The organism is Streptomyces sp. NPDC060028, from assembly GCF_042736725.1.
Classification (GTDB): domain Bacteria; phylum Actinomycetota; class Actinomycetes; order Streptomycetales; family Streptomycetaceae; genus Streptomyces.
On the sequence record NZ_JBHWVJ010000016.1, the window covers coordinates 56,442 to 106,620 of the forward strand.

53 protein-coding genes and 3 pseudogenes (1 of these 56 running past the window's edge) are annotated in these 50,179 nt (G+C 71.2%); 21 read left to right on the forward strand and 35 right to left on the reverse strand.

The annotated features are described in order from the left end of the window. The 3 genes in view from ACFWBF_RS11285 to rpmG are tightly spaced (at most 31 nt apart) and all read right to left on the reverse strand, a layout consistent with a single transcriptional unit that may run on beyond the window. On the reverse strand, positions 1-376 hold the beginning of the coding sequence (locus ACFWBF_RS11285; RefSeq protein WP_385598698.1) for a CobW family GTP-binding protein. It extends 767 nt beyond the left edge of the window; the window shows 376 of its 1,143 coding nt (coding positions 1-376); its start codon is at positions 374-376; its stop codon lies beyond the left edge, outside the window. Further along, entirely contained in the window at positions 373-621 is a 249-nt protein-coding gene (locus ACFWBF_RS11290) for a type B 50S ribosomal protein L31 (RefSeq protein WP_385598701.1), read from the reverse strand. The genes ACFWBF_RS11285 and ACFWBF_RS11290 overlap by 4 nt, the downstream gene beginning before the upstream one ends. A 31-nt stretch (positions 622-652) precedes the next feature. Then, the gene (rpmG, locus tag ACFWBF_RS11295) at positions 653-817 is read right to left on the reverse strand and encodes a 50S ribosomal protein L33 (protein ID WP_030162346.1); all 165 of its coding nucleotides are present in this window, start codon (positions 815-817) and stop codon (positions 653-655) included. Between the two features lie 67 nt (positions 818-884). Here rpmG and rpmB point away from each other — a divergent pair, with 67 nt between their 5' ends. The 5 genes and pseudogenes from rpmB (at position 885) to ACFWBF_RS11320 (ending at position 3,095) form a co-directional block, all read left to right on the forward strand. Next, complete coding sequence (gene rpmB, locus ACFWBF_RS11300; RefSeq protein ID WP_385598704.1) at positions 885-1,121, forward strand: 50S ribosomal protein L28; 237 nt, start codon at positions 885-887, stop codon at positions 1,119-1,121. Beyond that, entirely contained in the window at positions 1,121-1,426 is a 306-nt protein-coding gene (gene rpsN / locus ACFWBF_RS11305) for a 30S ribosomal protein S14 (RefSeq protein ID WP_385598707.1), read from the forward strand. The genes rpmB and rpsN overlap by 1 nt, the downstream gene beginning before the upstream one ends. Before the next feature lie 483 nt (positions 1,427-1,909). Further along, on the forward strand, positions 1,910-2,530 hold the full coding sequence (locus ACFWBF_RS11310) for a hypothetical protein (RefSeq protein ID WP_385598710.1): 621 nt from the start codon (positions 1,910-1,912) through the stop codon (positions 2,528-2,530). 149 nt (positions 2,531-2,679) lie between these two features. After that, positions 2,680-2,733, forward strand: a pseudogene (locus ACFWBF_RS11315) (hypothetical protein); the annotation flags it as partial. Between the two features lie 119 nt (positions 2,734-2,852). Further along, the gene (locus tag ACFWBF_RS11320) at positions 2,853-3,095 is read left to right on the forward strand and encodes a GTP-binding protein (RefSeq protein ID WP_385598846.1); all 243 of its coding nucleotides are present in this window, start codon (positions 2,853-2,855) and stop codon (positions 3,093-3,095) included. A gap of 12 nt (positions 3,096-3,107) precedes the next feature. Here ACFWBF_RS11320 and ACFWBF_RS11325 read toward each other — a convergent pair whose 3' ends face one another. The 4 genes from ACFWBF_RS11325 to ACFWBF_RS11340 form a co-directional block, all read right to left on the reverse strand. After that, a complete protein-coding gene (locus tag ACFWBF_RS11325) occupies positions 3,108-4,337 on the reverse strand; it encodes an MFS transporter (RefSeq protein ID WP_385598713.1) in 1,230 nt (409 codons plus the stop codon). A 176-nt stretch (positions 4,338-4,513) separates the two neighbouring features. Further along, positions 4,514-5,695: a GTP-binding protein gene (locus ACFWBF_RS11330; RefSeq protein WP_385598717.1), complete on the reverse strand. Its 1,182-nt coding sequence runs from the start codon at positions 5,693-5,695 to the stop codon at positions 4,514-4,516. 4 nt (positions 5,696-5,699) lie between these two features. Beyond that, a complete protein-coding gene (gene rpmF / locus ACFWBF_RS11335) occupies positions 5,700-5,870 on the reverse strand; it encodes a 50S ribosomal protein L32 (RefSeq protein WP_385598720.1) in 171 nt (56 codons plus the stop codon). A 63-nt stretch (positions 5,871-5,933) separates the two neighbouring features. Beyond that, positions 5,934-6,317: a hypothetical protein gene (locus tag ACFWBF_RS11340; RefSeq protein ID WP_385598723.1), complete on the reverse strand. Its 384-nt coding sequence runs from the start codon at positions 6,315-6,317 to the stop codon at positions 5,934-5,936. 46 nt (positions 6,318-6,363) lie between these two features. Here ACFWBF_RS11340 and ACFWBF_RS11345 point away from each other — a divergent pair, with 46 nt between their 5' ends. Further along, positions 6,364-6,915 carry a metal ABC transporter permease gene (locus ACFWBF_RS11345; RefSeq protein WP_385598726.1) on the forward strand — a complete coding sequence of 184 codons (552 nt, stop codon included), beginning with the start codon at positions 6,364-6,366 and terminating at the stop codon, positions 6,913-6,915. On the opposite strand, the gene ACFWBF_RS11350 is transcribed toward ACFWBF_RS11345, so the two are convergent. The 9 genes from ACFWBF_RS11350 to ACFWBF_RS11390 all read right to left on the reverse strand — a co-directional run bounded on the left by ACFWBF_RS11350 (position 6,910) and on the right by ACFWBF_RS11390 (position 16,802). After that, entirely contained in the window at positions 6,910-8,142 is a 1,233-nt protein-coding gene (locus tag ACFWBF_RS11350; RefSeq protein ID WP_385598729.1) for an MFS transporter, read from the reverse strand. The genes ACFWBF_RS11345 and ACFWBF_RS11350 overlap by 6 nt on opposite strands. Before the next feature lie 87 nt (positions 8,143-8,229). Beyond that, a complete protein-coding gene (locus tag ACFWBF_RS11355) occupies positions 8,230-9,270 on the reverse strand; it encodes an ABC transporter substrate-binding protein (protein ID WP_385598732.1) in 1,041 nt (346 codons plus the stop codon). Positions 9,271-9,274: 4 nt separating this feature from the next. Continuing rightward, the gene (locus ACFWBF_RS11360; RefSeq protein ID WP_385598848.1) at positions 9,275-10,075 is read right to left on the reverse strand and encodes an ABC transporter ATP-binding protein; all 801 of its coding nucleotides are present in this window, start codon (positions 10,073-10,075) and stop codon (positions 9,275-9,277) included. Between the two features lie 35 nt (positions 10,076-10,110). Then, entirely contained in the window at positions 10,111-11,124 is a 1,014-nt protein-coding gene (locus tag ACFWBF_RS11365) for a FecCD family ABC transporter permease (RefSeq protein ID WP_385598851.1), read from the reverse strand. 224 nt (positions 11,125-11,348) lie between these two features. After that, positions 11,349-12,686 carry a YcaO-like family protein gene (locus ACFWBF_RS11370; RefSeq protein WP_385598735.1) on the reverse strand — a complete coding sequence of 446 codons (1,338 nt, stop codon included), beginning with the start codon at positions 12,684-12,686 and terminating at the stop codon, positions 11,349-11,351. Between the two features lie 19 nt (positions 12,687-12,705). Further along, the gene (locus ACFWBF_RS11375) at positions 12,706-14,079 is read right to left on the reverse strand and encodes a YcaO-like family protein (RefSeq protein ID WP_385598738.1); all 1,374 of its coding nucleotides are present in this window, start codon (positions 14,077-14,079) and stop codon (positions 12,706-12,708) included. After that, positions 14,076-15,659 (reverse strand): CocE/NonD family hydrolase, encoded by a 1,584-nt coding sequence (locus ACFWBF_RS11380; RefSeq protein ID WP_385598741.1) that lies wholly within the window; start codon positions 15,657-15,659, stop codon positions 14,076-14,078. The genes ACFWBF_RS11375 and ACFWBF_RS11380 overlap by 4 nt, the downstream gene beginning before the upstream one ends. After that, positions 15,656-16,486: a hypothetical protein gene (locus ACFWBF_RS11385; RefSeq protein ID WP_385598744.1), complete on the reverse strand. Its 831-nt coding sequence runs from the start codon at positions 16,484-16,486 to the stop codon at positions 15,656-15,658. The genes ACFWBF_RS11380 and ACFWBF_RS11385 overlap by 4 nt, the downstream gene beginning before the upstream one ends. A gap of 127 nt (positions 16,487-16,613) precedes the next feature. Then, positions 16,614-16,802 carry a streptamidine-related RiPP repeat protein gene (locus ACFWBF_RS11390; protein WP_385598747.1) on the reverse strand — a complete coding sequence of 63 codons (189 nt, stop codon included), beginning with the start codon at positions 16,800-16,802 and terminating at the stop codon, positions 16,614-16,616. A 719-nt stretch (positions 16,803-17,521) separates the two neighbouring features. Between ACFWBF_RS11390 and ACFWBF_RS11395 the strand changes: the two genes are divergently transcribed. Next, entirely contained in the window at positions 17,522-17,830 is a 309-nt protein-coding gene (locus ACFWBF_RS11395; RefSeq protein WP_385598750.1) for a hypothetical protein, read from the forward strand. A 401-nt stretch (positions 17,831-18,231) separates the two neighbouring features. Here the strand turns inward: ACFWBF_RS11395 and ACFWBF_RS11400 are convergent, their stop codons facing one another. Further along, complete coding sequence (locus ACFWBF_RS11400; RefSeq protein WP_385598753.1) at positions 18,232-18,906, reverse strand: DedA family protein; 675 nt, start codon at positions 18,904-18,906, stop codon at positions 18,232-18,234. Positions 18,907-19,058: 152 nt separating this feature from the next. Here ACFWBF_RS11400 and ACFWBF_RS11405 point away from each other — a divergent pair, with 152 nt between their 5' ends. From ACFWBF_RS11405 to efeU, 4 genes are all read left to right on the forward strand, one after another. Next, positions 19,059-19,430 carry a BlaI/MecI/CopY family transcriptional regulator gene (locus ACFWBF_RS11405; RefSeq protein WP_385598756.1) on the forward strand — a complete coding sequence of 124 codons (372 nt, stop codon included), beginning with the start codon at positions 19,059-19,061 and terminating at the stop codon, positions 19,428-19,430. Further along, entirely contained in the window at positions 19,427-20,365 is a 939-nt protein-coding gene (locus ACFWBF_RS11410) for a M56 family metallopeptidase (RefSeq protein WP_385598759.1), read from the forward strand. The genes ACFWBF_RS11405 and ACFWBF_RS11410 overlap by 4 nt, the downstream gene beginning before the upstream one ends. A 158-nt stretch (positions 20,366-20,523) precedes the next feature. Beyond that, positions 20,524-21,675 (forward strand): iron uptake system protein EfeO, encoded by a 1,152-nt coding sequence (gene efeO / locus ACFWBF_RS11415; protein ID WP_385598762.1) that lies wholly within the window; start codon positions 20,524-20,526, stop codon positions 21,673-21,675. A 21-nt stretch (positions 21,676-21,696) separates the two neighbouring features. Beyond that, positions 21,697-22,542 carry an iron uptake transporter permease EfeU gene (gene efeU / locus ACFWBF_RS11420; protein WP_385598765.1) on the forward strand — a complete coding sequence of 282 codons (846 nt, stop codon included), beginning with the start codon at positions 21,697-21,699 and terminating at the stop codon, positions 22,540-22,542. An 88-nt stretch (positions 22,543-22,630) separates the two neighbouring features. On the opposite strand, the gene ACFWBF_RS11425 is transcribed toward efeU, so the two are convergent. The 5 genes from ACFWBF_RS11425 to ACFWBF_RS11445 are packed head-to-tail and all read right to left on the reverse strand — an operon-like array spanning position 22,631 to position 28,074. Further along, the gene (locus ACFWBF_RS11425) at positions 22,631-23,368 is read right to left on the reverse strand and encodes a response regulator transcription factor (protein ID WP_385598768.1); all 738 of its coding nucleotides are present in this window, start codon (positions 23,366-23,368) and stop codon (positions 22,631-22,633) included. A 23-nt stretch (positions 23,369-23,391) separates the two neighbouring features. Continuing rightward, complete coding sequence (locus ACFWBF_RS11430) at positions 23,392-26,049, reverse strand: ABC transporter permease (protein WP_385598771.1); 2,658 nt, start codon at positions 26,047-26,049, stop codon at positions 23,392-23,394. Then, positions 26,046-26,756 (reverse strand): ABC transporter ATP-binding protein, encoded by a 711-nt coding sequence (locus ACFWBF_RS11435; RefSeq protein ID WP_385598774.1) that lies wholly within the window; start codon positions 26,754-26,756, stop codon positions 26,046-26,048. The genes ACFWBF_RS11430 and ACFWBF_RS11435 overlap by 4 nt, the downstream gene beginning before the upstream one ends. After that, a complete protein-coding gene (locus ACFWBF_RS11440) occupies positions 26,753-27,463 on the reverse strand; it encodes an ABC transporter ATP-binding protein (RefSeq protein WP_385598854.1) in 711 nt (236 codons plus the stop codon). Before ACFWBF_RS11440 ends, ACFWBF_RS11435 begins: the two co-directional genes overlap by 4 nt. After that, positions 27,463-28,074, reverse strand: a complete 612-nt coding sequence (locus ACFWBF_RS11445; RefSeq protein WP_385598777.1) for a hypothetical protein — start codon at positions 28,072-28,074, stop codon at positions 27,463-27,465. Before ACFWBF_RS11445 ends, ACFWBF_RS11440 begins: the two co-directional genes overlap by 1 nt. Before the next feature lie 157 nt (positions 28,075-28,231). Here ACFWBF_RS11445 and ACFWBF_RS11450 point away from each other — a divergent pair, with 157 nt between their 5' ends. Continuing rightward, positions 28,232-29,518 carry a histidine kinase dimerization/phospho-acceptor domain-containing protein gene (locus ACFWBF_RS11450; protein WP_385598780.1) on the forward strand — a complete coding sequence of 429 codons (1,287 nt, stop codon included), beginning with the start codon at positions 28,232-28,234 and terminating at the stop codon, positions 29,516-29,518. Here ACFWBF_RS11450 and ACFWBF_RS11455 read toward each other — a convergent pair. Then, complete coding sequence (locus ACFWBF_RS11455) at positions 29,484-29,909, reverse strand: hypothetical protein (RefSeq protein ID WP_385598782.1); 426 nt, start codon at positions 29,907-29,909, stop codon at positions 29,484-29,486. The genes ACFWBF_RS11450 and ACFWBF_RS11455 overlap by 35 nt on opposite strands. After that, positions 29,885-30,418: a hypothetical protein gene (locus ACFWBF_RS11460; RefSeq protein WP_385598785.1), complete on the reverse strand. Its 534-nt coding sequence runs from the start codon at positions 30,416-30,418 to the stop codon at positions 29,885-29,887. Before ACFWBF_RS11460 ends, ACFWBF_RS11455 begins: the two co-directional genes overlap by 25 nt. A 103-nt stretch (positions 30,419-30,521) precedes the next feature. Here ACFWBF_RS11460 and ACFWBF_RS11465 point away from each other — a divergent pair, with 103 nt between their 5' ends. Next, positions 30,522-31,337, forward strand: coding sequence for a hypothetical protein (locus tag ACFWBF_RS11465; RefSeq protein ID WP_385598788.1), 816 nt, complete (start codon positions 30,522-30,524; stop codon positions 31,335-31,337). Here ACFWBF_RS11465 and ACFWBF_RS11470 read toward each other — a convergent pair. From ACFWBF_RS11470 to ACFWBF_RS11490, 5 genes are read right to left on the reverse strand one after another with little or no spacing between them, the layout of a single operon-like run. Further along, on the reverse strand, positions 31,318-32,682 hold the full coding sequence (locus tag ACFWBF_RS11470) for a sensor histidine kinase (RefSeq protein ID WP_385598791.1): 1,365 nt from the start codon (positions 32,680-32,682) through the stop codon (positions 31,318-31,320). The two genes, ACFWBF_RS11465 and ACFWBF_RS11470, sit on opposite strands and share 20 nt — an antisense overlap. Then, positions 32,679-33,341, reverse strand: a complete 663-nt coding sequence (locus ACFWBF_RS11475) for a response regulator transcription factor (RefSeq protein ID WP_385598794.1) — start codon at positions 33,339-33,341, stop codon at positions 32,679-32,681. The genes ACFWBF_RS11470 and ACFWBF_RS11475 overlap by 4 nt, the downstream gene beginning before the upstream one ends. A 1-nt stretch (position 33,342) precedes the next feature. Further along, positions 33,343-33,999, reverse strand: coding sequence for a phosphatase PAP2 family protein (locus ACFWBF_RS11480; protein WP_385598797.1), 657 nt, complete (start codon positions 33,997-33,999; stop codon positions 33,343-33,345). Continuing rightward, positions 33,996-34,601 carry a phosphatase PAP2 family protein gene (locus tag ACFWBF_RS11485; RefSeq protein ID WP_385598800.1) on the reverse strand — a complete coding sequence of 202 codons (606 nt, stop codon included), beginning with the start codon at positions 34,599-34,601 and terminating at the stop codon, positions 33,996-33,998. The genes ACFWBF_RS11480 and ACFWBF_RS11485 overlap by 4 nt, the downstream gene beginning before the upstream one ends. After that, on the reverse strand, positions 34,601-35,257 hold the full coding sequence (locus ACFWBF_RS11490; protein ID WP_385598803.1) for a DedA family protein: 657 nt from the start codon (positions 35,255-35,257) through the stop codon (positions 34,601-34,603). The genes ACFWBF_RS11485 and ACFWBF_RS11490 overlap by 1 nt, the downstream gene beginning before the upstream one ends. A 105-nt stretch (positions 35,258-35,362) precedes the next feature. Between ACFWBF_RS11490 and ACFWBF_RS11495 the strand changes: the two are divergent. Both ACFWBF_RS11495 and ACFWBF_RS11500 read left to right on the forward strand, forming a co-directional pair. Continuing rightward, a pseudogene (locus ACFWBF_RS11495) lies at positions 35,363-35,542 on the forward strand (hypothetical protein); the annotation flags it as partial. An 86-nt stretch (positions 35,543-35,628) separates the two neighbouring features. After that, a complete protein-coding gene (locus ACFWBF_RS11500) occupies positions 35,629-35,766 on the forward strand; it encodes a hypothetical protein (protein ID WP_385598805.1) in 138 nt (45 codons plus the stop codon). A gap of 88 nt (positions 35,767-35,854) precedes the next feature. On the opposite strand, the gene ACFWBF_RS11505 is transcribed toward ACFWBF_RS11500, so the two are convergent. Further along, positions 35,855-36,691, reverse strand: a complete 837-nt coding sequence (locus tag ACFWBF_RS11505; protein ID WP_385598808.1) for an undecaprenyl-diphosphate phosphatase — start codon at positions 36,689-36,691, stop codon at positions 35,855-35,857. Between the two features lie 2,131 nt (positions 36,692-38,822). Here ACFWBF_RS11505 and ACFWBF_RS11510 point away from each other — a divergent pair. After that, positions 38,823-39,464 carry a carbonic anhydrase gene (locus ACFWBF_RS11510; RefSeq protein ID WP_385598811.1) on the forward strand — a complete coding sequence of 214 codons (642 nt, stop codon included), beginning with the start codon at positions 38,823-38,825 and terminating at the stop codon, positions 39,462-39,464. 132 nt (positions 39,465-39,596) lie between these two features. Here the strand turns inward: ACFWBF_RS11510 and ACFWBF_RS11515 are convergent, their stop codons facing one another. After that, positions 39,597-40,595 (reverse strand): L-threonylcarbamoyladenylate synthase, encoded by a 999-nt coding sequence (locus tag ACFWBF_RS11515; RefSeq protein ID WP_385598814.1) that lies wholly within the window; start codon positions 40,593-40,595, stop codon positions 39,597-39,599. Positions 40,596-41,311: 716 nt separating this feature from the next. Here ACFWBF_RS11515 and ACFWBF_RS11520 point away from each other — a divergent pair. From ACFWBF_RS11520 to ACFWBF_RS11535, 4 genes are all read left to right on the forward strand, one after another. Then, positions 41,312-44,416: a hypothetical protein gene (locus ACFWBF_RS11520; protein WP_385598818.1), complete on the forward strand. Its 3,105-nt coding sequence runs from the start codon at positions 41,312-41,314 to the stop codon at positions 44,414-44,416. Further along, entirely contained in the window at positions 44,413-44,610 is a 198-nt protein-coding gene (locus tag ACFWBF_RS11525) for a hypothetical protein (protein WP_385598821.1), read from the forward strand. The genes ACFWBF_RS11520 and ACFWBF_RS11525 overlap by 4 nt, the downstream gene beginning before the upstream one ends. Positions 44,611-44,675: 65 nt before the next feature. Next, complete coding sequence (locus ACFWBF_RS11530; RefSeq protein WP_385598823.1) at positions 44,676-45,266, forward strand: hypothetical protein; 591 nt, start codon at positions 44,676-44,678, stop codon at positions 45,264-45,266. A 10-nt stretch (positions 45,267-45,276) separates the two neighbouring features. Continuing rightward, positions 45,277-45,672 carry a rhomboid family intramembrane serine protease gene (locus tag ACFWBF_RS11535; RefSeq protein WP_385598826.1) on the forward strand — a complete coding sequence of 132 codons (396 nt, stop codon included), beginning with the start codon at positions 45,277-45,279 and terminating at the stop codon, positions 45,670-45,672. Between the two features lie 54 nt (positions 45,673-45,726). Here the strand turns inward: ACFWBF_RS11535 and ACFWBF_RS11540 are convergent, their stop codons facing one another. The 4 genes and pseudogenes from ACFWBF_RS11540 to ACFWBF_RS11555 form a co-directional block, all read right to left on the reverse strand. Beyond that, positions 45,727-46,098: an STAS domain-containing protein gene (locus ACFWBF_RS11540; protein ID WP_385598829.1), complete on the reverse strand. Its 372-nt coding sequence runs from the start codon at positions 46,096-46,098 to the stop codon at positions 45,727-45,729. Further along, a complete protein-coding gene (locus tag ACFWBF_RS11545) occupies positions 46,095-47,447 on the reverse strand; it encodes a PP2C family protein-serine/threonine phosphatase (RefSeq protein WP_385598831.1) in 1,353 nt (450 codons plus the stop codon). Before ACFWBF_RS11545 ends, ACFWBF_RS11540 begins: the two co-directional genes overlap by 4 nt. A 639-nt stretch (positions 47,448-48,086) precedes the next feature. Next, positions 48,087-48,902, reverse strand: a complete 816-nt coding sequence (locus tag ACFWBF_RS11550) for a sulfite exporter TauE/SafE family protein (RefSeq protein ID WP_385598834.1) — start codon at positions 48,900-48,902, stop codon at positions 48,087-48,089. A 209-nt stretch (positions 48,903-49,111) separates the two neighbouring features. Continuing rightward, positions 49,112-49,255: pseudogene (locus ACFWBF_RS11555) on the reverse strand (hypothetical protein); the annotation flags it as partial. Between the two features lie 34 nt (positions 49,256-49,289). On the opposite strand from ACFWBF_RS11555, the gene ACFWBF_RS11560 reads away from it, so the two are divergent. Continuing rightward, a complete protein-coding gene (locus tag ACFWBF_RS11560; RefSeq protein WP_385598837.1) occupies positions 49,290-49,748 on the forward strand; it encodes a hypothetical protein in 459 nt (152 codons plus the stop codon). Positions 49,749-50,179 lie beyond the last annotated feature (431 nt).

Genomic DNA, 50,179 nt, shown 5'->3' on the forward strand with positions numbered 1-50,179 from the left:
CGGCGGTGATCACGCCGGTGAGGTCGAGTGCGTCGGCGCCGTGTGCGACCACGACCTCGGCCATCCCCTTGGGTTCGACCGAGTCCCAGAGCTCGACGACGGCCAGCTGGGTCAGGCCGCTGTCGGCCAGCCGCTCCAGCTCGGGGATCAGGTCCTCGCGCAGGGCACAGCAGGCGCAGTCGTTGAACAGCGGCGCCTCGCCTCGGGACAGCTCGCCCGAGGCGTCGCGCACCAGCCGCAGCACCGTGCCCGCTGGTGCCGTGGCCAGGTCGTGGTGGAGGGCGACGCTGCCGGGGACGGCACGCAGCAGGCGGTCCACGACCTCCTTGCGGGTGTCGGAGTGGAGCCCGCTGACGATGACGACGGGCAGGGTCACGCCTTGCTCCCGTAGCGGCGCTGGAAGCGCTCAACGCGGCCGGCGGTGTCCAGGACGCGGGCGGTGCCGGTGTAGAAGGGGTGGCTCTGCGAGGAGATCTCGACGTCGATGACGGCGTAGGTGTTGCCGTCCTCCCACTCCACCGTCTTGTCACTGGTGGCGGTCGAGCGCGTGAGGAAGGCGAAGTCGGCCGCCTTGTCGCGGAAGACGACGGGGCCGTAGGCGGGGTGGATTTCAGGCTTCATGGATGTGTCCTTCGGGCAGGGAGGGGCGGGGTCAGCGTTCTTCGCGGAAGTCGACGTGGCGGCGGACCACCGGGTCGAACTTGCGCAGCACCATGCGGTCGGGATCGTTCCGGCGGTTCTTGCGGGTGACGTAGGTGTAGCCGGTCCCCGCCGTGGAGCGGAGCTTGACGATCGGGCGTACTTCGTTGCGAGCCATGGCGCTAGTATATGACAATGAATTCCATTACCAACAAAGAGACGTCTCAAGAGAGGCAGGTAACCCCTTGTCCGCCCACTGCCAACTGACCGGCGCCCAGCCAGGCTTCGGGAACGCCATCTCCCACTCGCACCGGCGAACCTCACGCCGGTTCGACCCGAACGTCCAGCGCAAGCGCTACTGGCTTCCCGGCGAGGGTCGGTACGTGCGGCTGAGGCTCTCCGCCAAGGCGATCAAGACCGTGGACACCATCGGTGTCGAGGCTGCCGTGGCGCGGATCCGGGCCCGGGGGGTGAAGGTCTGATGGCCAAGCAGAGCAAGATCGCGCAGAACGAGAAGCGGAAGACGGTCGTCGCGCGGTACGCCGCCCGGCGTGCCGAACTGAAGGAAGTCATCCGGCGCTCGTCCTCCACGGAGACCGAACGCGCGGCCGCGATGGCACAACTGCGCAAGCAGCCCCGCAATGCCAGCGCGACCCGGGTCCGCAACCGCGACAGCGTGGACGGGCGGCCCCGCGGACACATCCGGAAGTTCGGGCTGTCCCGGGTGGGCATGCGCGAACAGGCGCACGCCGGATTCCTCCCCGGGGTCACCAAGTCGTCCTGGTAGGCCGGTAGTCCAGCAGACCGGCAAGGCAGGCGTGCCCACGTCTCCGGTGGGATGTGGGCACGCCGGAGAAGCGGAAGGTGATGTCAGTAGCGTGGGAGGCTCCATGAACCACGGATCACCGGGCCGGTCGACACGACCGTTCACCCCGGTTGTCTGTGTGAACTGCCAGAGCCCGGCGAGTGGTCAGGTGATCGACCGGCTGCGACAGGCTGTCCGTGGCTGCCCCCACGCGGTGATGGTCTCGACCGGACGCCTGGGCAGCCTCCTGCGGTGCCGCCGCACCGCCGGTCTGCATGCCGCAGTCCAGCCATGCACCCGGGACCGCAAGCCCCATGGCGCTGCCGTACGCCTGGGGCCGACGGCCGATGAAGCCGACGCCGAAACCGTCGCTGTATGGCTGCGGGCGGGCTTGCCGGACGACGGCACTCTGCCGTCCCGCCTGCGGCCAGCACCCGCGCCCCCGCGCGTCGCCCACCTCGACTGATGGGAAGCCGATTGTCCAAGGGCCTGCTGAGCGTGGTCACCGGGAACACCCCCGGTGTCCGGGGCCTGGTGGTGGATCACTTGCTGCGTGCCAGCCCGCGTGCGGCGGTGCTGGCCGTGTCGATCCAGGACCGCGGCAGCGGATATCCGGTGGTGCAGCGGTTCACCTCCGGAGCCGGTACGCAGCTGCGAGAAAACCTGACGCGGGGCGCGACCGGGGATCCGGTGGTGATCCTCCGCCAGGACCTGCTGGCCATCCGGCGAGCGATGACACGGCCCCACGTCATCCTCGCCCTGCCACAGGAGCTGGATGTCCTGCCGCTCCTGGTGGAGCTGTGGCGGCCCCGGATCGGCGTGAGCTCCCTCGGGGACCACTATGATCCCGGGCCGGTTCTGGCCGGTGTCGACCCGGCCTCCTTCACGGCCGACCTCGGATGCGTCCACCGGGCCGTGCCGCTCTGGGATGGCTCGGGCGGTGTCACGCCCACGACCCCGGCCGCGATCGCCGCCCGGCAGGTCGAGTCGGCGGACGCGCTGATCGTTCCCATGCCGACGGGTGGCGACAGCCCGTGGGTGCCCGGGGCTGCGGCGCTGATCGGCCACCTCAACCCGCACGCCTGACGGTCCACGACGACGGGGATCTGGCGGCCGGACTTCCGCCCTTCCTCACGCAGCCGGCTCCGACCGGTGCGAGCGAGGGATGGCGGACACGGCTCGAACCGGTGATTCTGCCGTACTCACCCGGAGACAGCAGGCATGGTGTGAATTCGGTGCTGTGGCAGGCGCGGCGACCGCTGCACCCCGAACGGCTTGCGGACGCTCTGGGAGCGGTCATGATGGGCGTGGCCCGCAGTCGTGGCCACCTGTGGCTGTCCAGCCGTCCTGACGCCGTCGGCACCTGGCGCTCGGCCGGGGCGCACCTGGAACTGCTCGAAGCCGACCGCTGGTTGGAAGCCGGGACTGCACCGCCTGGGAGGCGGCCTCACCCCAGCGGCGGACTCTCGCGTCATGGTTCTGGCACGACTACTACGGCGAGCGGCGCAACGAGATCGTCTTCACCGGCATCGACCTGAACGAACAACGGGTCCGTTCCGCTCTGGACGAAGCCCTGCTCACTGACACAGAACTGTCGCGCGGCCAGGAGTACTGGACGGCCGCGCCTGACCCGCTCCTCGGTAGTCCCTGACCTCCACGGGGCTCAGCGACGCCGGGAACTGATGAGGAGCCCGGTCAGGGCGATGCCCATCCAGGCGGTGAGGTAGGTGAAGGCCGCGGTCGGGGAGACGGCGGTCCAGAGGATTCCGGCGATGGCGCTGGCGGCGAGGTTGCCGAGGGACTGGACGGTGGGGAGCATGCCGAAGGCGGAACCGCGCAGGTCCTTGGGGGCGAGGGCGGCGACAGCCGAGTGCTGGGCGGTCTCGACCGCGCCGATGCCGGCACCGGCCAGGACGAACGGGATCACGAGAAGCCCGATGGCGGTGGCGTCGACGGTGAACAGGCCGTAGGAGAGCGCGAATGCTGCGACTCCGCCGGCCAGGACCAGGACCGGCCCGCGTCGGCCGAGCCGGTCGGAGAGCCGGCCGGCCGGGACCGAGGCGATGGTGGCGGCTACGTTGTAGGCGGTGTAGAGACCGAGCGCGATCGTCGTCGCGGTCTGCGTACCGTGTTCGGGAGTGAGTAGCTCCGAAGCGCGCAGGATCAGCAGGGTTGCGGCGACGTTTCCGACCTCGAATGCGGCAACAGCCGCCAGCAGCTTGCCGAGGTCGCCCTTGAGGACGGGCTTGACGCGGAGCTTGAGCGGGACTTTGTCCCGGCCTATGGGGCGCGGGGTCTTGCGGATCGCATAGACGATCGCGCCGGCCGCGAGGAGACCGGGGATGACGGAGAGGCCGATGGCCCACTGGACTCCCAGCCAGGCGACGAGGCCGAGGGCGAGGAGCGGGCCGAAGATCGCGCCGAGGTTGTCCATCATCCGCTCGAACCCGTAGGCCCGTCCGTACGCTTTCGCGGGAACGATGTCCGCCAGGAGCGCGTTTCGGGCCGGCACACGCAGGCCGCGAGCGGTCCACGCGGCAGCGCGAAGCAGACCGACCTGCCACACGGCCGTGGCCCCGGCGGTCGCCGCGCCCAGGACGGCGGTGGTCGCGTAGCCGCCGACTGCGACCTTGCGCCGCCTCGACGGGTCGTCGGTGAGAACGCCGCCGCCGAAGCGGGCCGCGCCCGCGAGGGCATCGGAGATCCCTTCGATCGCGCCGAGGGCGGCGGCCGGGGCTCCCAGGGTGGAGGTCAGCAGCGAGGGCAACAGAGCGGTGGGGATCTCGTGGCCGACGTCGGCGAGGAAGCTGGCGGATCCGATGCCCCTCACGCCCGGCGTGAGCCATTTCTCCTGGTCGGGGGTGATGTCGGCGGGCTGTGAGGTGTCGGTCATGGCTGGCAGTCTGCCCAGTCGCAGGTACCGGCGGGAACGGGAGGATCGGTCGAACCTGCCAGGCCTTTCCCGGCTGAGCAACGGAAAGAAGGCCGCCCCTGCACCGTTGGGTGGCAGGGGCGGTGATACCGGGCCGGGCAGTGCCGTGGCTGCGACCACTGCCCGGCCCGGAGTCTTCAGGCCTGCGGCACCGGCTCCAGGTGCTCGTACTCGCAGGTGTCATCGATGCCGAACGTGTCCCACGGTGGGAACGGGTCGCCGTGCGGCAGGGTTTCTCCGTCGGCCATCAGGCAGCCGGCCAGGGCGGCTTGCAGGGCTTCGGTGCGCAGTCCGGTTCCGATGAAGACCAGTTCCTGGCCCTGGGTGGTGTCCGTATCGCGGGCGCCGGAGGGCTCGAAGCGGGCCACGGCGCCGGCCTGCGACCAGAGACCGGTCGTGTGCATGCGGCTGGCCAGCCAGAAGAAGCCCTTGGAGCGCAGGATCTGGCCGAAGGTGCCGCTGTCGAGGCCTTTGGTGACGAAGTTCCACAACCGGCCCGGGTGGAAGGGGAGGTCGGAGCGGAAGACGGCGGAGGAGATCCCGTACTCCTCGGTCTCCGGGACGTGGTCACCGTTGAGTTCCATGACCCAGCCCGGGGCCTCCTGAGCGCGCTCCAGGTCGAACAGCCCGGTCCCGAGGACCTCGTGGAGCTCCACGCGTCCGCGGGTGGCGGGCACGATCTGCGCGACGGGGTTGAGGCGGGAGAGGGCTGCTCGGAGCCGGTCGGCGCTGCGCTTGCCGACCAGGTCGAGTTTGTTGAGCACGATGACGTCGGCGAACTCGATCTGGTCCATCAGGAGGTCGCTGACGGTGCGCTCGTCGTCCTCGTACTGGTCGAGTCCGCGCTCGGCGAGGCCGTCCCCGCCGGTCAGTTCGGGCAGGAAGTTCGCCGCGTCGACGACCGTGACCATGGTGTCGAGCCGGGCGAGATCGCCGAGGGTGGCGCCGTCGTCCCGGGGGAAGGCGAAGGTGGCCGCCACCGGCATGGGCTCGGAGATGCCGCTGGACTCGATGAGGAGGTAGTCGAAGCGGCCCTCGCGGGCGAGGTGGTCGACCTCCTCCAGCAGGTCGTCGCGCAGGGTGCAGCAGATGCACCCGTTGGTCATCTCGACCAGGCGCTCCTCGGTGCGCGACAGCGCGGCCTCGCCACCGCGCACGAGGGCGGCGTCGATGTTGATCTCGCTCATGTCGTTGACGATGACCGCGACGCGCAGGCCCTCGCGGTTGCCCAGGATGTGGTTGAGCAGGGTGGTCTTGCCCGCGCCGAGGAATCCGGACAGGACGGTGACGGGCAGACGGCCGTCGGTGGCGCCGGTCATCGACTCAGCCCTCGGGGCGCAGCAGGCCGCGCTCGTACGCCTTCAGCAGCCGCTGCGGCACGAGGTACACGGAGCCGTTTATGGTGAGGGGCGCCAGCTGCGGGGTGGTGGCCTTCCACTGGGCGCGGCGGTGGCGGGTGTTGCTGCGGGACATCTTCCGCTTGGGAACGGCCATGGCGAATCTCCTCGGTAGGCGAACGATCGCAGACGCTATATGAAAATGGATTCCATTGCCAAATTAGGGCGTGAGCAGGGTTAGCGGATCCTCGTCAGTGACCTGCTCGACGGAACGGTGCAGCGTCCAGTGCCGAGCTTTGCCGTTCATGGGCAGCGCGGTCACGGTGGTCTTGACGGGTGGCCGACCGGGTTCGGTGGAGGCGAATTGCCGGATGATGACGGCCGTGTCGTCGTCGAGGCCCAGCAGGCGGTGTACGGCGTCTTTGAGGCTGGACAGGTGCGGTGATCGGTGGGACAGGGGAATGCCTGGCGGCATGGATCGCTCACCTTCGGTGGGTCGGCAGCGTGCGCAGATGCCGCTGAGCTCGATGGTGTGCTCAAGGTCGGTGAAGCCGCCGCTGCGGCCGGCGTGGGCGGCCCAGCGCTCCACGACATTGGTGTTCACCGGCCGGCTGCGTCCTCATTCAGATCTATCTCGGAGGCGCTGTCGTGTGCCTGGTGGTCTTGCCTGTGCGTCCTCGCCCTGTCCCGCCGACGCGAGCAGCTTCAGCAAGAACCTCGAAGCCTTCATGACCGGCTCGATCGTCACCGTCACCAGCCAGGACCTGGCCACCACGGCATGCGTAGGCGCCGTAGTGCTCGTTGTCCTCCTCGCGCTCCACAAGGAGCTGCTGTACGGGGCGTTTGACCCCGAGAGGCAGCGCGCCGCCGGCTATCCGGTGGCCGCCCTCGACCTGCTGATGCTGCTCCTGGTCGAAGCGGTGATCGTCGTCACTGCCCCGGCCATCGGCGTCATGCTGGCCATGGCCCTGATCGTCGGCCCCGCCGCCACCGCCTGCCTGTGGACCGACCGCATCCGCACCACGACGCTCATCTCGAGGGGCGTCGGCACCGGCTCCTGCGCGCTCGGCCTGGAGCTGTCCACGCGGTGGAACCTCGCGGCGGGCGGCACCATCACCCTTGTGATCGCGGCAGTCTTCCTCCTCTCCTTGCCGTCGCTGCGCACAGCGGCGTACGTCGCTACGGTGGCGCCTGCCCTATGAGCAGACGACTTCCTCGGTCAGGGCCTTTCGGCGTAGCTGCGTGGTCAGTCCTGCCGCCAGAGAGGTGAGCGCGGCCAGGCAGGCGAGCAGGAGTGCGGTCCGCACGCCCACCGCGTCGGCGAGTACGCCCGCGGCGGCCGCGCCGAGGGGCTGGCTGCCCCAGGCGATCATCCGAGCCGTGGTGTTGACCCGCGCCTGGAGGTGGTCGGGGGTGAGCCGCTGGCGGATGACGATGCCGTTCAGGCTCACGAGGGTGTTGGAGGCCTGCCACGCGGCCAGGGCGGCGAGGCCCACGGCGAGTCCGGGCGACTGGGCCCAGCAGGCGAGGAAGAAGGCGTTGGCGGCGAGTCCGGCGAGGGTGATCCAGCCGACGGGTACGGTCTGCTGGAGCCGGGGCAGTGCGGTGGCGGCGATGAGTGCGCCGGTGGCGGCCGCTGCCCAGAAGAGGCCTATGCGTCCGTCGTCGAGGCTCAGGTCGAACCGGCGGACGGCGGTGACCACTATGAGCCCGACGACGGCGCCTTCGGTGAAGCTGTTGCCGATGCCGAGAAGGGTCAGGGGGCGCACGATCGGGTGCCCGCGTATGTAGCGCAGCCCCTCCGCCATCTCCCCGACGAGTGCGCGGTGTGCGGGTGGCCGGTCGTCAGCTGCGGTGCGATCGGCCACGGCGAGCGGGAGTCGGGTCAGGAGGAGCGCGGCGGCCGCGTAGCTGAGGGCGTCGAGCGTGACGGCGGCGGGGGCGCTCAGGGTGGCGACGAGGATTCCGGCGGCGGAGGGACCCAGCAGGCCGATCAGGGTGCTCGCGCTCATCATGCGTCCGGTCGCGCGGGCAAGGCCGTCGCGTCCCACGAGTGTGGTGAGGGCCCCGAACGCCGCGGCGTCGAAGAATACGAAGACCGCCGAGACCGCCGGTCCGGTCACCATGAGCTGCGCCGTGGTGAGCAGGTCGAGGGCGGCCGCGACCGGTATCGCGGCTATGAGGGCGGCGCTGCACCAACTGCATAGGCTCATCGTGCGGCGCCGGTCCCACCGGTCGGCGAGTGCGCCCGCCGGCAGGCCGAGCACGAGGTAGGGCAGGGCCTCCAGTGCGGTGAGCAGGCCGCTGAGCGACGCACTTCCGGTGCGTGTGTACAGCAGGACCGGCAGCGCGACTGCGGTGATCGAGGAGCCGGCCCAGGAGACGGCTCGCGCGGTGAGGAAGAGGCCGAAGCCGGTGCGGTGGGCCATGGTCGGGCTCCTGGGACGGTGGTGGGCGGACGCCCCTGGGGGTCGGGGACGGCCGGTTCCCCCAGGGGCGTGGTTCGGGGTGAGTGCTCAGGAAGCGTCGGGGTGCAGGGCCTTGGCGAGAGCCACGGTGCCGTCGACCGCGCGCAGTTCGGAGAAATCGGCGGCCGGCACCGCGACGAGCCGGTGGTTAACGACGGCCTTGGTGGCGCCGAGGTGGCTGCGCAGCCATGCCTCGGAGGCGGCGCGGTCCTCCTCGCCCGTGTAGTTGTAGACGAGGACGTCGGGGTCCTTCTTGGCGAGGTCCTCGGCGGAGTAGGGGCCGAAGTTGCTGCCTGCGGGCACGGTGGCGGTCAGCAGGTCGTTGCCTCCTGCCCGGCGCAGGATGTCGGTGTAGAGGCCGCCGGACAGTGCGTAGAGCTGTTTGTCGACGATCTGCACCATGGCGACCGGGGTTGCGGTCCGGGCGTCGACCGTCTTGTCGACGGCGGCCAGGCGCTCGCGCAGGGCGGTCGCGGCCTTTTGTGCCGGGGCCTTGGCGTCCAGCAGGGTCCCGAGTGCGGTGAGGTCCGCGGTCGTGGCGTCGAGGGTGGCGGTGCCGGTGGTCTGGGGGCAGAAGGCGCTGTCGATGTATACGGGGACGCCCAGCTTGGCCAGTTCGCCGATGGTGGGGAGCTTGGTGCCGTCGAACTGGTACTCGCCGTCGGCCAGGATGAAGTCGGGCCGGGCGGCGAGCAGGGCCTCCCGGGAGATTTCACCGGGCGCGAGGACCTTGAGCGACTTGTACGCATCGGCGTAGGCGGGCTTGGGCGGGGACTGGTTGGTCCAGGTCTGGCCGGCGATGCGGTCCTTCAGGCCGAGCTCCAGGAGAAGTTCGGTGTTGGAGGGGAAGAACGACACGATGCGCTCGGGTGCGTGGTCGACCGTGACGGTACGGCCGCAGTTCTTGGCCTGCGCCGGGTACGTCGTGCGGTTCCCGGCATCCGCCACCGCGGCGGCGGGCTTGCCGGAGTCGGCGGGAGCGGGCGAGCCGCATGCGGTGAGCAGGGCGGCGAGCCCTGCCGCCGTGCCGGCGAGGGCTGGTCGCGTCCGCCGGCGCAGGGACTGGGATCGGGCTGTGGGGTGGTTCATCTGGCTACTCCGTTGTTGCAGGTGCGGGGACGGGGGCGGGAAGGGGTGCGAAGCTCAACTGGGGTCGCCCGGTGCGCGGATGCGTGCCGAGCACGGCATCGACGTGAAAGACCTCGGCCAGCAGCTCCGGCGTGAACACGTCCCGCGGCGCCCCGGAGGTGACGAGGCGCCCGTGATGCAGGACGTGGACGCGGTCGCAGTACGCGGCCGCGAGGTTGAGGTCGTGCAGGGCGGTGAGCGTCGTGACGTTCAGGTCGCGGACGAGCTCCATCAGGTCCAGCTGTGTACCGATGTCGAGGTGGTTGGTCGGCTCGTCCAGCACCAGCAGTCCGCCTTGCTGGGCGAGGGCGCGGGCGAGCAGGACCCGCTGTTTCTCGCCGCCGGAGAGGGTGGCGTACGGGCGGTCCGACGTGTGCGCCATGCCGACGCGGTCCAGTGCCTCCTCGGCGATGCGGCGGTCGGTGGAGCGGTCGGCGGACCAAGGCGCGCTGTGCGGGGTCCGGCCGGCCGCGGCGACTTCGGCAACGGTGAAGTCGAAGGCGGCCGGATTCTCCTGGGCGACCACGGCCGTCCGGCGTGCGGCGGTGCGCGGGGTCAGGGTCCGCCACACGTCGTCACTGCCGACGAGTACCGCTCCCGAGCTGGGGCGCAGGGCCCGGTAGACGGCGCGGAGCAAGCTGGACTTGCCGCTGCCATTGGGTCCGACGATGCCCGCGATCTCACCGGGAGCCGCGTACAGGGTGGCAGCGGTGACGACCCGCGAGCCGCCGATGTCGAGGGTCACCGCCTCCAGGCGCGCTTCCATCAGCGGGGCGGGCGCCGACAGGGTCAGGTCGTTCATCAGGATTCCCCTCCCGCACGGTCGAGGCGCAGCAGCCACAGGAAGAAGGGAGTGCCGGCCACGGCGGTGAGGATGCCGAGGGGCAGTTCCATGGGCGCGGCGACGGTACGGGCCGCCACGTCGGCCAGTACCAGGAAGAGCGCCCCGGCCAGTGCGGCGGCGGGCAGCAGGGAGCGGTGGTCGGCACCGATGAGCAGGCGCACGCTGTGCGGCACGACCAGGCCGACGAAGGAGATGCCGCCGGCGACGGCGATGACGGCGGCCGTCAGTACGGCGGACACGGCAAGGAGTTGCAGCCGCAGCGCGTCCACCCGTACGCCGAGGAGGACGGCGGTTTCCCCACCCATCGCGAGGGCGTTGAGCGAGCGCCCGTGCAGCAGCAGCCACGCCGTGCAGGTGACGACGACTGCCGCGGGGAGACCGAGATCCTGCCACTGGGCGCCGGCGACCGAGCCGAGCAGCCAGAACAGCACCCCGGAGAGCTGGTCGGGCCGGGCCCGCAGCTGGAGGTAGCTGGTGGCCCCCTGGAGCAGGTAGGACAGGGCGACACCGGCGAGCACCAGCCGGGCGGGTGCGAGGGCGCCGTGTCTGCGGCCGAGGGTGACGACCAGCGCGAGGGTGGCGCAGGCTCCGGCGAAGGCAGCCGCGGATACCCCCAGGTGCAGCGGGCCGAGGAGGCCGGCCGGGGCGAGGGTGAGGACGGCGACGGCGGCGAGGGAGGCCCCGGAGGTGACGCCGAGGACGTAGGGGTCGGCGAGGGGGTTGCGTACGACGGTCTGGAGTACGGCGCCGGCGACGGCCAGTCCCGCGCCGGCGATCACCGCCAGCAGGGTCCGTGGTACGCGGGAGCCCCAGATGATGGCGTCATCGATGCCGCTGACCTGCGCGGGCCGTCCTGCGCCGGACAGGTGACCGACCAGGTCCTGCCAGACGTCGCCCATCGGCAGTGAGACCGCGCCGAGGGAGACCGAGGCAAGTGCGGCGACCGGCAGGAGCAGCAGCAGACAGGCCATCAGCCCGCGCACGCGCAGCACGCGGCGGGGAGCAGCCGTACGGACCGAGGTGTCCGGGGTGGGGTGGACGGCCCGGGCGGGACGAAGCCCGGCGCGGGGTCGGGACGGTGTGTTCGTCGCGCGCGGAGGGTCGGGCTCGCGCAGTGGGCCGGGAGGCGACGCCTCGTCGACTGCGTGCGGCGGGTTGGTCACGGCAGGCCCCTTCGGGGTGTCGATCAGGTAGGTCAGTGGGGCAGTGGCAGTGCCCGGCGCGGAGCTGTACCCAGGGCGGCGCCGAGCCGCTCGCCGCCGAGGAAGGGCATGCCGGAGGCCGTGTTGGAGTACAGGCCCGGGACAACCACGCGCACGACGCTCAGACCCGCCGCCCTGACATCGGGCGTCGTCACGTCCACGGCGATCACCTGGTGACCCGCCTTGCGTAGCCGCGCCACGAGCGCCTTGAGCGTTTCTCCGGCCGGGCGGCCCGGATCGATGGGCCTGGTGACCGGGCCGGCGGCGGGGGCCTCGGTCACCGCCAGCGCCAGTTCCCTCTCGAAGGTCTGCTGGACGTCCGGGTCGAGATAGAGCTGAAGGTGGCAGCCGTAGTCCACGACATCGCGAAGGTCCTCTCGGTAGACCGACCCGTAGTCGCGCTCCTTGCGCCATGGCTTGAGCGGGCTGCGCGGATCGGCGGCCGCCCGCATGTACGGCCCGTCGGGATCGTCGTAGTCGGCGCTGAACAGCTGGAGTTGCAAGGCCTCGCCGAAGGCCTTGAGGAGCGCGCCCTCGCGGTCTGCGCGAGCGGCGACGCCCAGGGTGAGATATCCGGTGGCCCTGTCACGGACGAGAGCCCCCGCGACCGGCATCCCGAACAGCTCGGGGAACGACACGAAGCGCGTGTCCAGGTCTCCGCCGGGGCCGCGGGCGAAACGCTCCAGCCACTGCGGCGGTGTGAGCGGGCGCAGACCGGCCCGCCCGTGCCAGCCGATGGTCATCGCGTCCCGCTCGACAACCTCGCCCAGCGCGCCGAGGCAGGCGTCCTCCCAGGTGGCGCCCGCGGCCAGACCCGCCTGGATAACCGGATTCGTCCGCGGGCCGCGCTGTTCGACATCGGCGGACACGTACGAGACCCAGACCAGGGACGCCGGGACGAGCACCGGTGCGCCGTCGGCGAGGTCGATGCCTTCGGCCCACTCCACTTCGAGGTCCCGGGTGAGCGCGGTCAGCGGAAAGCCCGCATCTGCGTACTGCTCGGCCCCGTAGAGCGCGAGGCTCTCCGGGTCGAGGGCGCGGGTTCCCTGCCCGCGCAGGTGCTGGTAGGAGGCGCGGACCAGGCCGCCGGGCACCAGATTGCCGCAGTACCGCTCGGCGGCCTCGCCGAGGGCCGCGCCGAGCACGGCATCCGGATCGGCGAACGCGTATCCGGCACCCGCCGCGTCGGCGGGCCAGGAGCAGAAGCGGGTGGTGTCGGACAGTTCGGAGGCGAGGAGTTCGAAACCGGCCGGGAAGCGGTCGGGGACGGCTCGGGGGGTGAGCTGGCGCACGATTCCGGTACGTGGATCGGTCAGCAGGGGGTAGGGCATGGAGATCCTCGGGTCCTCGTCAGGCCAGCGGCAGGGGGTGGGGGTACAACTCGTCCTGGCGCAGCGGCCTCCGGACCAGGCCGAGTTCGGCCGGTACGCGGTAGAGCCGCTCACCGCCCAGGTAGGGGAAGGCCGGGGGCGCGTTGCCGACGAGCCCGGGGACGACGACGCGTACGACGGCCAGCCCGGCCGCGGCGACGTCGGGGGTCGTCAGGTCCACGCTGTACGCGCGCAGCCCGGCGGCCGCGAGGCGCTCCAGGTAGACGCCGCGTGGGTCGTCCTCCCGTACCGCCGGGACCTCGCGGAATGTGGTGTGGGCCGGTCCGCGCAGGTGGTCCAGCGGGGCGCCCTGCATCCGGGGGTCCAGGTAGAGCTGGGCGATGGCCGGCAGGTCGGTCAGGTCGCGGTAGTCCCTGCGGAACGCGTCCCGGTAGCTGCGGTCGGCGCGATACGGGCGGAAGACGTGGCTCTCCAGGGTCCCGGAGCCGACGGCCTGCCAGACCTCGCTACCGGGCTCGGCAAGCTGCCGGGTGAGCGAGTACAGGCCGTACGCCTCGACCAGCGCCTTCTCCGCGGCGAGTTCGGGGGTCGCCCGGCAGGCGCTGCCGAAGGCGACCATGCCGCGCTCCGGGTCCTGGAGGAAGGCGGCGGCCACCGGTACGCCGAACTCGGACGGGATGTGTAGCAGGCGGACCGACGGGCCGGGTCCCTCGCCCGGGGCGGGCCCGCCGAGGCGGGCCGTGACCGTCGCGGCGTCGCTGAACGCGGGGGCTTCGGCACCGGTGCTCCACCAGAGGGTGGTGGCATCGCGTTCCATCAGCTCTTCGAGGGCGAAGCGCTCGGCGTGGGCGCGGTTCTCGCCGGCGGCGATCCCGGAGTAGACGAGGGAGTGGGTGGCGGGTTCGGCGGCGCGCGGGCCGTGGAAGTAGTCCAGCCAGGCCAGTGAGGCGGGCACCGTCACCTCTCCGCCGTCGTGCAGGTCCCGGCCCGCAGTCCAGGCCACGGGCAGGTCCCGTGTGAAGGGGGTGAAGGGGAAGCCGGGGGTGGCGTACTGGCCCGGGGAGTAGAGCGCGAGTATCTGCGGATCCACAGCCTGGTGGCCGAGGACCGTCAACTCGCGGTAGGAACACATGCGCAGGCCGCCGGGGATGGCGTTGCCACAGTACCGTTCCACGGCCTCACCGACGGCGGCCCGCCGCGCCCGCTCGCCGTCTCCGGCGGAGGCGCCGAAGCCGAAGCGGTCGGCCAGCCAGGGCGCGAACACATCGGTACGGCCGACGCTCGCGCCGTAGCCGACCCACATCCGGGGCAGTCCGGGGCGGCGGCGCTGCGGTTCCAGCCGGGTGATCAGCCCGGTCCGTGCGTCGAGCAGAGGGGAAGCTGCGGCGTTCACGGGGTGGGCTCCTCGGCGGTGGCGACGGGCAGTATCAGGCGGGTGCCGTCCACCGGCCGGGTGCGTACGGTCTGCTCCGCGATGGCGCAGACCGTGCCCCGATAGCGGTCCGCGCCGGTGCCGAGGGAGCGGGCCAGTCGGGGGAAGTCACTGCTCGTGACCTCCAGTTGGAGGCGTGAACCAGCGGGCACGGTGACATCCAGGGGAGTGAGTTCGATCGTGTACGGGCCCGCGCCCCGCGCGTGTCCGGTGTCCACGCTGCCCTGGGCGAGCTCCAGCCAGCGGCCATCGGCGGTGATCTCGCTCCAGCGCACGATCCAGTCCGTCGAGGCCGCGCTGGAATCGGCATCCAGCACGACGACCGGGTTCCCGGCGACCGTCATCGGCGCCTCCAGCGCCGCGCTGGTGAACCGTACGGCGTCGCGCCGGGCTGCCAGCGGCGCCCGGTCGACACCCGGTGCGCGGGAGGGGTAGGGGTCCGCGGGATCGTAGAGGAACCGGACAGCGCCGGCGGCGGCAACGGCATGCGGCGCGAGCGTCCCGTCCGGGTGTGCGTGCCAGACGGCTTCGGTGGAGGCCGGCGGCCACGACGCACCCGTGCGCCACCGGTCCGCGCCCACGGTGAACACCCGCGTCCCACTGGTCCCTTGACCCGTTCCGCCGAGCACGTGTCGCAGCCAGCCGACCTGGAGCGCCCCCAGGTCGAGGCGTCCCTGCGCTCCGTGTTCCCGGTCCCCGATCCGGGTGCCGGGAGTGTACGCGAGGTCGTGGCCCCACGGGCCGATCACCAGGGCACGGGACGGACGCGGGGTCAGGGCGCTGCCCGCGTGGTGGAAGTGCTCCAGCACTTCGTCGACGAGGAGGTCGTACCAGCCGCCGATGTGCAGGGCAGCCGCCGGAAGGTATTCGAGTTCGCCGGTGTCCGGGCCCTCGGCCCGGTGGTCGGGACCGTTCTCGATCACCTGGGCCCAGCCGGGGAGGCGCGCACCGAGCCGGTCGGCGAGCTCCATGACGGGGAGGTGGTCCAGCAGTCCGGGGCGCTCACGGAACATGAGCGTGGTCAGACCGTCGCGGCTGGTGCGTCCGTCGGCACGCTCCAGCCACCAGGCGGCGTGCTCGGCCAGCCGCAGGATGCCGCCGCGCTCGAACTTGGTACGGCCCAGCGCCATCGACGGCCCCATGCTGACCACGGCCCGAACCGCGTCCGGGCGTTCCGCGGCGAGAGCCCAGGCGGTGTTGCCGGCGTACGAACCGCCGTAGGCGACGAGCCGTCCGTCGCTCCAGGGCTGCTTGAGGATCCAGTCGGCCAGGGCCGCGCCGTCGCCGCGCTCGTTGTGGTACGGCTGCCAGGTTCCGTCCGAGTCGTAGCGTCCCCGCACGTCCTGGACGACGTAGGCGAAGCCCCTGCGCCGCCAGCCCGCACCCTCGGCGAGGTGGCTACTGCGACCGTACGGCGTACGGGTCACCACGGTGGGGACCGGCCAGGCGCTGTGCGGGGGGAGTTGCATGTCCAGGGCGAGGGGAGTGCCGTCCCAGCCGGCCACGCGCTCATTGGCCCGGACGGGCATGGGGGCGTTCATCCCGCGGCTCCCGCGGTGACGGGAAGGGGCAGTACGAGGTGCTGGGAAACCGTGGCAGTGGACGCATCCACGACCAACTGCACGTTGCGGGCCGCCGGTGTACCAGTCGTGCGCAGGCGCAGCAGGTCCTCGACCAGCAGCCCCGCGAGTACGGCGGCAGCGGCGGGGCCGGGCCACGGAACGGGCGGCAGGGCGTCGCCGGTCGCATCGGCCGCGTGGCCGTGGTCCAAGTACGCCCAGTGTGCTGCCAGTTCGTCGGGCAGGCCGGCCGCAGCGAGGATGCGGCCGCGGGTATCGGCGTAGCCGACGGTGGATCCGGGGACGGAGAGGGGGCCGAGGACGAAGCGCAGCCCCTCGGCGTGGCAGCGGTGCCAGGTGGTGGCGTGGCTCTTGCACCAGTCGTCGATCTGCTGCCAGCGCGCATCAGGAAGCCACCCGGCGCAGGAGACGACGGAGTCGGCGGCGCGGATCACCTCTTCGTCAAGAGGCCCTGTGCTGAGGCGCGCTGTGGGCGGAAGGAGAGCCGCGACCGCGTGCGCGATCGGGTTGTCGCCCTCGATGTGGACGCTCCACGGTGCGGTGTCCGCGTCGGCAGCCTGCCCATCGGCGGCGGTGGTGAGTACGCCGCGTGCGTGGAGCGCAGCACGAAGGGCGCGGCCGTTTTCATCGACCTCGGCCGGATCGGCGGCGCCGTAGACGTGCTTCTGGGCGGCGGACAGCAACTCGTGCGGACCGCGGATGCGGGTGAAGTGCCCGTCTGGCGAGCTGTGCCGCCAGCTTCCGTCGGGGCCCGGGTACAGGTGGTGCCCGCGAGCGATGCGGTCCATGGGGATTGCCTTCCTCGGTGGTGCCATGCCGTTCCGTCGATGGGTGCCGCCACCCGTGGCCCGGCCGCGGGTGGCGGCGTCGTGCGGGTCAGGCACCGGGGACCGGCGCTGCCCGCTCAGCGACTGCTCAGGCAGTCCAGGAGAACGGGTTGTGCACGAGGGCGTTGGTGCCGGGGCCCTGCGGGGCGGCCAGCGAACCGTCCGCCGCCAGGTCCTCGAACGCGAACGGGTTGTGCACGAGGGCGTTGGTCCCCGGACCCTGCGGGGCGGCCAGCGAACCGTCGGCCTGGAGCTCCTCGAAAGCGAGCGACTGCATGCGTGTCCTCCATCTGTAAGTGAAAACGGTTGTCGTTTTCGTCAACGCCCAGAGATTAAGCACAACGCTTGCGCTGCGCAAGGCCCTGCCCGAAATCCGGACCGCGGCGCTGTCTCCAGCCAGGAACGAGCGCGGTGTGACCGCGCCAATACGGCCCCCTTGCGTGTTCGGGGGCTCAACGGTGAGGGCCGCGGCAGTGGTTCGGTCCCGTCTGCCTGTCCGACTTCACCGGCGCTTTGCCCGAGCCGGGCTCACGCCGTACGGGGGCGTCACGGCCGGTATCCGCGCTTCGGGTTGCTTGGGCCGCTGCGGGTGTGTCGGTCCGGCGGCCGGCCGGGGTTCGTCGGCGGGTGCTGCTCCGAGGGTCGTCGAGAGGGCAACCGCGGCGGCACCGGCGAGGTGCTGGAGGCGGCCCACCGTCCGTGCTGCTCGGTCACTTCCGGCCGGGCCGGGAGCACGCGGGGGCATGGGAGGGGCGGCGGGGTTGCCAAGTCCTCCCATGCCCCCTGGTTGGATCAGGCGGATGGCGCAGTGAGCGCGCCCAATCGCGCCCCTGGAGTGACCAACTCGCGGCCGTGGCCTGAGCGCGGGTGCGCACGCGTATGGTCCGGATCTTGGTCCGAAGGAGTGTTGGCGTCCCTCCCGGGCCACCGTCACCTCCTGAAGGTGGGCCGAAGGCTGCCTGACATGATCGCTCCCACGGAAGCGGGAGGGTCGACATGAGATTTGGCCTGTATTTCTCGGTACCCATCGGTGCGGCGGCGCTGTTGCTCGCCGCGTCCGGTGTTGCGGCGATCAGTCGAGGCTGGCTGCTGCCCTGGCAGCGCCGGCACATCGTCCGCCCGCGCTTGTTCGGCTGGGCCCAACTGCTCGTCGCCGTCGCGCTCGGCGTCCAGTTGGTCGGCCTTTTGGTGGTCGACTCCGCCTACCGGTCTGCCGTCACCATGCCGGGCGTCGTGGGTCTCCTCTTCGCTTTGGTCCTGAGCACACGCGCCCAGCGTCCGCCGCGTACCCGGCAGGGCGGCTGAGCGCAGCTCTCCGTAGGGCCTTCGACGTCGGGAGCATGCTCACGTGTCCGATCCGTGCGCGGACATCCAGGGAGTCCGTGGCTGTCCTACGGCTCCCGGGCGTGACAGGGTGCGGCGGAGGCGAGCGCGGCCGCAGTTCGCGGCGCATTGAGCGGAGCGTCGCCCGCCCCTTCGTGCGGCGCCGGAGCCGGAGCCAGGGTGAGGGACGGGGGCTACGGGGAAGGGGGCGTCGGCCGAGGACGCCGAGGGCGTTCCCTGCCGAAGGCATCTGGAATGTCCTCGATGATGATCCGCACCGCCGCTCCCTCCTCTGTCGGTCTGGCTCCGGAGGAGCGTATGCCACGGTGCGAGGCCGGTCCGGTGTGTCTCGCGCAGAGGGTCGCCGCTCCTGCCGAGTGGTGTCAGGCGCTGACGTCGGTGCGTGCGGCGCGACGGGAACGCAGCAGCTCCAGGCCCACCGGGATGAGGGACACGGCGACGATGACCGCGATGATCGGCAGCAGGTAGCGGTCGACGTTGGGAACGGAGGCGCCGAGTGCGTAGCCGGCCAGGACAAGACCGGTGGTCCACAGCAGGCCGCCCAGGACCTGCCAGAGGGCGAAGGTGCGGGCCGGTACGTTCAGGATCCCGGCGAGGGGGTTCAGTACGGTCCGTACGATGGGCAGGAAGCGGGCCAGGACGATCGCTTTCGCATACCCGTAGCGCTCGAGGATCTCCGCCGCCCGTGCGGCGCCCTCGCTGATCTTGCGGGACTTCGTCCGGGTCAGGAACGCGGGCCCCGCCTTGCGGCCCAGCAGGTAGCCGGTTTGTGCGCCGGCCAGGGCGCCGGCTGCGGAGGCGAGCAGGACCCAGGGGAGCGACAGGTGCCCAGGAGAGGTGGCCGATCCCGCGCACAGCAGTCCCGCGGTGAACAGCAGCGAGTCGCCGGGCAGGAAGAACCCGAGGAGAAGGCCGGTTTCGGCGAACAGGATGACCGCGATGCCGATCGTTCCGAAGGCGGCCAGCAGGGACTGGGCGTCGAGCAGGTTCACGGCAAGGTGCACCGGCGTTGCGGTGGCGAGCAGTGCAAGGGGCATCGGCACGGTCCCGTCGATAATGGTGGTCGGGGTGGGGCTCACCGCCGCAGACAAGAGCTCCCGTGTCGCACGGGGGCGGCTCACCCGCCTCATGTCTACAGAACAGTAGTCGGTCTACCTCACTGTAGACGACCTTGTGAGAGGAACGTTCCATGACGGACAGCTCGAGCGAACGCCGGCCCGCTGGTGAGCTGGAGTCCAGCGTCCTGGCTGCCCTGTGGGCTGCGGGGAAGCCGCAGTCGGCGGCGCAGGTCAGAGCCGCGATACCGCAGCCGCTTGCCCGGACCACGGTCGCGACGCTGCTCGCCCGGCTGTACGAGAAGGGCGTCATCGACCGGAACCCCGACGGAAGGGGTTTCGCGTACTTTCCGGTGCAGGACGCGCACGGCCTTACCGCTCGCCGGATGCACCGCGAGCTCGACCAGGACGGCGACCGCAGCGTCGTCCTGGCTCGGTTCGTCGAGGGGCTCAGCCCCGACGACGAGGCAGAGCTCAGGCGTCTGCTGGAGGGAGGCGGCCAGTGATCGCGCTGCTGCTCGTCCCTCTCCTGCTGCCCTGGTTCCTGCCGCCGCTCGCCCGGCGCACGGCCGCCCGTGTCAGGCCTGAGGTCGCTCTGGGGACGATCACCGCCGCTTCCGTGGTGCTCGCCGCCGGAGTCGTGGTGTGCCTGGGGTTCCTGCTGCTGCCCCTCGCCCTGACGATCCCGCCCGTGGTTGCCCTCGTGCACCTGGTTCAGCCGCTCCGGGCCGGTCCGGTGCATCTCGCGCTGGGTGTCTCTGTGCTGGCCGCCGGGACTGCCGCGGTGATCGCCGTCATCGTGATGCGGCGTGGACTGGCCGAGGCACAGCGGCTGCGCAGCGCGCACGGCGACATCGCTCATCTCCCGCACGCCGCAGGGCTGTGCGTGCTGGATGACCCCCGCCCGGACGCCTACGCCCTGCCTGGTCTGAAGGGGCCGGGCCGGGTCGTGGTGACCAGCGGCATGCTGCGGTCCCTGGACCCGGGGGAGCGGGAGGTGCTGTTGGTTCACGAACGCGCTCATCTCGCCTCGCGCCACTACCTCTTCCTCGCCGCCGCCCAGCTCGCCGGATGGTGCCATCCGGCGCTCGCCGCCGTCGTCCCCCAGGTGTCTTTCGCCGCCGAACGGGCGGCGGACGAATGCGCCGCTCGCGCCACCGGCAGCCGGGCGCTCACCGCACGCGCCGTGGGGCGCGCGGCACTGGCAGCCAGCGGTGGGACGGGGAGGGCGGGGGGCTCCGTGCTCGTTGCCCGTGCGGTCACCGGACCGGTCCCCGCCCGGGTGAAGGCGTTGCTCGCCCAGGCACCCGCCCGGCGCGTCGCCCCCGCACTGCTGGCCGTTGCTCTGTTGTGTTCGGCGGCGGGCGCGTCCTCGCTGGCGGGTGCCGTATGGCTGCACCGCGGGGTCGAAATCGCCCAAGGGGAGCACCCTGCCGACTGAAATCGGCTCCTCCGCACCTCTGGACGACCGCGTCTGTCAGCCTCCAGATCAATGGCGCTAAGGGAAGGCTTCCCTCACTGTCTACATGTGAGTAGACTCCGCGGCGGCCGGGCTTGATGTTCCCGGTGCTCTCATCCCCCGCGTGAAACGAGGCCCCGGTGTCCACTCGATCCCGTCACCTGCTGGCAGGCACCAGCACCGTCATAGCGGCGGTCGTATCGCTTTCGGGATGCGCCCAGAAGTCCGCGAGCGGCGACGGTGCGATCAGGGTGACGGCCTCGGACTCGGCCTGCGAGGTCTCCAAGGCCGAGTTCCCGGCCGGGCACCTCACCCTGGACGTGGAGAACACCGGCTCCAAGGTCACCGAGGTGTACGTGCTCTTCCCGGACGACCGGATCGCGGCGGAGCGCGAGAACATCGGCCCCGGCACCAAGACCTCGATCACCGCCGAGCTCCAGGGGGGCGACTACGAGATCTCCTGCAAGCCCGGTATGAAGGGCGACGGCATCCGCCGGAAGGTCACCGCCACCGGGCAGAACGCGGCCGCCAAGCGGAGCCCGGAGGCGGACGCCGCTGTCGCCGCCTACCGTTCCTATGTCCTCGAACAGGCGCAGGAGACCCTGCCGAAGGCCAAGGCGTTCGCCGACGCTGTCAAGGCCGGGGACCTCGAGGCCGCGAGGAAGCTCTACGCCCCCTCCCGCATCGGGTGGGAGCGCACCGAGCCGGTCGCCGAGTCCTTCGGCGACATCGACCCCAGGATCGACGTACGTGAGGACGGCCTGGAGGCTGGCCAGGACCCGGCGAAGGACTGGACCGGCTGGCACCGCCTGGAGAAGGCCCTGTGGCAGGACGGCAAGATCGGCGATTGGGAGAAGGAGCTCGCCGATCAGCTGATGACGGACCTGAACGCGTGGGGGACGAGGGTCGGCACCGCCGAGATCACCCCCACCTCCATGGCGAACGGAGCCAAGGAACTCCTCGACGAGGTGTCACGCAACAAGATCACCGGAGAGGAAGACCGCTACTCCCACACGGACCTCGTCGACTTCAAGGGCAACCTCGAAGGCGCCCAGAAGACGTATGAGCTCCTCAAGCCCGTCGCCGCGAAGAACGCCCCCCAGCTGGTGAAGGACCTCGACGGCCAGTTCGTGGCGCTGACCGCGCTGCTGGACAAGTACCGGAGCGGCACGAGCGGATACGAGTACGCCTCCTACGACAAGGTCGACGAGCCGCAGCGCAAGGAACTCTCCGACGGTGTGAACGCGCTCGCGGAGCCCCTGTCCAAGCTCGCCGCCGCCGTCGTCAAGTAGTCCGGAAGGACGCAGCCACTCATGTTCGGCAACTTCCTCATCGGACTGCGCGAAGGCCTCGAAGCGAGCCTCGTCGTCTGCATCCTCGTCGCCTACCTCGTCAAGACCGGCAACCGCCGCCAGCTCAGGCCCCTGTGGGCCGGAGTCGCCATCGCCGTCGCCGTCAGCCTCGCCTTCGGCGCGCTGCTCCAGTTCGGCTCCTCCACTCTGACCTTCCAGGCCAAGGAAGCCCTCGGCGGCACGCTGTCCGTCCTGTCCGTCGCCCTGGTCACCTGGATGGTGTTCTGGATGCGGCGTACCGCCCGGCACCTCAAGAGCGAACTTCAGGACAAGCTCGACGCCGCCCTCGCCCTTGGCACCGGCGCGCTCGTGGTGACCTCCTTCTTCGCGGTGGGCCGCGAAGGCCTGGAAACCTCGCTGTTCATCTGGACCGCGGTCCAGGCCACCGACGACGGCATCCGCCCCCTCGTCGGCGCCCTCCTCGGTCTCGCTGCCTCCGTCGTTCTCGGATGGCTCTTCTACAAGGGTGCCCTGCGCATCAACCTGGCCAAGTTCTTCCGCTGGACCGGCGCCATGCTGGTCGTCGTCGCGGCCGGCGTCCTCGCCTACGGGATCCACGACCTCCAGGAAGCCGACCTCCTGCCCGGCCTGCACAGCCTGGCCTTCGACATCAGCACCACCATCCCGCCCGACTCCTGGTACGGCACCCTCCTCAAGGGCGTCTTCAACTTCCAGCCCGATCCCACCGTGCTCCAAGTGATCGTCTGGAGCCTGTACCTGGCGCCGGTCATGGCCTTCTTCCTTGCCCCCGAGCGGGCCCGTTCCACTGCTCAGCCGCAGGCCGTGGGAGCGCCGACAGCGAAATAGGCGGCCCTGCGCCCCTTCCCCTGGGCGTTGGATCGCCGCACGCTCACCGTGCTGCGGGCCCGTGCCGCACACGTACAGGCGGCCTCGATCATCCGTGGTCCTCCTCGAGGCGGTATCCGTAGCCGCGCAGCGTGGTGATGTCGGGAGGCGCGACGGGCGGTCGCGCGTCGGTGGCGGCCTGCTGGAGGCGTCGGCGGAGCGCGGCGAGGGTGACGTCCAGGGTTTTCGTCGGACCGAACCAGTTCTCGTCCCACACCTGCGCCATGAGGTCCTCGCGTGACACGGCGGATCCCGCGTGCCGGGCCAGTGCGGTCAGCAGGTCGAACTCTTTTGGACGCAAGGGGACTTCGGCCTGGCCGAGTAGACATCTGCGGGCCCGGGTGTCCAGGGTGAGGTTCCCGATCCGGTACGTCGTCTCCCGGTCGTCGTGACCGTTCGGCAGGCGGCGCAGGTGGGCGCGGAGGCGGGCCAGCAGTACGGACAGGGTGAACGGTTTGACGAGGTAGTCGTCGGCCCCCGCGTCGAGCCCGGCGATGACGTCGATCTCGTCGGTGCGGGCCGTCAGGATGACGAGCAGCAGGTCGGGGTGGTGGCTGCGCAGTTCACGGGCGATGTCGATGCCGTCGGCGTCGGGCAGGCCGAGGTCGAGCAGGACGACGTCCGGGGGTGTGGCGCGGGCGGCGGCGAGGCCCCCGTTGCCGGTGCGGCACCAGGTGGTGGCGTATCCCTGGGCCCGCAGTCCGGTGTCGAGGTGCCGTCCGATGGTGTCGTCGTCCTCGATGACGAGGAGGACGGGGGCGGGGCTGCGGTCCTGGCGCGCGGGCATGGTCAGCAGCGTAGGCGTACGCGTCACAGTTCCCGCAGTTCCTCGACGGGTGGCCGGGAGGAGCGTCGGGCGGCGTTGAAGGAGGCGCCGGTGAGGGCGGCGATGGTGGCGACGACGGTGAGGGCGAGGTAGGCCCAGGGGACGGCGATGGAGGCCGGTGGCGGGTCGAAGACGCCGGTGAGGACCGTGACGAGCATCCGGGACAGGGACCAGCCGATGAGCGCGCCGCCGGCGAGCCCTCCGACCGTCAGTGCTGCTGCTTCGGTGAGGACCAGTCCGCGCAGTTGGCGGCGGGTGGCGCCGAGGACGGTGGCGAGGGCGAAGGTGCGCCGCCGTTCCGCCAGGCCCAGGGCCAAGACGATTCCGCCGGACGCGGCCGTCAGCAGGACGGCGAAACCCAGCTCGATCCGGGTGAGTCCGGCCAGGTCCACGGCGGTGAGGCTGGAGCCTACGGTGGAGCGGGCCTGGGTGAGGTCGCTGACCGTGGCGGTGGTGCCCAGCTGCCGGCGGAGCGTGGCGGCGGTGCCGGCCTGGTGCGCGCCGCCGGTGTCGAGGAGGAAGGCGCCGACGGCGTCGTTGCCCTTACTGCGTGCCACGTAATCGGCGTTGGCGACGAGGAAGCTGTCCTTGGGCGCGGTGGGGAACTCCTTGACGATGCCCGCGTAGTGGAAGGGCACGGTGCGCAGGGCATGGGTGCGGCTGTCCTGGAGTCGAAGGTTGACCGTGTCGCCCGGGGCGAGGCGGAAGTCCTTGACGGTCTCCTCACTGACCAGGAGGGCGTCGGGGTGGGCCGTAAGGCGGGCCATCAGCGAGCGGGCGGTGCCGCCGGCGAAGTAGGCGTCCTGGAGTGAGGTGGCGGCGCCGATCGTGGCGGGCCGGACGCCGTACAGGTCCTGGAGGTCGGCCCCGACGTACGCGAAGCGATGCTGCAGGGGCTCCACGTGCCGTACGCCTGCCACGTTCAGCGCCGAGGCGGCGCCGGGGCCGACGCGGACGCCGGGGGACTGGGTGACGGTGACGTCGGCGCCGTTGGACAGGCGGGCGTCGACTTCCGCCTGCTGGTGGTAGGTGGCGTTGAAAACGGCGGTGGAGGCGGCGAAGGACAGGGCGAGTGCGAGCAGAACGATCGCGCGGGCCAGTGGCTGGCGCCTGCGTGACATGCTCGCCGCCGCGGTTCCGGCGAGTGTGCCGGTCAAGGGGCGGGCGAGGCGGGCCAGGAGCCGCCTGCCGTGGGCCAGGGCCAGGTAAGCGAGGCGCCACAGCAGCAGCGCGCCGCCGAGCCACAGCAGGGCGGGGCCCAGGAAAGCCCAGTAGGACACCGAGATGCTCGGCACGCCCTCGGGGGCCAGGACGAGGGCGTACTGGTTGCCGCTCGCGGCCTTGAACACCAGCAGGGAGACGGCCAGGAGGACGAAGTCGAGGCCGTAGCGCATCCATCGGGGGGAGCGGGCGCGGCCGACTTCGCGGCGGGCGCCGGTGACCGTGCCCAGGCGCAGGTCGCGCAGGGCGGGCAGCAGGACCGCCGCTGCGGCCACCACGAGCCCCAGGACCAGGGCGAAGGCGGACCAGGCGACCGTGGAGGCGGTGCTCGCACCGAACGAGGCGGTGCCGAAGGCGGCCCGCCCGGCGAGGGCTGCGATGCCCACGCCGAGCAGTCCCCCGGCGACGCCGACCGCGGCGGCCTCCGAGCCGGCCAAGGCGGCTATCTGGCGGGGCCGTAGTCCGCGCGTGCGCAGGAGGGCCTGTTCCCGGCGCCTGCGGTCGGCGCCCGCCCCTGCCACCGCGGCGGTGAGCAGGGCGGCGAGAACCGCGCCGGGGAAGCCGAGGAACAGGAAGAGGACCTGGGCGTAGAGGGCGTCCTTGCGGGCGGCGTCGAGCGCGGCGCCGAGGTTGTTCCCGACGACGGCTCCGCCGGAGGTGCGGGCCTCTAGGTTGCGGGCGGCGGCGGTGACCGCGGTGTAGGCGGCCGCGGGGTCTGCCGGCAGGGGTGCGTCGCGGGCGATGTGGATCTGCGTGGTGACGGCGGCCGGGTCCACGGCGGCGACCGGTGCGGTCAGGCGGGCGAAGACGGCCTCGGGCAGGAGGATGACGTTGTCGGGCGGAGCGGTGGGCTGGGTTTGCGGCGGGGCGCCCACCTTCTGGAACAGGGAGTCGGCCTGCGGGAGATCCACGATCCCCGCGACGGTGACGGTGGCGGGCCCGGTGCCCGGCAGGCCGATGGTGACGGTGTCTCCCGGTGCCGCGTGCAGGTTGGCCGCGGTCTGCTGGGCCAGGAGCACCCCGGTGGCGGCGCCGGTCAGCGGGCGGACGACGCCCGGGAAGGTCTGCCGGTAGGCGGCGGGGAGACCGAGGACGACGCCCGGTCCGGTGCTCTGGGTGCTGCCCGCCCCGGTGGCCTGGAAGCCGGTGCTGCGGGCGAAGCCGACGGGGACGGCGCTGCGGACGCCGGCGGCGGCGCGGACCGCGGACAGGACCGTGCCCGGGTCGGCGCCCGCCTGGACCTCGGCCTGCCAGGCGACGGCGACCGAACGCACGGCACGGGCCGTCATCGTGGACTTCGAGGCGGTCAGGAAGGAGCCCAGGGCGGCGACGAGGGCGACGGCGAGGGCGATGCCCGCGGCGGTGGCGCCGAGGCGCCCGGTACGGCGGCGCAGCAGTCCCGACACCCACGAGGTGATCATGGCCTGGTCCCTTCGGAGGCAGCCGTCGGTTCGTCCCGCGGCGGGTGGGGACCGGTCCGCAGGCGGCCGTCGCGCATGGACCACTGCTGCGTCAGCCGCCGGGCGACGGTGGGGTCGTGGGTGGTGACGACGAGAGCGGCGCCGAGCGTGTCGGCGGTGGCCAGGAGCACCTCGACGACGTGCCGCCCGGTGACCCGGTCGAGTTGCCCGGTGGGTTCGTCCGCGAGGATCAGTTGGGGTGCGGCAGCCAGCACCCGGGCGACGGCCACCCGCTGGGCCTGGCCCCCGGACAGCTCCTCCGGCAGCTTGTCCGCGAGGCCCGTGGCGACGACGAGGGCGAGAGCGTCCAGGGCGCGCCGCCGTGCCGACTCCTCCCGGTGGCCGGCCAGTACCAGTGGCAGCGCGGTGTTCTCCACGACGTTCAGTGCGGGGATCAGGCTGGGTCCCTGGAAGACGACCCCCACCTGGTCCGGTACCGGCCCCCGTGCCAGGCCCGGCCAGGTGACCTGGCCGGTGGTGGGCTCTTCGAGGGCCGCCAGAAGGTGCAGCAGGGTGGACTTGCCGGAACCCGAGGGCCCGGTGATCGCGATGCGGTCACCGCTGCGGACTTCGCAGGTGGCGCCGTGGACCGCGACGACCGCCGCGGCCCCGGCGCCGTAGGTACGGGCCGCGCCCTGGCAGCGTACGAGGACGTCGGGGCTGGTCACGGCCGGATCCTTCCGTCGCGCAGGGTGATGACGCGGTCGGCGGTCCTGACGACCTCGACGCTGTGGGTGACGAGCAGCACTCCGGCGCCGGCGTGCGCCCGTTCGCGAAGCAGTTCGAGGATCCGCTGCTCGGTCCTCCCGTCGAGCTCGCCGGTGGGTTCGTCGGCGAGCAGGATGTCCGGGTCGTTGGCGAGGGCGACGGCCAGGCCCGCGCGGGCGAGTTCACCGCCGGCCAGTTCGCGCGGCAGCGCCCGGCCCCTGGCGGGCAAGCCAACCCGGTCGAGGAGCACCCAGGCCTCGGAACCGCGGTTTCCAAGTGCGCGGGCGGCGGATTGTGCGAGGCGTATGTTCGCCCGGAGGTCGAGGTGGGGGAGGAGGTTCCCGGACTGGAGCAGGACACCGATCCGGCGGGCACGGACGCGCGCCCGTTCCGCCTCGGGGCGGTGGCTGATCCGCTCGCCACCCACGTGCACGACTCCGCCGTCCGGTTCGTCCAGTCCGGCCAGGCAGGCCAGGAGCGTGGACTTGCCCGAGCCCGAGGGGCCGGTGACGGCGACGGTCTCCCCGCGCCGCACCCGAAGGGAGACGCCGCGCAGCGCGAGCGTCTCCTCCTCGCCCGTGCGGTAGAACCGGTACAGGTCACACGCGGTGAGCACGTCGGCTCCGGCCCCGGCCCCGGCTCCGGTCCCGGTCTCGGCCGCGTCCATCACTGCCACCGCAGGGAGTCGGTGACGGTCCGCCAGGGGTCGACGTTGTCCGCCCCGACCGGCCCGGACAGGGTGAGGACCGCCTCATGTCCGTTCTTGAAGAAGGCGTAGCGCTCGAAGGAGTCGCGGACGGCCTTGCCGGTCACGGAGCCGGCGAGACCGTCGCCCTGGTAGGTGAGCAGGACGGCCTGGCCCGCGGGACGGGAGACCTTGGAGACCCCGCCCACGGTGAAGCCGGGTACCTGCCCGCGGAGCGCCGGCACTACGGCCGCGTTCACACTCTGGGGTGTGGGGGCGGCGGTGGCGGGGCTGGTGGCGATCTCGATCCGGTTCAGCTTGTCCGTGAAGCTGACCCTGCCGTCGGCCGAGTCCGTACGGGACCAGCCTTCGGGAACCTTCACGGTGAAGCCGCCCCGGTCGTACCGGTAGGCGACGTAGGCCTGGTTGTCGGGGATGTCGCCGGCCGGGTTCGACTCGGCCGGGGCCGGCGCGGTGGCGGTGACGGCCGTTGGGGGAGTGGCGGACTGGGAGGAATTGCCGCATCCGGCCAGGGCGGCGCCCGCCACTACGAGTGAGACCAGAGGGAGGGGGAGGGCGTAGGTGAGTCGCATGATCCTCGCGTCCTTCACAGGAGGACGGACTGCTCTGTCCACGACGCTAGAAGGGCGCCGGTTAGCGTCTGGCCCACGCATGGTGAGAGGACGGTAAAACCCGCCGTCGACTTCCGAAGACGCGGCCGTGGGGCAGCGCGGCCCCATGATGGGCGCCATGAGAGCGCGCGTGGTCCGAGTGGCCCTGGTAGCCACGGCGGTGGCCCTCCTCCTGCTGGCCGTGCCGCTGGCCGTGGCGGTCCGCATCACGTTCTTCGCCGACGAGAACGGCGAGCTGGAGCGGGCCGCCACGGCCACCGTCGTACGGGTCGGGCCCGATTTCGCCGCCGGAGACCCGGTGGAGCTGCCTGGCGGCCGGGACGAAATGCAGCGGGGGATCTACGACGCCACCGGCAGGCTGCGCTCCGGAGTGGGCCCGGCCAGCGGCGGCGACGCCGTTCGTCAGGCGCTGTCCGGCCGCGTCGCCCGGAAGCAAACAGGAGGCGAACTCGTCGTCGTTGTCCCCGTCTCCAGCGGCGAGCGCGTCATCGGGGCGGTGCGCGCCTCCACGAGTGCCCGCACCGTGTGGAGCAGGGTGTGGTGGGGCTGGGCCGCCCTGCTCGGCCTCTGCCTGCTGGCGCTCGGCGCGGCCGTCATCGTGGCCCGCAGACAGGCTTCCGTGCTCAGCTCCCCGCTGGAGGCCCTCGCCCGTACCTCCCTCGCCATCGCCGACGGAGACCTGCATGCGCGCGCCGACCCCAGCACGATCGCCGAGATCGACGAGGTGGCCCGCGCCCACAATGCGATGGTCGAGCGCCTGGCACGGCTCCTGGAACGCCAACGGCACTTCACCGCCAACGCCTCCCACCAACTGCGCACCCCGCTGACCGGACTCCAGCTCGGCCTTGAAGCCGCCCTGGCTGACCCCGACGCGGACGCACGCGCCGCCCTCGCCGAGGCGGCGGAGAAGACGCGACACCTCGACCACACCATCGACGAGGTGCTGCGGCTGGCCACATCGGACGCCTCGACGTGGGTATCCGCCCCGGCGCAGGAGGTCGGCGAGCTGCTGGAGGCGGCCGAGCGCCGGTGGCACGGCGTCCTCGCCCGAGACGGCCGCCGGTTGACCGTGTTCTGGGAACCGGAGTCGGAAAAGCTGCCGGTGCCCGGTCACACCACGGATCAGATCCTCGATGTCCTGTTGGACAACGCCCACCGCCATGGTGGCGGGAGCGTCACGGTGACCCTGCGCGACCTGGGAACGGCGCTCGCCGTGGATGTCGCCGACGAGGGAACCGCCGCCCTGGAGTCTCGGGTGATCTTCGAACGCGGAATGGGTGCCGGGTCGGGCATCGGGTTGGCGCTGGCACGGGAGTTGGCCGGAGCCGTCGGAGCCCGCCTCGCGTTGGCCGGGACCGCCCCTACCCGCTTCACCCTGCTGCTGCCACTGGACGCAGGTAGGTGATCCGGTTCGCGGCGAGCTTCTGCAGCAAGCTGAAGGCGAGGACGGGCAGCAGGATCTGCGGCCGGTCCGGCATCGCGGTGGTGATGAGGGCGGCGCCCGCGCTGCTGTTGCTCATGCCGCAGGCCAGCGTGACGGACATACCGGCGGGTGTCCCCAGACGCAGGGCGCGGGCACACCAGCGACCCCATCCGAAGGACAGGACACAGACGGCGGCGGCGGTCCCCGCCGCCGCGAGGAGAAGCAGGGGCCGAGGGTGGATCCAGAACTGGCCCAGTGCGCCGCTGGCATTGACGCAGGTGAGCAGCAGAGCGGCGAGCACGGCCGCAAACGCGGCCAACGGCAATACGGTGGCGCTGAGCAGCGGGGTCAGGGCGCTGATCGTGACCGGCACGGTGAGGGGGCTGACCAGGGCGGACGCGAGGACCAGGCCCAGATGGCCGGTTCATCACCTCGGCCTCCGCTCGTCCACACCGTGGCTCCGGCGGCCACAGGCATGCCGAGCGTCAAGATCATGGCGGCGACCATGCCGCTGCCGCCGTCGGAGTCGGGAGAGCCGCGCAGGACTACGGCGATGACGGGGATGATCAGAAAAGGCGCGGCCAGGTGGAGGGCCAGACCGGCCAGCAGGACCCGGGGCCGGCGCAGCACCCGGATCAGGGCGTGGGGGCAGGCCCGTAACCCGGCCGCGAACAGGACGGCGGCGAGCAGGATCTGGGTGAGGTTGAAGCCCACGCGCAGCTGTTCACCGAGAGCCGCCGTATGGCTGTGGCGCAGCCACAGGCCCGGGGCGGGCAGCGCGACGGCTGCGGCATAGGCGGCGCAGGAGGCCCAGCCGAGTCGTCTGCGCAGGAACCCCAGGGGCCTGGAAAGGGCATGTCCGGGCGGGGGAGCGGTCTCCATGGCGGCGAGCGTAGGCCCCGCTCCGCTCCGAAAAGGGGCTGCCGGGGTGGCCCGGTCGACGTGCTCAGGATGTGTTCAGGCTGGGACTGGCAACGTCCGCGTCATGACAAACGAGACGCGATCGGCCTCCGACTTCCGCGCGCCCGCCCGGGCCCGCCGCAACAAGGTTCCTGAGATCACCGCCTACTTCTGGGTGATCAAGGTGCTGTGCACCACCGTGGGCGAGACCGCGGCGGACTACCTGAACGCACAACTGGGTCTCGGGCTCACGGGTACCTCCCTCGTGATGACGGCCCTCCTGGCCCTCGCCCTGGTCGCGCAGTTCCGCACGGCCACCTACCGGCCCGCCGTGTACTGGCTGGTCGTGGTGCTGGTCAGCGTCGTCGGCACCCTGATCAGCGACAACCTCACGGACAACCTCGGCGTGCCGCTGGAGGTCACGACCGCCGTGTTCGCGGCGGCTCTCGCGGTCACCTTCGCCGTCTGGTTCAAGGCGGAGGGGACGCTGTCCATCCGCAGCATCGATTCCGTGCGCCGCGAGGGGTACTACTGGGCCGCGGTGCTGTTCACCTTCGCGCTGGGCACGGCGGCCGGCGACCTGGTGGCCGAGCGGATGTCGCTGGGCTACTGGGTGGCAGCCGTACTGTTCGCCCTGGTCATCGCCGCGGTCGCGCTCGCCCACTACGCCATGGGTCTGGGCGCGGTGCTGAGCTTTTGGACCGTGTACGTCCTGACCCGCCCGCTGGGCGCATCGGTGGGCGACTACCTGTCCCAGCCCGCAGACGAAGGCGGTCTGGAGTTCGGCACGGTGATCACCAGCGCGCTGTTCCTCACGGTGATCCTGGGCCTCGTGGTGCTCCTCACGCTCTCCCGGCGCGATGTGACGGACGAGGAGCAGGTCAGCCCGCAGGCAGAGTGATCACGAACCGCGCACCATCACGGTGTCCTTCGTCATGATGGACGTCACCGTCCACGGAGCGGGCCAGGCGCCGCGCGAGCGGCAGCCCGAGGCCCGCTCCGGTGTGTCCGTCCCCGGGGTCGGCGCGCCGACCGGGACGAAAGAGCTCCGCAGCGAAGGACGGCGGCACTCCCGGGCCGTCATCGGTGACCTCTATCCGAATGCCCGCCTCCTGGCGGCAGGCGCTCAGCATGACCCGGGAGCGGGCGTGGCGCAGGGCATTGTCGAGCAGGGGGCTGACCGTCCGTTCGAGAAGAGCCTGCGGCACACCGACGCTCAGGCCCTCGGCTATGGCCATGACCTGGACGCCGACCCGCCCCGACCGGGGGAACTGCGCGGCGAGCCGGCTCAGCGCGGACCGGACGTCGGCGGTGCCCCGCGTGGCGCCGGCGCTGCCGCGGGCGTCGTCGAGCAGGGTGTCGCAGATGCTGTGCATGGAGCGTGCGGCATCCTCGATGGCGGCGCAGGCGCGCTGCGACTCGGCGCCGGAGCGCGGCCGGCTCTGCCACCAGTCGACCTCGGCGATGATTCGCGCGAGTGGGTTGCGCAGTTCGTGGGAGAGCTCCCGGGTGAGCTGCTGTTCGTGGCGCAGTCCGGCCCGGATCCGGTCGAGCAGGGCGTCCAGCGAGGTACCGAGCTGAGCGAGTTCCTCTGGCCGCCGGGTGTCACTGAAGCGGTGGTCTGAGGCCAGTGTGCTCCAGGTGGTGGCCTGTTCGGTCATCGTGTGTACGGGGCGCAGGGCGCGGGCCACCGCCAGGCGGGTCAGGGCGTAGGTGCAGGCCAGCACTGCGGCGTCCAACGCGAGTGAGGCGTACAGCACGGTGTCCGCGGAGCTGCGGTACGGGGCGAGCGCGAGGGCGGTGACCACAGCGGCCGACGTCCCCCCGGAGCCGGGGACGGGCTGAACGCACAGTCGCACCGGCTGCGCTTCCCCGACGGTGACACATCGCTGCCCGCCGGCGGCCGCGAGGGCGTCCGCGGCCCGGCCGAGCGGACCGCTCGCTGCCACCCCGGGCGGCGCTTCGAGCCGCAGCGGTCCTGAGTAGATCCAGACGTCGGCGTCGAGCGCGTCGTCGTTGGGTACCTCCACCACACGGGCCGTGGGCCCTGTGGTGTCCACGGTCGCAGCGATCGTGGTCGCGCGGGTGCGCAGGTGGTCGTCCGCCTGCTGCTGGAGCCGCTGACGGACAACGGCGTTGAACACGACGGTCAGCACGATCATCAGCAGCGCCGCGGCGGCCAGGGCGACCAGCGAGAGCCGCCCCCGCAGGGTGCGCGGAAGCCGTCCGCGCCAGGGGAGTTTCATGACAGGCGGTGTCCGATCCCACGGCTGGTGCCGAGCGTCCGGTCGCTGCCGGCGGTGCGGAGCTTGCGGCGCAGTCGGCTCAGGTACTGGTCGAGGGTGTTGTCACTGACCTGGGCGCCCTCGGGCCAGCCCGCCCGGACCAGGTCACGGCGGGTGACCAGACCGCCCGCGGCGGCGATGAGCACCGCCAAGAGCCGGAACTCGGTCGGCGTCAGGTCCAGGGGTGATCCCGAGACGGTGCAGGTGTAGCGGGCGGGGTCGAGCAGCAGGTCGCCCGCTTCGGCGGGTGCTTGCGGGCCCGCTCGCCTGAGGGCGGCGCGCAGGCGTGCCGCGAGCTCGGCCAGGTGGAAGGGTTTGGCGAGGTAGTCGTCACCACCGGCCGAGAACCCGGTCAGCCGGTCGGTCAGATTGTGGTGTGCCGTCAGGAAGATCACGGGAGCGTTGAACCCGCGCGCCCTGAGGGCCTGGCAGACGTCCCGGCCGTCCGCGTCGGGCAGCCCGACGTCCAGGACGACCGCGTCGAAGCCGTCGTCGGCCATCCGCATCGCCCCCGCGCCGTCCGCCGCCGGGGTCGGGTCGAAGTCTTCGTCGCGCAGGCCGCGCAGCAGTACGTCCCGCAGGGCGTGGTCGTCCTCGACGACGAGGATGCGCTGTCGCATGTCAGACGGCGGCCGGACGCTGCTCACGGGTGCGCCACAGGTACGCCCGCGCCAGGAGGGAGAGCCAGGCGGTGGCGAAGAGCCAGCCCCCGATGACGTCGCTGAACCAGTGGACCCCGAGGTAGACGCGGGTGAGGCCGACCGCCGCACCCCACAGCCCGATCAGTACGAGCCCCGTCCGGGGCCCCCGGGGGATGCGCAGGAACAGCGCGGCGGCCAGGAGCCCGGCGGTCATCGCGGCCGTGGTGGTGTGGCCGGAGGGGAAGGACCAGCCCGAGGCGTGCGCGGCCCAGTCGCCGATCGCGGGGCGCGGGCGGGCGACCAGCGTCATGACCGCGTAACGCAGGGCCTGGCCCGCGCCGAGGCACAGCATCAGTGCGGCCGCCGTCCAGGCACGCTGCCGGGTGGTGCGGCCCGCGTACAGGCCCGCCAGCACGAGCAGGACGTACGGAACGACTCCGGTGCCCGTGCTGGTCAGGGCGCGGGCGGCCGCCGCCGCGACGGGCGGTCGGTGCTCCACCGACCAGCGGTGCAGGCCCGCGTCGGCGGGCAGCAGGTGGCCGGGGGCCCGCACGACCCAGACCGTCAGCAGCACGAAGAGCACCGCCGACGCCAGAGCCGCCCACCCGGCCAGGCGGCCGAGCCGGGCGCGGGTCACGCGGCCGCCAAGAGGCGCCGCAGCGGGCCGCGCTCCAGCCGACCGGCCAGCGTGGTCCGGTGACGCCGCACGGCCCAGGCGGCGCCGGCCGCCACGCAGGCACCGACGAGGAACCCGGCGAGCACGTCATGCGGGTAGTGCACGCCCACCCAGACCCGGGAGGCGGCCATCAGGACCGCCGCGACCAGGGCTACGGCGCCGAGCCGGCGCGATACGAAGAGCAGCGCGACGGCGGCCGCCGCGGCGAGGGCGGCGTGGTTGCTGGGGAAGGACCAGTCGCCGGGCGCGGGGCACGCCTCCAGGGTGGGCACGCGGAGCGTCTGACAGGGCCGGTCCTCGCGCACGGCGAGTTTGACCAGGGCGTCGACGCCGAAGGCGAGGAGGGTGATCAGCGGGACCGCGAGGGCGGTGACCACCGTGGAGGTTCCCGCTCGGCGGGCCCGCCACCATCCCACGACCATCAGGAGCGCGAACAGCGCCAGCCCGTAGGCCGACCAGGCGGAGACCAATGAGTCCAGCCAGTCTGGAGCGCGGTGGGCGAGGCCGGTCACCTCGGTGTAGGCGGGGCCGTCGACGTGCGAGCCGTCGTACGCGGAGGTCATCAAACAGATCCGTTCTGGTGCTTGCCGGCCCGCCGGGAGCGGAGCAGCTCGATCGCCAGCGGCAGGAGGGACACCGTGACGATCAGGGCGACGATCGGAAGCAGGTACCGGTCGACGTTGGGGATGGAGGAGCCGAGCGCGTACCCGGCCAGCACGAGGCTGACCGTCCACAAGAGACCGCCGATGACCTGCCACAGCGTGAAGACGCGTGCCGGGACGTTGAGCGCGCCCGCGAGCGGGTTGAGAACCGTACGGACCACGGGCACGAAGCGCGCGAGCACGATGGCCTTGGCCTGCCCGTACTTCTCCAGCAGTTCCTCGGCGCGCTCGGCCCCCTGGCGGAGCCGCTTGCTTGCGCTGCGCGCCAGCAAGGCCCCACCGGCGCGGCGTCCGATCAGGTACCCCACCTGCGCGCCGGCCACCGAAGCGGCCAGCACCATCGGCAGTGAGAGCGTCGAAGCCTTGTCCGCGCTTCCGGCGCACAGCAGCCCAGCGGTGAACAGGAGCGAGTCCCCGGGCAGGAAGAACCCGATCAGCAGCCCGGTCTCCGCGAACATCACCACCGCGATGCCCAGCACGCCGAAGGTGGCCAGGAGCGAATGGGCATCCAGCAGGTTGACCGCGAGGTCGCTCGCAGCGTGCACGGAAACGGCCATGCGAGGGCCTCTCGAGGGAGCCGGGCAGGGGCGCCGGGGTGGGGCATCCAGGCGGCTACGATCCGGTAGACGGTCTACTGAACTGTAGACGATCCCGAGGTAAGGATGAGGTCATGGTCGGGTCACCCGCTGACCGAAAAGGCGCCGGTGAACTCAAACTGGAGGCGTGTGTGCTCGCAGCGCTGTGGGCTGCGCAAGGGCCCGCAGACAGCGTGGCCGGTACGGCAGTGCCTGGGGGGTGAGCCCGCGCGCACGACGGTGACGACCGCGCTGTTGCGCCTCTTCGGGAAAGGGTCGGTCACCCAGGAGCGCTCGGGCCGAGGATTCGCCTACCGCCCCGCGGTGATGCCTATTGCCTTACCGCCCGGCGCATGCACCACGAACTCGACAGGGGCGGCGACCGCGAGGGCGACCGCGAGACGGTCCTCGCACGGTTCGTTTTCGAGCGCAGCTCCGACGGCGAGCGCGTGCTGCGCAACCTGTTGGACGGGGTTGAAAGCGACCGGTAGGTCGATCGCCCCCGCTGAAGTCGGCCCCCTCGCCGCGGGCCGGCTCGCGTGCGCCGTCCGGGACGGCCCCCGCAAGGGGTGCGCCGCGTCAGGCGGTGAGGATGCCGGTCCCGAGGAGGCCGAAGAGCAGGACCCCGATGATGATGCGGTAGATGACGAAGGCGTTGAAGGAGTGCTTGGCCACGAACTTGAGGAGCCAGGCGATCGAGGCGTAGGCGACCACGAAGGACACCGCGGTGCCGACGGCCAGCGGGATGGTGTCCATCCCGGCGCCGACGGCGTCCTTGAGCTCGTACAGGCCCGCTCCGGTCAGGGCGGGGATGCCGAGGAAGAAGGAGAGACGGGTGGCGGCGACGCGTTCGAGGTCGAGGATGAGGCCGGTCGACATGGTGGCCCCGGAGCGGGAGAAGCCGGGGAAGAGCAGGGCGAGGATCTGCGAACTGCCCACCAGCATGGCGTCCTTGAGGCTGGTGTCGTCCTCGCCGCGCTTGTGGCGGCCCATCTGGTCGGCGGCCCACATGAGGCCGCTGCCGACGATCAGGGAGCCGGCCACCACCCACAGGGAGGCCAGCGTGCTCTCGATGAGGGGTTTCGCGGCCAGTCCCACGACCACGATGGGGACGGTGGCGTAGATGACCCACCAAGCGAACTTGTAGTCGTGGTGGTACCGCTCCTCGCGGTTGGCCAGGCCGCGCCCCCACGCGGTCATGATCCGCACGATGTCCTTGAAGAAGTACACGAGGACTGCGGCGATGGCCCCCACCTGGATGACGGCCGTGAAGGCGACGACGGCTTTGTCGTCCACCGGGATGCCCATGAGGCCCTCGGTGATCTTCAGATGGCCGGTGGAGGAGACCGGCAGGAATTCGGTGACCCCTTCGACGACGCCGAGGATCGCCGCTTGTCCGATGCCGATGGTGCTCAAGTGGTCCGTCCCTGAGGTTGGTTCGATGTGACGCGGGTCAAGCGTTGGCTGGAGCGTCGTCGCGGCGGACCGCGAACCCGGACGCGGCTGCGTGGTCGCGCGCGGAACCCCTTCCCCGTAGCGCAGTTGCACACACCGAGGGCGCACGACGCTGACCGACTATAGCGTCTACAAAACTGTAGACGAGTGGTAGGTCGGCCGCGTACCGATCGATCAGATGCCGTCGCAGGTTCCTTCAGCGTCCGTGATCGCGCAACGGGCCTACCTGGTCCCCCGTTCTTCGCATGTTTCTAAAATGTGGGACAGAGCGCCCAGGGCTGCGCGCCAGGCCTCGGGTGCGGAGATGCAGTCGGAGTCGTGGAGCAGGATGGTTCCACCTCCACCGAGGCCGGATTGTGCACGTGCGAGGTCGAACGGCTGCGATGGGAACGCGTCGATGGTGGCTGCCCCGTCGGCCCGGTAGCCAGCCAGTCCAAAGCGGGCGGTCTTGGTCCCGGGTCCCGTACACGCTTCCGCCACCGTCGCAGAGGTAGTTGAGGCGCTGGCTGGGGAGGGAGTCCGTGCCGCCGCTGGCGAACGTGCACTTCTTGCCCTTGGCGAGCTCGATGATCAAGGGCGTCGGGATGGGTCCGCCAGGGATGCGGAAGTTGGACTGGGTCGGTCGGTGGCGTTCGCGCTGGCCGCGGCGGCGTCGGGCGCCCGTGTCGTTCTGGCGGGTGATCCCGGCCCGGCGGGCGCTTCGCGGGCGGCCGGGGCGATGCTCGGCGCCCTGGGCGAGGTGACATCCGCGTCGTTACGGACCCGGCAGGCCGGCTCCGGCTGGCCCTGGCCGTCGAGGCGGCAAGGATGTGGCCCGACTGGCGGGAGCGGGTACGGGAGGCGGCAGGAGCGGCGGCAGCCAGGGACGGCTGGGCACACCAGCCCCCACCACCAGCCCGTCCGCACCGCGCTCCATCCAGGCCCCCACGGGTTTCGGACCGTGACCACCACGGCTCCCGGGTCATCAGGCCACCCCGAACAGCCGAGACCAAGACCGCGTCCATGACGCGGCGCACCGGGGCCGACGACCTCAACCGCCAACTCGGGTGCCCGTACCCCGGCGGAGCGGCGCGGCCGCGGCAGGGATCGAACTGCGCGTCCAGCCCATCACGCTGGGCACGGACAGCAGCCCGGTGATTGGAAGGCTGCTACCGCCAGCGGTCGGCGCTGGGCGCCCGGAACGGCGTGAGGTCCAACCCCTGGTGCAGCTCGAGGAAGCCCAGCGCATCAACGCCGAGTACCGCCACTCCTCCGGATCGGCGAACCCACCGGCCGCAGCCTGAAGGCGGGGAAGGCGGATGCGTCTTGAGGAAGTCGGCCGACGGGAGCCGGACGTGATCCCACCCCCCTCGCCTGGCCGCCCTCACCGTGGTCGTTGCCGGCCGCTACGGCCTGATCCGCCTCACCGGGGAACTCGACGTGGCGACCGCCTCAGGCATGCGTGACACGGTCCGCGAGTCTCTCACCGGCCATCCCGCCCTGCTGCGCATCGACATCAGCGGGTCTCGTTCTGCGACTGCTCCGGCCTGGGCGCCCTGTTGCGGGCGAAGGCCGAAGCAGCCCGTGCGGGAGCCGGCTTCCACCTCAGCGGCCCGTTCCAGCCCGTCGTCGCCCGCGCCCTGGACGCCACTGGCACAGCCGCCCACTTCGGCCTGCCACCCCACCCGGCCGAGCGGAGAAGCGGGCTGCGGGTAGAACGCGGGCGCGCCGCAGCCTCCGAAAGCATCTGTCAGTCCCGTAGTGCGGTAACCGGCCGAATGGTTGCGCGTTGAACGGGATATGACCTTGAAGCTCTGAAGCCCTGAAGGCCAGCCGGAGTACGCCGGACGTGTGTCGTAGGTCCGAGTGGCGGGGCTCGCACCCTGGCTGGGGCGATGGTCGTTGGGCGTGCCGGGGGCTGATCTGTGAGGAGGTCCCGCTGTGGAGCGGATCAACGGGCAGCGCGTACAGCTGCACCGGGGTGAGTGGCTCCGCCACACGTTGAGGGTCCGGGCCGAGGTCGCTCTCGCCCGGCGTCTGGGACTGCCGGCGGGCAGCGGCGGGGCTTCCCCCTCATGGCGCGGTGACCTGGGCCTGGCCGTAGTCTGCGGCCATGACTGACACCCCGATACTCACTCCCGCGCAAGCCTTCGAGATGCTGCGGGCCGGCAACCAGCGGTTCGTCTCAGGAACACCGGAGCACCCCAACCAGGACGCCGCACGCCGCTCCGAGATCGCACCGGCCCAAAACCCTTTCGCGGTGCTGTTCGGCTGCTCCGACTCCCGCCTGGCCGCAGAGATCATCTTCGACCAGGGGCTCGGTGACCTGTTCGTCGTCCGCACCGCGGGCCACGTCACCGGGCCGGAGGTACTGGGCAGCATCGAGTACGGGGCGAGCGTGCTGAACTGCCCCCTGGTAGTGGTCCTCGGACACGACTCATGCGGTGCGGTCGCGGCCGCCCGCGCCGCCGTGGAGGACGGAGTGGCCGCGCCCGGGTACGTACGGGACGTCATCGAGCGGGTCACGCCCAGCGTGCTGGCCGCCCGCTCCGCCGGCCTTACCCAGGACAGCGACATCATCGCCGAGCACACCCGGCACACCGTCGACCTGCTGCTGGACCGCTCCCGGGTGCTCGCCGACCACGTGAAGGCCGGACAGACCGCCGTGGTGGGCCTGTCCTACCGGCTGTCCGACGGCAGCGCCCACCTGGTCACAACCCGCGGCCTCGACGTCACCGCCGGCTCAGCATCGTGACCGGAGCTCCGCCGGCCGTCGCATAGCCGCGCATGGCCCACTACGGAGCCGGTCATGCTGCCTTTCCCGCACTTCACGCCGACCTGGCCCATGCCGCGGACTGCAAGGGGTGCCACGGGTGGGGATTCGTGATCAGTGTCGAGGGGCGTTGCCGGTGGCGGAGGGCCGGGGTCCGGCGGCGCGGCGGAGCCGGTTGGCGATCGCGAGTCCCAGCCCCTCCTCCACCGGCAACGACGCGACGATGAGGTCGCACCCTTGCTGGTCGAGCTCGCGCAGGAACCCGTACAGCCTGCGCGCGTAGGCGGCCATCGAACCGGGTAGCGCCACCACGGCGTGCGCCTTCACCGGAGTGTCGGCGAAGCAGGGAGGGAGAAAGACGCCCACCTGGTGCCCCAGCTCCTGCGCGAGTTCCGCTTCGGTGACGACCTTCCCGGGCTCGACGAGGACGACCCGCGCCCGCGGCGCGTAGTGGGACGGATGCTGGCCCGGAACCCGGACCCGGCTCGCCGTAGGGATCGCAAGCGGATACCCCAGCGCCGCTTCGAGGTCCTCGCGCGTCACTCCGCCGGGACGAAGGACGCTCGGGGCATCACCCGTGACGTCGACGATGGTCGATTCGACGCCGACCTCGCAGGGCCCGCCCTCCAGGCCGAAGCCGACGGCATCGCCGAGCTCGGCACGGACGTGGTCCGCCGTGGTGGGGCTGACCGAGCCGAAGCGGTTGGCGGACGGGGCCGTCACACCTCCGCCGAAGGCCGACAGCAGCGCGAGTGCGACGGGGTGGTCGGGCACGCGCACGGCCACCGTCTCCAGGCCGCCCGTCGCCTCCAGGGGCACCCGGCGACCGCGCCGCAGGACCAGCGTCAGCGGCCCCGGCCAGAAGCGTTCGGCCAGCAAGCGCGCGGTCGCGGGCACGTCCTCAACCCAGTCGCCCAGCTGCTCCGCACCGCCGATGTGGACGATCAGCGGGTGCGAGGGCGGGCGACCCTTGGCCTGGAAGATACGCGCGACCGCGGTGGGATCCTCGGCGTTGGCGCCCAGGCCGTAGACGGTTTCGGTCGGGAAGGCCACCAGGCCTCCGGCGCGCAGCACATCGGCTGCCTTCTCGATGTCACTGGTTCTTGCCGTCACCCTCGCAATCCTCTCACTGATCCCGCGCTCCGCTCACGCCCAGCGGGGGAGGAGGGCGCGAACGGTTTTGCCGCCTTCGGGGCTGGGCGTGACGGCGGTGGCGAGGGAGAGGTCGTTGACCATGTGCCAGCCGAACCCTCCGGTGCGTCGACGAGGTCCCCGGGGACGCCGCGCGGGCGCCGTGGCCGCTGCACCGGCCGCGCCGGGCCCTGGAGTGGACCTCGGATCCTGGGCAGGGTGCTGGTGGCGCTCGCGCTGGCCCCTGTGGACGCTGGGCGCCCGCGCGTGCTGACGCTCTGCCAGTGCACCGACGGGTCCGGCACGCTCGATCTGTTCATCACGACCGCGCTGCTCCGACAGGGAGCGGGTGCGCGTCCGCAGGCGGACACCGTCCGTGCGGCCCGCAACGCCCGCGACGACGACATATCCTTCCCACGCAGTAGTCGTGGGGAAGAGAAGCGGCTCACTGCCCGGCCGACGGCGAGCACGAGACGCTAACGAACCCCGTGCCCTACGTTCCCGCTCGCTCGGTCCCGTGACCGCGTCTCCAGCAGGGAGACGGCACGCGCCCGGGCGGAGAGGACGAACACCAAGGCTTCCCTGAGCAAGCTTACCGGTCGGCAGGCTTGCTCAAGAGGTCGACATTCGGGCGCTGTCAGTGTCGTGCCTGACACTGGGGAGCGGTGCTGTGACTGGTTCGATGTGGGGGTAGGGGTATGGCTGACGACGCCGTGCAGCTCGAGCGACGTATCCGGTTCGAACTGGACACCCTTGCTGAGACCAACAGCCATCACGAGTTCGAGTTGCTGTGTCTTGGCCTGGCACGCAGACGGATCACCAGCAATCTGCTTCCTGCGACCGGTCCCGTCAGCAGTGGGGGCGACCAGGGCCGGGATGCTGAGAGCCATTGGACGAACATTCCCCGCGAGCTGCCGGGAACCTCAGTCTTCGAAGCGCTGGCTTCGACAGAGCGTGTCGTGATGGCTTGCACCATCCAGAAGGCCGAGGTGCCGTCGAAGATCCGCAAGGACCTTGCGTCGATCTGCGGCCAGGGCACGGCCGTCCACCGTGTCATCTACTTCACGGTGACCCCTATCCCTTCCGGGAAGAAGCACAAGCTGATCGAGGAGGCGGCGCGGGCGCACGGGGTGGAGCTGGACATCTGGGATGCTGCTGCGCTCGCTGCGCATCTTGCCGACCACGATCTCTTCTACCTCGCCGTGCAGTACCTGCATCTGTCCTCAGACCTTGCCCCTGCCCGACCGGAGACCGCCGGAGCCCTTCCCGACTGGTACATCCAGGCCCGCCAGCGGTGGCGCGAGCGCGAGGAGCCCGGTTGCACTCTGGGTGACCTGATCGACCTGAAGGTGCCGCTGCGCCACGCCACGTTCCACGCCGAAGCCCGTGCCGATCTGCCGGACTGGCTCGGCCATGCCCGTGCTCTGCTCGGTGCCAGCTCTGGGGCACCTACTGCGCTGCGAACCCGCTACGAGATCGTGGTCGCGACACTGCGGGGCCTTGAGGCGATGCGGCCGGTGGATGATCTGGCCCGTGACTTCTTCACCGGGGTGACAGCGGAGGACTCGCTCGACGACCCTGGCCTGCTCGAGGATGCTGTTGTACTGCTCGAGTACACCCTCGGGGCCCTCATACGCGACTTGACCGCTATAACCTGCGATGAACTGCGGCTTTGGCAGCGCAAGTTGGAGCAGAAGACCGACCGCCTGCTGGAGGGTGGCCCCCCGCCGAACGCCACAGCACACCTGCTCGCCCTACGGGCCCGGCTGGCTCTGCATCCGGAAGCACCCGCTGACCTGGGAGAGACTCCGCAGGGTCTGTCCAGCGTTGCAGAGGTCACCGCGCGGGTGCGTGAGGCAATGACGGGCGGTCAGCCGCTGCCCAAGTTCGAGACTAGGCCGACGCTCATCGACATCGACACCGGCATGCAGATGCTGGTTCGGCTGGGGCGGCATCTGGATGCCGCTCCGCTATTCCCGGTCGAGCATGCCGCGGACTTCTTCGACCTGCTTGCGCCGGTGCTGGTGGATCACCCGCTGTACCGGGAGGTCCGGGACCTGCTCGATACGGCAACCGACCGGGTCGTCGGCCAGTCGGCGCGAGGTGAGCGGGCTCAGGCCCGCGGACTGGCTTTGGTCATGAGCGGTCGTCTCCTCGAGGCGCTGCGGGAGATCCACGAGGCCAAGATCAACTGGTGGCACGGCGAGACTCTGGAGGGGGGACTGACGATGCTGCTGCTGTGCTCACGGATCTACAGCGAGCTCGGCCTGGCAATGGCGGCCAAGCAATGCGCGCTGTCGGCTGCCGCTGCCTCAAGGTCCACATCCGACCAGGAACTGCGGCGTTTTGTTCCGCAAGGCATCATCCTTGCTGCCCGATACGACCACCAGGCAGGGAACTGGCTTTCCGCGACGCACTTGTTCCGGATCGGTCTCATGGCGCAGAACACCTATCTCGACGAACCGTTCAACGCCGAGCGTTACCCATATGTCTGGGACATGATGACCAACCAGACCCTCACGATGAGTGCTGCGCTCGCCGTACGCCCCCGGTTCGCTCCCTTGCTCCGCGAAGTCATGGCAGCAGTTGGTTTCGACGCCGCCATCGACGAGATCGTCGCCTCGATCCCTGGCGAGCCCACCGTGACCGAGAGCATGTACGTCGACGAAGCCGACGCCCAAGGAGTGGGCAGGCCGTTCAGCGACGCCGGCCCGAGGCGTAGCTACTCCTGGAGCGCGCTCGGTGTCGACTGGGAGATCACCTGTGCCAATAACCGGCTGTCGGTCCTGGCCGCAGAGCGCTTCACCGCCGCAGTGCAGGTACTTATTGCCGAGATGGCCACCCGTGATCCCCTGTTCCTGCCTGGGCGCCTTGTAGTCGAGGTCCATGCCGAAACCGCCGCAACGTCCGACCGGCACGACAGCCGTGAACAGGTAGCCGACCCGGACGTCAACCGGTGGCTTGTGCGACTCTCCGCAGTCGGCAGCCAGGGCCCGGAAGCAGGGCTTGAAGATTTGACCGCTGCAGCCGTGAGTGTGCTGCTCTCCCAGTCACTGCTGCGGGACAAGGCGTTCATGAAACTCATCGAGGATGGGTTCGCCGATGGTCTGTGGCACAAGCTCGTTGCCAGCCGCCCCTATGACGAACTGGCTGATCTCCTCAAGTCCGACGACTACGAAGCCATTGCAGCTCTGCCCGACCCAGCCGTCGGCGCCGCCACACCCCCCAACGGCCGGCCCATGTCCGTCGCCCTCGAAGCCAAGACCGGACCGGGCCCCGGATACGACCACGGCACCGCGCTCGAGAACGTCCGCCACCGTTATGCGGCCCTGGTGCCCATAGTCGGCTACACGCTGCCGCGCCTGAGTGCTGACCCGGAATTCAACCGCACTGTGGCGCTGCTACGCGAGCAAGGCTGGAAGGACTGGCACCTGCTGACCGCCGTCGCCAATCTCGTCGGAAACCGACGCCTTAAACAGCGAGGTCTTCCTGCCCTCAACGACTCCGCTGAACGCCGTATGCGGCTCCATGCTGTCATGACGGAGCCCGAGCTTCCCGATCATGAATCCGTACCAACCGAAGCTTTCACGGAGAGTGCTCTAAGGTCGCACCTGCTTGCCGCAGCCCTGGCTACGGCAAGCAACGCCGGCTTGGTCGTCCGTCGCCCCAGCCTCCAACCCGAAGTGCTGCTCCGTGTGCTCGGTGACCGGTACGGCTACTGGACCGATGACACCGAGCACGCAGACGTGTTCGTCTCGCACCTGCCCAACACGAGCGAAGACGGCACAGTGCCTGCTTCATGACGCCTGAATGCCGCCCTGCCCTGCGGGAACGGTCCCGGGAGACCGGGGCGGCGGACGCGGGCGAAGACCTGTGGTCGCGGGCGGTGGTGGAGTCGGTGGACGGGGAGCTGGTGCGTGCGACGCTGCGCGGCCCGGGCGGCGCGGGGTGGGCGGCGGACCGGCTGATGGCGCGCCGCGGTGGCGGCCTAGCGTAGGTGCCTGCCCGGATTCCCCGTGCCGGTGGGCGGTACGGAGACGAGCCCCGCGTTCGACCGGCGCGGTGGTGGCCTGGCTGGTGGCCCACGGCAAGATCCAGGTCCCCACCCGGCCGCCTGTCGCGACGCTGCTGGTATCCGGCTCCGGCGGCGGTACGCGCACGGCCCGCATCCAGGACCCGCTGCTGCTCCTGGCGGACGACACCCAGGGAACGGAGCGCCTGTCCGCGTGGGCCGGTGAGGCCGATGCCGACGCGCTGGCCGGGATGGGCGAGACGCCGGTCGCGACGACGGTGCGCCGGCTCGCGGTGCCGGGGGAGACGCCGCTGGCGGTGATCGGTGATGCCCGGCTGTCCGGGCGGATGCGGCCGGGAGCGGGCGGGCTGTGGATCGAGCTGTCCTGGCCGTCCCGGATACGGGGAGCAGCAGCGGGCACGCGCGGGGTGGTCCGGCACGGGCTCGCCTACGCGGGGCCGGGGGAGAAGTGCGCGTGCAAGCGGTACGACTGCCGCGCAGTCGTACCCGTGGACTGGCGCCGGGACCACGGGACGCAGGCCGGGCCGGTGAGGGAATGGCAGCCCGGCGGCGGCGTCCGCTGCGCAGAACTGACCCGTCGGCGTACCGGCGCCGTGACTGCGACCGTGTCGGGGCCCTGAACTCACTTCGGTGACGGCCTTGACGGTGCAGTCCTCGGGGTGGTTCCAACTCCTGTTCAACCTGGCCGCGCTGGCGGTTGTGGTTCCCGTTGCCGAGCGGGAGTTGGGTTCGTGGGCGCTGTTGCTGGTGTTCGCGGTGAGCGGTGTCTCAGCGCAGACGGTGAGTATGGCCGGCTGGAGGCCCCGGGGAGGCGGCGACTCCGTGGCGATATGCGGCCTCGTGGGCGCACTCGTCACCTGGTACGCACTGTGCGGCAGCGTCGTCTCCCTGCGCCGGGTCGTCCTCCTCATCCCCGCCGCCGACCTCGTCCTCTGTCTGCTCGCCAACAATCACGGCGCGGGCCTGGCCGTCGGATGCGCACTGGGATTCGGGCTGGCAGAGAGCCGCCCCGCCCGCTGGATGTAGCTACACGCATTCCCGCCCGTCGACCACGCGTCTGAACTCAGCCACCGCAAGGGGTTACGCGGTGGCCGCGTCCTGGCTGCGGGTGTGTGCGACGAGGGCGTGGGCGGCGGTGGGGTGGGCGGGTAGCAGGGCGCTGAGGCCGGTGAGGTCCAGCATCCGCTGAAGGCGGTCGGGGACGGCGGCAAGGACCAGGGTGCCGTTGGCGGTCTTGGCGCAGCGGTAGATGCCGACGAGGGCGTTGAAGCCGGAGGAGTCGCAGAAGGTGACGGCCCCGAGGTCCAGGATCAGGTGGCGGTGGCCTTGTTCGATCAGGGCGAGTGCCTGGGTGCGCAGGCGGGGGGCGGTGGCGATGTCGAGTTGCCCGGCGATGTGGGCCAGGGCGAGGTCGCCGTCGGTGTGCTGTGCGGTGAGGCGGAAGTCGGTCACGGGCGGCTCTCCGGCGTCTCGCCGGCGGGGGCGATGGTATGGGCGGTGGCGATCGCGGTGAGGCCGACTCCGGCGTCGGCGAGGGGCACGGACAGGGCCAGCAGGGCCACGTCGTCACCGGCCCCGTGGGGCATCGCGTCGAGGAGGTCGACCGTGTCGCCTATGACCGCCGCCGCACTGACGGGGCCGGTGCGCGCGGAAAGGAAACGGGCCAGGCCCTCTTCCCCGATCATCTCTCCGCCAAGGGTGCGGGCCTCGGTCAGCCCGTCGGTGTAGAGGAGCAGTCCCTCGCCCGGGGCGAGGTGGAAGGTGTGGGAGGCGAAGCATGCCTCGGCGAGGGCGCCGATGAGCATGCCGCCCTCGGGGCGCACCTCTTCCACCGCCCCCTGCCCGCGCAGGTGGTAGGCCGGGGGGTGCCCGCCGGTGGCCAGCGTGACAGCGAACCCGTCCTTCTCGTGGGGTTCCAGGGTTCCGAAGACGGCGGTGCAGAACCGGGTACCGAGGTCCGGGTCGAGGAGCAGCGCCGTGTTCAGGGAGGTGAGGACCTTGTCGGGGTCGGGGTCGATCTGGGCTGCGGCGCGCAGGGTGTAGCGGGTCAGGGAGGTGACGGCGGCGGCTTCGGGGCCCTTGCCGCACACGTCCCCGAGGAAGAACGCCCACCTCGTGCCGTCGAGGGGGAAGACGTCGTAGAAGTCGCCGCCCACATCCTGCGGGGAGGCGGTGGCGTAGTGGCAGGCCAGCTCCAGCCCCGGCACCAGCGGCAGTGCCGGCGGCAGCAGGGTGCGCTGGAGAGTGGACGCGAACGCCTGGATGGCGGCCATGTCGCGCTCCGCGCGCTGCCGGGCCTCCTCCTGCTCGATGCGCCGCTCCTGCTCGGTGCGCAGGGCGTTCAAGGCGGCGAGTCGCATCTCCAGCTCGTCGAGGACGATTGCGGCCAGGTCGGCGAGGGTGGCGGTGTCGTCCTCGGTGATCAGGCGGGGTTTGGTGTCGAGGATGTTGACGGTGCCCAGCCGGTGCCCGTCGCCGGTGATGATCGGCGCGGCGGCGTAGAAACGGACCGCCATCGGCCCGGTGACCAAGCCGTTGTTGAAGGCGACGGGGTCGGTGAGAGTGTCCGGGATCACCAGTGTTTCGTCGGCGAGGATCGCCGAGCCGCACAGGCCCGGCTCCCGGCCGATCTCGCTGACGCCTTCCAGGCCGTGGGCGGCCTTGAACCAGATCCGGTCCTCGTCCACGATCGTCACGCTCGCCACCGGCACCTTGAACAGCCGGGCCGCCATCGCCGCAACGCGGTCGAACGCGCCGTCCGGCGGGGTGTCGAGGATGTCGTAGCGGCGCACGGCGTCCATCCGGGCCGCTTCTTCTACCGCACTGAGCGTTCGCTGGCCCGGCGTGTCCGCCGGGCCGGTCGCGTGTCGCGCTTGCGGCATTGTCCACCTCTCCGTGCCGTGCCGGCCTCGGTGGCCGACGACGGCGGCAGCCTAGACCAGCCTCCCGGCGTCAAGAAAAGCCAACGTTTTCTGAGGATCGGCCGGGGTTCACCAAGGCGTCTGGCGGGGCGCTTCGCAGGGCGCCTCACACCCGTACGGTGGCTGGACAACGGTGCAGGTCAGGCCAGACGGTCAAGGGGAGCTGACCATGCTGACTACTTCACTGAGGGGCCCTTGCCAGACCTGGTGAAGCTTCGACTTCCCCTACCCGACCCCCTCCAGACGGCGGACCGCCGCGCCGGGAAACTGCGGGACTCCCGGCCGCCCGGGTCCGAAGGCCGACGCATGGGAACAGCACCGGACAAGAGGCCCGGGGTCCGGTGGGTGTGGGAAGCGGTCAGAGGCTGGCTGTCCGGTGCGGCCGGACTGTGCATCCGTGGTGGCCTGTGACCAGCGAGATGAAAAGTCGTTCTGCACGATCGGCACCACGGTTGCCGAGACCTACCTTGCGTCTTCGGCAACGTGTGGGTACGCGGGCATGCGGGGACCGCGCGCAGGTTAATCGTGACGGGCGAGTTTGACGGCGGAGGCGAGCAGGATTACGGCCAGCGCGGGGATGAGGGCCACGTCGGGGAACACCCCGAGCAGTAGCCCGCCCAGGATCGCCCCGGCGATCGAGCCCGCGACCATGACCAAGGCGAAGCGGCGGTTGGCACCCAGCACTGCGAAGCTGCCGTCGCGGCTGTAGCGGGCGAAGGCTACGAGCATGGTCGGCAGCGATACCAGCAGGGAGAGGCTTCCGGCGGTTTTGATGTCTTGCCCGAAGAGCAGGACGATCGTCGGGATCAGCAGTTCGCCGCCGGCCACGCCCATGATGGCCGCTACCACCCCGATGCCGAACCCGGCCGCCACACCGAGGGGCACCTGCGCCCACAGTGGCAGGTCGAGGGTCCCCAGCGTGGAGAAGTGCGTGAACAGCAGAGCCGCGGCCATCAGCACCATCAGGGCGGCCAGCACCTTGTACAGGGTGGAGGAGCGCATCCGCACCGCCCACGATGCGCCGGCCCAGGCGCCCAGCAGGCTCCCGGCGAGCAGGTTGGCCGCGATGGGCCAGTGCGCGGCCAGTTCGGAAGCGGACACGGCCGCCATGCGGGCGGGCAGCGCGGTCAGGACCACGACCAGGCTCATCGCCTTGTTCAGGATGACGGCGGAGAGCGCGGCGAACCCGAACAGGCTGATCAGAAGCGGCAGGCGGAACTCCGCGCCGCCCAGACCGATCATCCCGCCCAGCACGCCGATGGCAGCACCGGCGCCGAACACCACAGGCAGGGAGTGCGTCGAGCGCAGGGGAGCGAGGGACTGATCGGTGCTCATGCCAGGAATCCTCCCCGGTAGCGGGCCCTGCCCGCCAGGGAGGGCCCGCAGCTTCGGGGAAAGGCACCGCGACCCCGCTCACGAGTCGTCGAGTCCTCCGAGCGCCAACGTCCGGCAGCCCCAGCTCACCCACCCCGGCTGATGCAAGATCCAACTGGAATGTGCAGCCACAGATGCACGGTCAATCTGAACCTATGCAAGGTCAGCCACTACAGGACACTGGCCAGGGCGGGCTGTGTGGTCGGCGCCGGTCCCGCCCAGTCCATGCCCAGCGCCGCGAGGGCCGCGAGCTGTTCGGCATCGAGTTTGTCGCGCCGGGTCTTGGTGTTGGAGAGCCATACGCCGAGCTTCACGGCCACCGGCGGGCGCGGCCACAGCAGGGAGCTGTTGGTCCCTCACCGCAGCAAGGCCGAACCGGAGGGGATCGACGAGGACACCCACTGGGACCTCCTCCAGCAGTGCCTCCACGACGAGGACCTCCCCCTGGCCGTGAGGGTGGCTGGGTCCCTGCTCCTGCTGTTCGGCCAGCACCTCACCCACGTCAGCGCCCTCACCACCGGGCATCTCGGCGTCCAGGACAGCCACCATACGATCCGTCTCGACAGCACTCCGATCCGCCTCCCGCAGCCCCTCGCCATCCTTTTGACCCGACTCGTCGAGCAGCAGCCCTGGCAGGGCTGGAGTGGCAACACGACCGTCACCTGGCTCTTCCCCGGCAGTCGGCCGGGGACCCACCGCTCCGCCCTCCGGTGGGGTCTGTCGGTGGATGAGCTGGAGCGTGAGCGGCTGTTGGGCATCGCGGCCGGGTGCGGTGGCACGGATGTGGAGTTCACCCCGGCTCCGTAGGCAGGGCGCAGCAGGGCAGGGGCTGTTTCTGGCGGACCCTGAGCGCGGTTCGCCGCCATCTGGTGGCGGCCCGCGCTGCTCAGATGTCGCGGAGCAGTGATCTGGGCGTGCCCTGTTCGTTGGCGAATTACTGGGTGATGCCGTCGAGGGGCTCGGTGACCGGCTGGTTGGCGAACGTCCGATGATGTGCGCGCCCTCCAGCGTTCGCCGGCTTGGATCGGCTCGGGGCACCCGGGTGCCGAGCTAGTGCGTTGTCCACGAACGTTCGCCGGGTCGGGTGACATGGGCGATTGGAGTTCGCGGTAGGGGGTCTGCCAGCCTCACTCTCGATGGCAACGCAATCGCTGTCGAGAGTGAGGTCGTGGATGGCAGAGCTGGTCAGGGCAAGGCGGTTGAGCGATGAAGAGGGACAGAGGCTGCAGCGGATCGTC

What these genes read in the sequence shown, in the direction of transcription:
- ACFWBF_RS11290 (WP_385598701.1), bottom strand. Translation starts at nt 621, where the DNA reads ATGAAGCCTGAAATCCACCCCGCCTACGGCCCCGTCGTCTTCCGCGAC.
- rpmG (WP_030162346.1), bottom strand. Translation starts at nt 817, where the DNA reads ATGGCTCGCAACGAAGTACGCCCGATCGTCAAGCTCCGCTCCACGGCG.
- rpsN (WP_385598707.1), top strand. Translation starts at nt 1,121, where the DNA reads ATGGCCAAGCAGAGCAAGATCGCGCAGAACGAGAAGCGGAAGACGGTC.
- ACFWBF_RS11310 (WP_385598710.1), top strand. Translation starts at nt 1,910, where the DNA reads ATGGGAAGCCGATTGTCCAAGGGCCTGCTGAGCGTGGTCACCGGGAAC.
- ACFWBF_RS11325 (WP_385598713.1), bottom strand. Translation starts at nt 4,337, where the DNA reads ATGACCGACACCTCACAGCCCGCCGACATCACCCCCGACCAGGAGAAA.
- ACFWBF_RS11330 (WP_385598717.1), bottom strand. Translation starts at nt 5,695, where the DNA reads ATGACCGGCGCCACCGACGGCCGTCTGCCCGTCACCGTCCTGTCCGGA.
- rpmF (WP_385598720.1), bottom strand. Translation starts at nt 5,870, where the DNA reads ATGGCCGTTCCCAAGCGGAAGATGTCCCGCAGCAACACCCGCCACCGC.
- ACFWBF_RS11350 (WP_385598729.1), bottom strand. Translation starts at nt 8,142, where the DNA reads ATGGCCCACCGCACCGGCTTCGGCCTCTTCCTCACCGCGCGAGCCGTC.
- ACFWBF_RS11355 (WP_385598732.1), bottom strand. Translation starts at nt 9,270, where the DNA reads ATGAACCACCCCACAGCCCGATCCCAGTCCCTGCGCCGGCGGACGCGA.
- ACFWBF_RS11360 (WP_385598848.1), bottom strand. Translation starts at nt 10,075, where the DNA reads ATGGAAGCGCGCCTGGAGGCGGTGACCCTCGACATCGGCGGCTCGCGG.
- ACFWBF_RS11365 (WP_385598851.1), bottom strand. Translation starts at nt 11,124, where the DNA reads ATGGCCTGTCTGCTGCTGCTCCTGCCGGTCGCCGCACTTGCCTCGGTC.
- ACFWBF_RS11370 (WP_385598735.1), bottom strand. Translation starts at nt 12,686, where the DNA reads ATGCCCTACCCCCTGCTGACCGATCCACGTACCGGAATCGTGCGCCAG.
- ACFWBF_RS11380 (WP_385598741.1), bottom strand. Translation starts at nt 15,659, where the DNA reads ATGAACGCCCCCATGCCCGTCCGGGCCAATGAGCGCGTGGCCGGCTGG.
- ACFWBF_RS11385 (WP_385598744.1), bottom strand. Translation starts at nt 16,486, where the DNA reads ATGGACCGCATCGCTCGCGGGCACCACCTGTACCCGGGCCCCGACGGA.
- ACFWBF_RS11390 (WP_385598747.1), bottom strand. Translation starts at nt 16,802, where the DNA reads ATGCAGTCGCTCGCTTTCGAGGAGCTCCAGGCCGACGGTTCGCTGGCC.
- ACFWBF_RS11395 (WP_385598750.1), top strand. Translation starts at nt 17,522, where the DNA reads ATGAGATTTGGCCTGTATTTCTCGGTACCCATCGGTGCGGCGGCGCTG.
- ACFWBF_RS11400 (WP_385598753.1), bottom strand. Translation starts at nt 18,906, where the DNA reads ATGCCCCTTGCACTGCTCGCCACCGCAACGCCGGTGCACCTTGCCGTG.
- ACFWBF_RS11405 (WP_385598756.1), top strand. Translation starts at nt 19,059, where the DNA reads ATGACGGACAGCTCGAGCGAACGCCGGCCCGCTGGTGAGCTGGAGTCC.
- efeU (WP_385598765.1), top strand. Translation starts at nt 21,697, where the DNA reads ATGTTCGGCAACTTCCTCATCGGACTGCGCGAAGGCCTCGAAGCGAGC.
- ACFWBF_RS11425 (WP_385598768.1), bottom strand. Translation starts at nt 23,368, where the DNA reads ATGCCCGCGCGCCAGGACCGCAGCCCCGCCCCCGTCCTCCTCGTCATC.
- ACFWBF_RS11430 (WP_385598771.1), bottom strand. Translation starts at nt 26,049, where the DNA reads ATGATCACCTCGTGGGTGTCGGGACTGCTGCGCCGCCGTACCGGGCGC.
- ACFWBF_RS11440 (WP_385598854.1), bottom strand. Translation starts at nt 27,463, where the DNA reads ATGGACGCGGCCGAGACCGGGACCGGAGCCGGGGCCGGGGCCGGAGCC.
- ACFWBF_RS11445 (WP_385598777.1), bottom strand. Translation starts at nt 28,074, where the DNA reads ATGCGACTCACCTACGCCCTCCCCCTCCCTCTGGTCTCACTCGTAGTG.
- ACFWBF_RS11450 (WP_385598780.1), top strand. Translation starts at nt 28,232, where the DNA reads ATGAGAGCGCGCGTGGTCCGAGTGGCCCTGGTAGCCACGGCGGTGGCC.
- ACFWBF_RS11460 (WP_385598785.1), bottom strand. Translation starts at nt 30,418, where the DNA reads ATGGAGACCGCTCCCCCGCCCGGACATGCCCTTTCCAGGCCCCTGGGG.
- ACFWBF_RS11465 (WP_385598788.1), top strand. Translation starts at nt 30,522, where the DNA reads ATGACAAACGAGACGCGATCGGCCTCCGACTTCCGCGCGCCCGCCCGG.
- ACFWBF_RS11470 (WP_385598791.1), bottom strand. Translation starts at nt 32,682, where the DNA reads ATGAAACTCCCCTGGCGCGGACGGCTTCCGCGCACCCTGCGGGGGCGG.
- ACFWBF_RS11475 (WP_385598794.1), bottom strand. Translation starts at nt 33,341, where the DNA reads ATGCGACAGCGCATCCTCGTCGTCGAGGACGACCACGCCCTGCGGGAC.
- ACFWBF_RS11485 (WP_385598800.1), bottom strand. Translation starts at nt 34,601, where the DNA reads ATGACCTCCGCGTACGACGGCTCGCACGTCGACGGCCCCGCCTACACC.
- ACFWBF_RS11490 (WP_385598803.1), bottom strand. Translation starts at nt 35,257, where the DNA reads ATGGCCGTTTCCGTGCACGCTGCGAGCGACCTCGCGGTCAACCTGCTG.
- ACFWBF_RS11500 (WP_385598805.1), top strand. Translation starts at nt 35,629, where the DNA reads ATGCACCACGAACTCGACAGGGGCGGCGACCGCGAGGGCGACCGCGAG.
- ACFWBF_RS11510 (WP_385598811.1), top strand. Translation starts at nt 38,823, where the DNA reads ATGACTGACACCCCGATACTCACTCCCGCGCAAGCCTTCGAGATGCTG.
- ACFWBF_RS11520 (WP_385598818.1), top strand. Translation starts at nt 41,312, where the DNA reads ATGGCTGACGACGCCGTGCAGCTCGAGCGACGTATCCGGTTCGAACTG.
- ACFWBF_RS11525 (WP_385598821.1), top strand. Translation starts at nt 44,413, where the DNA reads ATGACGCCTGAATGCCGCCCTGCCCTGCGGGAACGGTCCCGGGAGACC.
- ACFWBF_RS11545 (WP_385598831.1), bottom strand. Translation starts at nt 47,447, where the DNA reads ATGGACGCCGTGCGCCGCTACGACATCCTCGACACCCCGCCGGACGGC.
- ACFWBF_RS11550 (WP_385598834.1), bottom strand. Translation starts at nt 48,902, where the DNA reads ATGAGCACCGATCAGTCCCTCGCTCCCCTGCGCTCGACGCACTCCCTG.